Annotated in this window: 55 protein-coding genes (1 of these 55 cut by a window edge); 19 read left to right on the forward strand and 36 right to left on the reverse strand. The window is 72.6% G+C overall.

Translation table 11 applies throughout. The annotated features are described in order from the left end of the window. Positions 1-4: 4 nt before the first annotated feature. The 4 genes from rpsO to ABD743_RS27930 all read right to left on the reverse strand — a co-directional run bounded on the left by rpsO (position 5) and on the right by ABD743_RS27930 (position 2456). On the reverse strand, positions 5-274 hold the full coding sequence (gene rpsO, locus ABD743_RS27915; RefSeq protein ID WP_344725319.1) for a 30S ribosomal protein S15: 270 nt from the start codon (positions 272-274) through the stop codon (positions 5-7). A gap of 157 nt (positions 275-431) precedes the next feature. After that, the gene (locus ABD743_RS27920; RefSeq protein ID WP_344725320.1) at positions 432-938 is read right to left on the reverse strand and encodes a 2'-5' RNA ligase family protein; all 507 of its coding nucleotides are present in this window, start codon (positions 936-938) and stop codon (positions 432-434) included. 2 nt (positions 939-940) lie between these two features. Continuing rightward, complete coding sequence (locus ABD743_RS27925) at positions 941-1450, reverse strand: XRE family transcriptional regulator (RefSeq protein WP_344725321.1); 510 nt, start codon at positions 1448-1450, stop codon at positions 941-943. Between the two features lie 64 nt (positions 1451-1514). Beyond that, positions 1515-2456: a bifunctional riboflavin kinase/FAD synthetase gene (locus ABD743_RS27930; RefSeq protein ID WP_344725322.1), complete on the reverse strand. Its 942-nt coding sequence runs from the start codon at positions 2454-2456 to the stop codon at positions 1515-1517. Between the two features lie 88 nt (positions 2457-2544). Between ABD743_RS27930 and truB the strand changes: the two genes are divergently transcribed. After that, a complete protein-coding gene (gene truB / locus ABD743_RS27935) occupies positions 2545-3447 on the forward strand; it encodes a tRNA pseudouridine(55) synthase TruB (protein ID WP_379659117.1) in 903 nt (300 codons plus the stop codon). A gap of 13 nt (positions 3448-3460) precedes the next feature. Here truB and ABD743_RS27940 read toward each other — a convergent pair whose 3' ends face one another. Next, a complete protein-coding gene (locus ABD743_RS27940) occupies positions 3461-4297 on the reverse strand; it encodes a DUF5995 family protein (protein WP_344725324.1) in 837 nt (278 codons plus the stop codon). A gap of 227 nt (positions 4298-4524) precedes the next feature. On the opposite strand from ABD743_RS27940, the gene ABD743_RS27945 reads away from it, so the two are divergent. Continuing rightward, a complete protein-coding gene (locus ABD743_RS27945; protein ID WP_344725325.1) occupies positions 4525-5124 on the forward strand; it encodes an RNA polymerase sigma factor in 600 nt (199 codons plus the stop codon). Positions 5125-5134: 10 nt separating this feature from the next. Here the strand turns inward: ABD743_RS27945 and ABD743_RS27950 are convergent, their stop codons facing one another. Then, complete coding sequence (locus ABD743_RS27950) at positions 5135-8119, reverse strand: helix-turn-helix transcriptional regulator (protein ID WP_344725326.1); 2985 nt, start codon at positions 8117-8119, stop codon at positions 5135-5137. Positions 8120-8292: 173 nt separating this feature from the next. Between ABD743_RS27950 and ABD743_RS27955 the strand changes: the two genes are divergently transcribed. Further along, entirely contained in the window at positions 8293-9096 is an 804-nt protein-coding gene (locus ABD743_RS27955; RefSeq protein ID WP_344725327.1) for a DUF5995 family protein, read from the forward strand. A 52-nt stretch (positions 9097-9148) separates the two neighbouring features. Continuing rightward, on the forward strand, positions 9149-10795 hold the full coding sequence (locus tag ABD743_RS27960) for an ABC-F family ATP-binding cassette domain-containing protein (protein WP_344725328.1): 1647 nt from the start codon (positions 9149-9151) through the stop codon (positions 10793-10795). 6 nt (positions 10796-10801) lie between these two features. Here the strand turns inward: ABD743_RS27960 and ABD743_RS27965 are convergent, their stop codons facing one another. The 11 genes from ABD743_RS27965 to rimP form a co-directional block, all read right to left on the reverse strand. Next, positions 10802-12151, reverse strand: a complete 1350-nt coding sequence (locus ABD743_RS27965; RefSeq protein ID WP_344725329.1) for an MATE family efflux transporter — start codon at positions 12149-12151, stop codon at positions 10802-10804. Positions 12152-12176: 25 nt separating this feature from the next. Beyond that, a complete protein-coding gene (locus ABD743_RS27970) occupies positions 12177-12815 on the reverse strand; it encodes a class I SAM-dependent methyltransferase (protein WP_344725330.1) in 639 nt (212 codons plus the stop codon). An 89-nt stretch (positions 12816-12904) separates the two neighbouring features. Next, positions 12905-13171, reverse strand: coding sequence for a hypothetical protein (locus ABD743_RS27975; RefSeq protein WP_344725331.1), 267 nt, complete (start codon positions 13169-13171; stop codon positions 12905-12907). Further along, positions 13168-14379: a S8 family serine peptidase gene (locus tag ABD743_RS27980; protein WP_344725332.1), complete on the reverse strand. Its 1212-nt coding sequence runs from the start codon at positions 14377-14379 to the stop codon at positions 13168-13170. The genes ABD743_RS27975 and ABD743_RS27980 overlap by 4 nt, the downstream gene beginning before the upstream one ends. Positions 14380-14454: 75 nt before the next feature. After that, a complete protein-coding gene (locus tag ABD743_RS27985) occupies positions 14455-15489 on the reverse strand; it encodes a DHH family phosphoesterase (RefSeq protein ID WP_379659105.1) in 1035 nt (344 codons plus the stop codon). Beyond that, a complete protein-coding gene (rbfA, locus tag ABD743_RS27990; protein ID WP_344725333.1) occupies positions 15486-15935 on the reverse strand; it encodes a 30S ribosome-binding factor RbfA in 450 nt (149 codons plus the stop codon). Before rbfA ends, ABD743_RS27985 begins: the two co-directional genes overlap by 4 nt. Before the next feature lie 27 nt (positions 15936-15962). Further along, positions 15963-16262 (reverse strand): DUF503 domain-containing protein, encoded by a 300-nt coding sequence (locus ABD743_RS27995; protein ID WP_344725334.1) that lies wholly within the window; start codon positions 16260-16262, stop codon positions 15963-15965. A gap of 62 nt (positions 16263-16324) precedes the next feature. Further along, on the reverse strand, positions 16325-19465 hold the full coding sequence (gene infB / locus ABD743_RS28000; RefSeq protein WP_344725335.1) for a translation initiation factor IF-2: 3141 nt from the start codon (positions 19463-19465) through the stop codon (positions 16325-16327). 182 nt (positions 19466-19647) lie between these two features. Beyond that, positions 19648-20106 (reverse strand): YlxR family protein, encoded by a 459-nt coding sequence (locus ABD743_RS44595; RefSeq protein ID WP_379659104.1) that lies wholly within the window; start codon positions 20104-20106, stop codon positions 19648-19650. Next, positions 20031-21050, reverse strand: coding sequence for a transcription termination factor NusA (gene nusA / locus ABD743_RS28010; protein ID WP_344725336.1), 1020 nt, complete (start codon positions 21048-21050; stop codon positions 20031-20033). The genes ABD743_RS44595 and nusA overlap by 76 nt, the downstream gene beginning before the upstream one ends. Then, on the reverse strand, positions 21047-21589 hold the full coding sequence (gene rimP, locus ABD743_RS28015; protein WP_344725337.1) for a ribosome maturation factor RimP: 543 nt from the start codon (positions 21587-21589) through the stop codon (positions 21047-21049). The genes nusA and rimP overlap by 4 nt, the downstream gene beginning before the upstream one ends. Positions 21590-21739: 150 nt before the next feature. Between rimP and ABD743_RS28020 the strand changes: the two genes are divergently transcribed. Then, the gene (locus tag ABD743_RS28020; protein WP_344725338.1) at positions 21740-22213 is read left to right on the forward strand and encodes a hypothetical protein; all 474 of its coding nucleotides are present in this window, start codon (positions 21740-21742) and stop codon (positions 22211-22213) included. Further along, positions 22210-22677 (forward strand): ferritin-like domain-containing protein, encoded by a 468-nt coding sequence (locus ABD743_RS28025; RefSeq protein ID WP_344725339.1) that lies wholly within the window; start codon positions 22210-22212, stop codon positions 22675-22677. Before ABD743_RS28020 ends, ABD743_RS28025 begins: the two co-directional genes overlap by 4 nt. 21 nt (positions 22678-22698) lie before the next feature. Here ABD743_RS28025 and ABD743_RS28030 read toward each other — a convergent pair whose 3' ends face one another. Continuing rightward, entirely contained in the window at positions 22699-23721 is a 1023-nt protein-coding gene (locus ABD743_RS28030; protein ID WP_344725340.1) for an aminotransferase class V-fold PLP-dependent enzyme, read from the reverse strand. A 19-nt stretch (positions 23722-23740) separates the two neighbouring features. On the opposite strand from ABD743_RS28030, the gene ABD743_RS28035 reads away from it, so the two are divergent. Together ABD743_RS28035 and ABD743_RS28040 are read left to right on the forward strand one after the other, a co-directional pair. Further along, positions 23741-24151, forward strand: a complete 411-nt coding sequence (locus ABD743_RS28035) for a secondary thiamine-phosphate synthase enzyme YjbQ (protein WP_344725341.1) — start codon at positions 23741-23743, stop codon at positions 24149-24151. 29 nt (positions 24152-24180) lie between these two features. Continuing rightward, complete coding sequence (locus ABD743_RS28040; RefSeq protein WP_344725342.1) at positions 24181-25476, forward strand: DUF8017 domain-containing protein; 1296 nt, start codon at positions 24181-24183, stop codon at positions 25474-25476. 38 nt (positions 25477-25514) lie between these two features. Here ABD743_RS28040 and ABD743_RS28045 read toward each other — a convergent pair whose 3' ends face one another. The 7 genes from ABD743_RS28045 to ABD743_RS28075 all read right to left on the reverse strand — a co-directional run bounded on the left by ABD743_RS28045 (position 25515) and on the right by ABD743_RS28075 (position 35641). Next, positions 25515-28889, reverse strand: coding sequence for an FHA domain-containing protein (locus ABD743_RS28045; protein ID WP_344725343.1), 3375 nt, complete (start codon positions 28887-28889; stop codon positions 25515-25517). A gap of 269 nt (positions 28890-29158) precedes the next feature. Beyond that, positions 29159-30907, reverse strand: coding sequence for a proline--tRNA ligase (locus tag ABD743_RS28050; RefSeq protein WP_344725344.1), 1749 nt, complete (start codon positions 30905-30907; stop codon positions 29159-29161). A 90-nt stretch (positions 30908-30997) separates the two neighbouring features. After that, positions 30998-31450, reverse strand: a complete 453-nt coding sequence (locus ABD743_RS28055) for a cytidine/deoxycytidylate deaminase family protein (RefSeq protein WP_344725345.1) — start codon at positions 31448-31450, stop codon at positions 30998-31000. Then, positions 31443-32129 carry a RibD family protein gene (locus tag ABD743_RS28060; RefSeq protein ID WP_344725346.1) on the reverse strand — a complete coding sequence of 229 codons (687 nt, stop codon included), beginning with the start codon at positions 32127-32129 and terminating at the stop codon, positions 31443-31445. The genes ABD743_RS28055 and ABD743_RS28060 overlap by 8 nt, the downstream gene beginning before the upstream one ends. A gap of 112 nt (positions 32130-32241) precedes the next feature. Next, positions 32242-33087: an SMP-30/gluconolactonase/LRE family protein gene (locus ABD743_RS28065; RefSeq protein WP_344725347.1), complete on the reverse strand. Its 846-nt coding sequence runs from the start codon at positions 33085-33087 to the stop codon at positions 32242-32244. An 80-nt stretch (positions 33088-33167) separates the two neighbouring features. Then, on the reverse strand, positions 33168-34319 hold the full coding sequence (gene metX / locus ABD743_RS28070) for a homoserine O-acetyltransferase MetX (RefSeq protein ID WP_344725348.1): 1152 nt from the start codon (positions 34317-34319) through the stop codon (positions 33168-33170). A gap of 8 nt (positions 34320-34327) precedes the next feature. Further along, on the reverse strand, positions 34328-35641 hold the full coding sequence (locus tag ABD743_RS28075) for a bifunctional o-acetylhomoserine/o-acetylserine sulfhydrylase (RefSeq protein ID WP_344725349.1): 1314 nt from the start codon (positions 35639-35641) through the stop codon (positions 34328-34330). A 501-nt stretch (positions 35642-36142) separates the two neighbouring features. Here ABD743_RS28075 and yaaA point away from each other — a divergent pair. The 3 genes from yaaA (at position 36143) to ABD743_RS28090 (ending at position 39721) form a co-directional block, all read left to right on the forward strand. Then, positions 36143-36892 (forward strand): peroxide stress protein YaaA, encoded by a 750-nt coding sequence (yaaA, locus tag ABD743_RS28080; RefSeq protein WP_344725350.1) that lies wholly within the window; start codon positions 36143-36145, stop codon positions 36890-36892. A gap of 212 nt (positions 36893-37104) precedes the next feature. Next, positions 37105-38061, forward strand: coding sequence for a serine protein kinase RIO (locus ABD743_RS28085; protein WP_344725351.1), 957 nt, complete (start codon positions 37105-37107; stop codon positions 38059-38061). Positions 38062-38422: 361 nt separating this feature from the next. After that, a complete protein-coding gene (locus ABD743_RS28090) occupies positions 38423-39721 on the forward strand; it encodes a DEAD/DEAH box helicase (RefSeq protein ID WP_344725434.1) in 1299 nt (432 codons plus the stop codon). Between the two features lie 73 nt (positions 39722-39794). Here ABD743_RS28090 and ABD743_RS28095 read toward each other — a convergent pair whose 3' ends face one another. Both ABD743_RS28095 and ABD743_RS28100 read right to left on the reverse strand, forming a co-directional pair. Beyond that, on the reverse strand, positions 39795-40253 hold the full coding sequence (locus ABD743_RS28095) for a LapA family protein (protein ID WP_344725352.1): 459 nt from the start codon (positions 40251-40253) through the stop codon (positions 39795-39797). 133 nt (positions 40254-40386) lie between these two features. Continuing rightward, positions 40387-40851, reverse strand: coding sequence for a GNAT family N-acetyltransferase (locus tag ABD743_RS28100; RefSeq protein ID WP_344725353.1), 465 nt, complete (start codon positions 40849-40851; stop codon positions 40387-40389). Between the two features lie 124 nt (positions 40852-40975). Here ABD743_RS28100 and ABD743_RS28105 point away from each other — a divergent pair, with 124 nt between their 5' ends. Then, a complete protein-coding gene (locus ABD743_RS28105; protein ID WP_344725354.1) occupies positions 40976-42355 on the forward strand; it encodes a mycothione reductase in 1380 nt (459 codons plus the stop codon). Between the two features lie 104 nt (positions 42356-42459). Further along, a complete protein-coding gene (locus tag ABD743_RS28110; protein ID WP_379659101.1) occupies positions 42460-43407 on the forward strand; it encodes an acyl-CoA desaturase in 948 nt (315 codons plus the stop codon). A gap of 8 nt (positions 43408-43415) precedes the next feature. Here the strand turns inward: ABD743_RS28110 and ABD743_RS28115 are convergent, their stop codons facing one another. From ABD743_RS28115 to ABD743_RS28140, 6 genes are all read right to left on the reverse strand, one after another. Further along, complete coding sequence (locus ABD743_RS28115; RefSeq protein WP_344725356.1) at positions 43416-44228, reverse strand: lysophospholipid acyltransferase family protein; 813 nt, start codon at positions 44226-44228, stop codon at positions 43416-43418. A gap of 128 nt (positions 44229-44356) precedes the next feature. Continuing rightward, a complete protein-coding gene (locus ABD743_RS28120) occupies positions 44357-44947 on the reverse strand; it encodes a pyridoxamine 5'-phosphate oxidase family protein (RefSeq protein WP_344725357.1) in 591 nt (196 codons plus the stop codon). 10 nt (positions 44948-44957) lie between these two features. After that, positions 44958-45497, reverse strand: a complete 540-nt coding sequence (locus ABD743_RS28125; protein WP_344725358.1) for a CGNR zinc finger domain-containing protein — start codon at positions 45495-45497, stop codon at positions 44958-44960. 45 nt (positions 45498-45542) lie between these two features. Continuing rightward, positions 45543-46400, reverse strand: a complete 858-nt coding sequence (gene map, locus ABD743_RS28130) for a type I methionyl aminopeptidase (protein WP_344725359.1) — start codon at positions 46398-46400, stop codon at positions 45543-45545. A 37-nt stretch (positions 46401-46437) separates the two neighbouring features. Then, positions 46438-46818 (reverse strand): DUF3054 domain-containing protein, encoded by a 381-nt coding sequence (locus ABD743_RS28135; RefSeq protein ID WP_344725360.1) that lies wholly within the window; start codon positions 46816-46818, stop codon positions 46438-46440. Positions 46819-46872: 54 nt separating this feature from the next. Continuing rightward, positions 46873-48663, reverse strand: a complete 1791-nt coding sequence (locus ABD743_RS28140; protein ID WP_344725361.1) for a penicillin-binding transpeptidase domain-containing protein — start codon at positions 48661-48663, stop codon at positions 46873-46875. Positions 48664-48874: 211 nt separating this feature from the next. Between ABD743_RS28140 and rfbC the strand changes: the two genes are divergently transcribed. From rfbC to ABD743_RS28160, 4 genes are all read left to right on the forward strand, one after another. Next, on the forward strand, positions 48875-49423 hold the full coding sequence (gene rfbC / locus ABD743_RS28145; protein WP_344725362.1) for a dTDP-4-dehydrorhamnose 3,5-epimerase: 549 nt from the start codon (positions 48875-48877) through the stop codon (positions 49421-49423). Further along, positions 49420-50703 carry an NAD(P)H-dependent oxidoreductase gene (locus ABD743_RS28150; protein WP_344725363.1) on the forward strand — a complete coding sequence of 428 codons (1284 nt, stop codon included), beginning with the start codon at positions 49420-49422 and terminating at the stop codon, positions 50701-50703. Before rfbC ends, ABD743_RS28150 begins: the two co-directional genes overlap by 4 nt. Before the next feature lie 156 nt (positions 50704-50859). Continuing rightward, positions 50860-52518 (forward strand): hypothetical protein, encoded by a 1659-nt coding sequence (locus ABD743_RS28155; RefSeq protein ID WP_344725364.1) that lies wholly within the window; start codon positions 50860-50862, stop codon positions 52516-52518. 73 nt (positions 52519-52591) lie between these two features. Continuing rightward, complete coding sequence (locus ABD743_RS28160) at positions 52592-53236, forward strand: TetR/AcrR family transcriptional regulator (protein ID WP_344725365.1); 645 nt, start codon at positions 52592-52594, stop codon at positions 53234-53236. Here the strand turns inward: ABD743_RS28160 and ABD743_RS28165 are convergent. After that, positions 53233-54033: a TetR/AcrR family transcriptional regulator gene (locus tag ABD743_RS28165; protein ID WP_344725366.1), complete on the reverse strand. Its 801-nt coding sequence runs from the start codon at positions 54031-54033 to the stop codon at positions 53233-53235. The genes ABD743_RS28160 and ABD743_RS28165 overlap by 4 nt on opposite strands. A gap of 71 nt (positions 54034-54104) precedes the next feature. Between ABD743_RS28165 and ABD743_RS28170 the strand changes: the two genes are divergently transcribed. Together ABD743_RS28170 and ABD743_RS28175 are read left to right on the forward strand one after the other, a co-directional pair. Further along, positions 54105-55097 (forward strand): ATP-binding cassette domain-containing protein, encoded by a 993-nt coding sequence (locus tag ABD743_RS28170; protein WP_344725367.1) that lies wholly within the window; start codon positions 54105-54107, stop codon positions 55095-55097. After that, the gene (locus ABD743_RS28175; protein WP_344725368.1) at positions 55094-55915 is read left to right on the forward strand and encodes an ABC transporter permease; all 822 of its coding nucleotides are present in this window, start codon (positions 55094-55096) and stop codon (positions 55913-55915) included. The genes ABD743_RS28170 and ABD743_RS28175 overlap by 4 nt, the downstream gene beginning before the upstream one ends. Before the next feature lie 6 nt (positions 55916-55921). Here ABD743_RS28175 and ABD743_RS28180 read toward each other — a convergent pair whose 3' ends face one another. Beyond that, on the reverse strand, positions 55922-56737 hold the full coding sequence (locus ABD743_RS28180) for an SAM-dependent methyltransferase (protein ID WP_344725369.1): 816 nt from the start codon (positions 56735-56737) through the stop codon (positions 55922-55924). 48 nt (positions 56738-56785) lie between these two features. After that, positions 56786-57215, reverse strand: partial view of a GNAT family N-acetyltransferase gene (locus tag ABD743_RS28185; protein WP_344725370.1) — the 3' portion only. Its footprint extends 404 nt past the window's final position; only the last 430 of its 834 coding nucleotides appear in the window; its start codon lies off the right edge, out of view; it ends in the stop codon at positions 56786-56788.

The raw sequence follows: 57215 nt of genomic DNA on the forward strand, positions 1-57215 counted from the left end.
AGGTTCAGCGGCGGAGGCCGAGGCGCTCGATCAGTGACCGGTAGCGCTGGACGTCGACCGAGGCCAGGTACTTCAGCAGCCGGCGCCGCCGGCCGACCAGCAGGAGCAGGCCCCGCCGGGAGTGGTGGTCGTGCTTGTGCATCTTGAGGTGCTCGGTCAGGTCGCTGATCCGCTTGGTCAGCAGCGCAACCTGCGCCTCGGGGGAACCGGTGTCACCCTCGTGGACACCGTAGGTGTCCAGGATCGTCTTCTTCTGTGCGGCGTCGAGTGCCACGTGCTCCTCTTTCGTTGCTGTGCCGTGAGGCCGGCGCCATGATGATGATGAGCGCCGGGAGTCGGTCACGGCCGCCACGGACTGCAGCCGGACCCAGCACTCCACGTTACCAGGCACGATGGCGTCACCGTCAGCGCCGCCCCTCGCGTCGGCCGGGTTACTCGTCGGCCAGCGGCACCCGGTGCACCGGCCGGTATCGGGAGCCGCCCTTGGCCGGCTCGCTGACCATCAGCAGCACCTCCTGTGGCCGCCACCACGGCCCCTCGTGCGACGCCCACGGTGTCGACGGAACCGGGTCGGCGCCCTGGCCCGGACGCCGTCGCCTGCGTAGGACGGTGAGGTGCGCGACGAACTCGGCCGGGTCGCCGCCCGCCGCCGTGACGAGGTGCGACAGCCGCTCCGGCGCGTCGGCCTGCACCCCCGCCCAGCGCACGCCGGAGAACGACCCCGCCCCAGCGATCCGCAGCTTCGGCGCGGTCAGCCCGGCGGCCGCCCGATCGAGCTGCCTGGCGAGCACTCCCGGGTCGGCCTCGCCATGGAACGCCAACGTGAGGTGCCAGGACGCCGGATCGACCGCCCGCCATCCCGACGGGGGCTCGCCCGTGGCCGCCACCAGGGCCGACACCGCCTCCGCCGGCGGCCACAGCGCGGTGAACAGGCGCACGGTCAGGCCCCCGGCCGGCTCGCGGCCTGCCGCAGCACCTCGGCGAGCTCGGGGAAACCCGGACCGAGCGCGGCGGCCGCGGCAGCCAGGCGGGCAGGCTCGGCGATTCCGCGCAGCGCGGCGGCCGCCGTGCCGGCGAGCGGCTCCCTACGCCCGCGCTGGGCAGGGACGCGCGGCTCGTTCCACTGCCACCGCGCCTGTGCGACCTCCGCGAGCAGCGCGTCCACCGCGCGTGTCTCGGGCGGGGTACGCACCACGTGGCAGCGCTTGTCGAGCAGCAGCAACCGGGCAAGCACAGCGGGGTCACCGATCTTGACGCGGCGCGCGCTCACCAACTGGCTCAGCATGGCCGGGCTGATGCCCAGCGTGCGGGCGAGCCGGGACTGCGAGATGCCCAGCGCCGAGGTGAGCCGGCGGACGCGATCGCCGAGCGGCGCGCCGTAGAGCTCGCGCTGCCGCTCGCGGTTGACCGCCATCCGGGACCGCAGCGGCTCTGCACCTGCCTCAGCCATGCGCAGGATGCTGGCACCTCCCCCACCGGCTGCGTGGCCGAACGGGAAAAGTGCCCGGCGGGCGTCAGCCGCCCAGCAGCTCACGCGCGCGGTCCACGTCGCGCTGCATCTGCACGATGAGCGACTCCACGTCGTCGAAGCGCTCCTGCCCGCGCAGCCGGTGCTCGAAGTCGAGTGAGACCTCGAACCCGTAGAAGTCCTCGTCGACGTCGAGCACGTAGGCCTCGACGGAACGCACGCGCCCGGAGAACGTGGGGTTCGTGCCCACCGAGATCGCCGCGGGCAGGAGCCTGCTTCCCTCCTTGACCGTGGTGATGCCGAAGCGCCCCGCATAGACGCCGTCGGCGGGCAGCGCCGTGTAGGGCGGGGTGGACAGGTTGGCCGTCGGGAAGCCCAGGTCCCGGCCCCGCCGGTCGCCGTGCACCACCACGCCCTCGATGCGGTGCGGGCGGCCCAGTGCCGCCGCGGCGGTCTCGACGTCGCCTGCGTCGATGCACGAGCGGATGTAGGTGGACGAGAACGTGATCCCGTCGTCGGTGATCAGGTCGAGCCCTTCCACCCCGAACCCGAACTTCTGCCCGAGCTCGGTGAGCAGTGCCACGTCGCCCTTGGCCTTGTGGCCGAACGTGAAGTTGCGCCCGACCACCACGTCCGCGGCGTGCAGCCGCTCCACGAGCACCTCGTGCGCGAACTCGGCGGGTTCGGTACGGGCCAGCTCGGCGGTGAAGGGCAGCACGCAGAAGGCGTCCACCCCGAGCCCCGCCACCAGCTCGGCCCGGCGCCGGAGGCTGGTCAGCCGCGCCGGGTGGCTGCCCGGCCGGATCAGCTCGGCGGGGTGCGGATCGAACGTCACCAGCGCGGTCGGGAGACCACGTTCCCGCCCGCGTTCCACCGCCCGACCGATGAGCTGCTGGTGGCCGCGATGCACCCCGTCGAACACACCGACGGTGACGACGCTGCGACCCCAGCCGCTCGGCACGGACTCGAGCCCCCGCCAGCGCTGCACGGGTCGAGCCTACGGAACCGGCTGCGACGCCCCACGGTCACCCGATCGCCGGCGGCCATTCGCCCCGGTCCGCCCGCCCCCGGGGACCCTGCCGGGTGACGGGCAGGAAGAATCGCTGCACGTGAACGCCGTCCCCTCCGGCCTGGTCGTGGTCGACAAGCCCGCCGGACTGACATCGCACGACGTGGTCGCCCGGCTGCGCCGGATCCTCGGCACGCGCAAGATCGGCCACGCCGGCACGCTCGACCCGATGGCCACCGGCGTGCTCGTCTGCGGCGTCGGACGCGGCACGAAGCTGCTCGGGCACCTCGCGCTCGACACGAAGGCCTACACGGCGACGGTCCACCTCGGCGCGGCGACGACCACGGACGACGCCGAGGGCGAGATCGTCAGCACGGCCGACGCGGGAGCCGTCGACGATGCGGCGATCGCGGCCGGGATGGCCGCTCTGACGGGCGCGATCGAGCAGGTGCCGAGCTCGGTCAGCGCGATCAAGATCGACGGGAAGCGCGCATACGCGCGGGTGCGGGCCGGTGAGGAGGTCGTGATCCCGGCCCGTCCGGTGACGGTGTCACAGTTCCGGCTCCTCGCCCGGCGCGGCGACGACCTCGACGTCGTGGTGGACTGCTCGTCCGGCACGTACGTGCGGGCACTGGCCCGCGACCTCGGCGCGGCGCTGGGGGTCGGCGGTCACCTGACGGCGCTGCGCCGCACCCGCGTCGGCCCGTTCACCGTCGAGCACGCCCGCACGCTGGAGCAGCTCGAGAGCGCACCCGAACTGACCCTGCCGCTCGACCAGGCCGTCGGAGTGGCGTTTCCGCGCCGCGACCTCGACGCCGCTCTCGCCGCCGACATCGCGCACGGCCGCCCGCTCCCCGCCGCCGGGATGGACGGCACCTACGGCGTGTTCGCCCCCGACGGCCGGGCGCTGGCCCTCGTGAGTGAACGCGGTGAGCTGGCCCGTCCGGTGGTCGTGCTCGCCCCCGCGTAGGACGGCTCGTGGGTCAGCGGAGGTGGGTGGCCAGCAGGCCCCGAGCGACGAGACCGGCCCGCCAGTCCATGGCGGCGCGTTCCGCCTCGGCCTCGGACGGTCGCCCGCGCACGGCCCACAGGTGCTCGGCCTGCCGCCATGCGTCGTGCCGGGAGAGCAGGACGCCCACGCCGTCGGACCCGAGGAGGGACACCACGGCCGCGTCATCGCGTAGCCGGTGGGCGATCAACTCGACGATCATCTGCACGGCGGCCCGCTCGGCGGGGCCCGGGGTGCGCGCGAGGAGCGTGCAGGTGCTCACCACGGCCGACGGGAGGTCGTGCCCCACGATCGTGAGGCCGCCGGCCAGGGTGATCCGGGCGGGGTCGATGTTCTCCGGATCCCACCGCCCGAGCACCTCACGCCAGGCCCGCGGCACCGTGGCCCCACGTGCGTACCCGCCCACGGCCCTCAGGTAGCGCCGGGCGAGCTCCGTGACGAGCACGGCGACGAACTCCGGATCGGCCGTCGGCTCGGCCTCGACCGTCGCCTCCACGACCGCGGTGAGGAGCCGGTTGACCGGCCCTGCGCCATCCCCGCGCCGCCCCGCGTCCGCACCTGGCTGCAGCCGGGAGAGCACGTGGACCATCGCGTCCGGAGTGACCGGTTCGAGCGCGCCCTCCCGGCCCGCGATGGCCGACCCACGGTGTTCCGGGGCCGGGGTCTCGGCCGCTCCGGTGGCCCGGGTGCGCCCGGCCGGTCTGGGTGCTCCCCATCGCGCGGCCGACCCCGCGATCACCCGCAATCCGTTCACCTCGGCCGTCATTGCGCCCATTTCCATCGCTCCCGTCGTCAGGTCCGCGGGTTCCATCCCGCCTCGGCTCCTCCACGCCGAGACCGTCGGTCGCGCGTTTCCCCGGTGACGCACGGCGAGCGGTGTCGGACCGCGGGATGAGTCGCGTGGGGCGCGCGGTGATACGGCCACCGCCCCACCACTCCGATGTAGGGGGTCCGTAGGCGCATACGTAGGGCGTTGTCCTGACGACATCGGGGCCCGTTCACCCGACTCTGGGACACCCGTTAGAAGGAGCCCTGGCGATGACTGTGACCACCGTGACGACGGCGCCCGCGACCACGAATATCCAGGACCTCCGGAACACCGAGCTGCTCGCGCTGGCCCGGCAGGGCGACGGCAGCGCCTGGGGAGAGGTCGTCGTCCGGTACCGGGGGCTGGTGTCGTCGGTGGTTCGCGCCTACCGCTTGCAGGACGCCGACGCCCGCGACGCCGAGCAGCGCACCTGGCTGCGTCTGGTGGAGCACCTGGGCTCGCTGCGCGACCCCGACCGGCTCGGCGGCTGGCTGGCGACCACCGCGTCGCGGGAGTGCCTGCGGATCCTGCGGGAGGGCCAGACCCTGGTGGGCCTCGAGATGGACGCGGTGCCCGCCACGGAGCCGGGTGTCGAGGAGCAGGTGATCGACGCCGACACCGCGGCCCGGCTCTGGCAGATCGTGGCCACGCTGCCGCCCCGGGGCAGGACGATCATGCGCGCGCTGTTCGCGGACGAGCCGCGACCGTACGCGGAGGTGGCCCGGGCCACGGGGATCCCGATCGGCAGCCTCGGCCCGAGCCGCGCCCGGCTCATCGACCGCGTGCGGCGCACCTTCGACGACGGCACCTACGCCACCGGTGCGCAGTAGGCGGGGCCGGTCAGCCGCTGGAGCGCTTGCGCCGCGCCTCGGGGATCGACCGGAACAGCACCGCGGTGGCCTGCACCCGGGTGTGCACGCCGATCTTGGCGTAGATCCGGCTGATGTGGACACCGACGGTCTTCTCGCTGATGAACAACCGCTGCGCGATCTCCCGGTTGGTCCGGCCGCCGGACAGCTCGGTGAGCACCTCCAGCTCGCGGGCCGTCAGCGCGGCGAGCTCGTCGCCCTGCGCCTCCTCCGCCGGTGGGTCCGGCGCGGGCGCGGGGTCCGGGACGTCGATCCGCACCCGCGCACGCTCCGCCAGGTCGACGACCTCCTCCAGGAAGGGGGTGGCCCCGAGCTCACGGGCCAGATGCCCGGCATGCCGCAGGGCTTGCGCCGCCGCGGCCGACTGCGCACGTTGCGCGAGCAGCGCCTCGGCCCGGCGCAGGTGGGCGTAGGCCGACGGATAGGGCTGCTGCTGGGAGTGCCAGAACTCGGCCACGCTCTCCCAGAGCTCAGGGTCGGAGCGCCCCAGTGCCCGCCCGTCCTCAGCCGCGCACATCCGCACGAAGCCGAGCACGGTGTCGCGGATCGCCGGCACCGAGGACGCGGCCTTGCGGGTGAGTTCGACGGCGTGCCGGCGCAGCCGGCCGTCGATCCCGTCGTCGGGGCGGCGCAGCCCGAGAATGGCGAGCTCGGCGCGAGCCCTGGCGCCGTGCCAGACCAGCGGTGCCACGAGCCACACGTCGTCCGACCCCTGCTCGACGACGTCCAGGCCGGCAGCGACGTGGTCCAGCGCCACGTCGGGGCGGTCCTGCCACATCGTGAGCCCGGCGCGCAGGGTGAGCAGCGGGATCCGGTAGCGCGGGCCGATGGTGCTCGCCGAGAGCACGTCGACGGCTTCGAGGTCGTCCTCCGCCGACGAGAAGCGTCCCCTACCGATGTCCATGCGGGCCCGGGACAGCCGCAGCTCCAGCGCCTCGGCGCCGCTGGGTGCGAGTTCCCAGGCCTCGGCGATCGCCGCGTCCGCCTCGTCCCAGAGGCCGAGCCGGAACAGCCCGTTGGCCGCGATCGAGATCAACCCGACCCCGGCGCTGCGGTGCAGCCCCAGGGCCTGGGCCCGGTCGGCGCCTGCGCGGGCGATCTCGACGCCGCGGTCCAGCTCGTTCAGCGGGCCCGAGAGCAGATCGGCCAGACTGCGGTAGGCGCGGGCGATCTCCTGCGGCTCACCCGCTCGCTCCGCCACCGCGAGCGACTCGCGAAGTGCCGCCTCCCCCGCCTCCGGGTCCTCCCGGTAGGCCAGGCTGAAGCCCAGCGTGGCGAGCGCCTTCGCCTCCTCGGCCGCGAGCCCCATCCGCCGTGCCAACTCGAGCGCCCGCTCGGCGCTGACGTGCGCGGCCGCGTAGTCCCCCGCCGTCCACAGCGCCGACGCCTGCCACCCCAGGACCTGGGCCCGCTCCTCCTCGGCTCCGGAGGCGGGCAGGGCCGCCGTGGCGCGGCCGAACGCGAGTGCGGCCTCCGCGCCGCGTCCGGCGGCCACGAGGTACTGGCCGGTGCGGGCGTGCAGCAAGGCCGCGTCGAGGCCGCCGGGCTCGTCGGTCGCCTCCAGCAGGCTGAGCCGCTCGGCGAGCAGCGCGACGGCCTGGTCGGCATCGCCCGCGAGATGGGCGGCCTCGGCGGCCCGCTCGAGGCACTCGCTGCGCGCGACCGGCGGTGCCGCCAGCTGCCCGGCGAGCCGGGCGACCCGCAGCCAGTGTCGGTGCGCCTCGGCGTAGCCGCGCACCCGTCCCGCCGACTCGGCGGCGGCGACGGCCGCGGCGGCCGCCCGCTCCACGTCGCCCGCCGACTGCCAGTGGTGGGCGAGCCGGGCGTCGACGCCGGGCAGCTCGCGCGCCCACGGCTCCTCGAGCGCCACGGCGTAACGCCGGTGCAGGTGCATGCGCTCGCCGGGCAGCAGCTCCCGGATCACGACGTCGGTCATCAGGCCGTGCCGCAGCCGGTAGCCGTCCACGCCCTCGTCGACGACGACGACACCGGCGTTGACCGCCTCGCGCAGGGCGCCGAACAGGTCGGGACCGCCGCCGTCCAGCACGGTCTCGAGCAGACGGTGCGGCAGGGGGCCGTCGCACAGGGCAATGGCCCGCACAGCACGCAGCGCCGGTTCGGACAGGCGGTTGACCCGGGACAGCACGAGCTCGCGCAGCGTCGTCGGAAGGCCCGTCGGATCGCCGTCGAGCGCCGCCCGCACGGTCTCCTCTGCGATGAACGCGTTGCCTGCGGAGCGCTTCCACACGAGGTCCACCAGGTCCGTCCGGCCCGGGGCCAGCGCGTGCACCATCTCCGCGACCGCATTCCGGTGCAGAGGTGCGATCTCCAGGCACTGCACCTGGCGGTGACGCCGGAACTCGTTGATCATCGTGCGCGCCGGGGAGGCGTCGGCGGGCAGCTCGGTGCGATGGGTGGCGACGACCAGCACGCGCTCGTCGACGAGGTTCGCGACCAGGTAGGCGAGGAGATCCAGTGTGGAGCGGTCGGCCCACTGCAGGTCCTCCACGACGAGGACGACGACGGAGCGCGCGGCCAGCCGCAGGACCACCCGGTGCAGCAGCTCGAGGGTCTGCACCCTCGCCTGCGCGCCGACGAGGGCGGGCACCGCGGGGCGCAGCGCCACCAGCTCCTCCAGCTGGTCCGCCCACGGAGACAGCAGCTGCTGCAGCTCCTCGCCCCGCTGCGAGCGCAGAAGGTTGCGCAGCGCAGAGGCGACCGGCCAGAACGGGGGGCTCTCCGCGATGTCGGTGGCCCCGCCGAGGAGCACGGTGGCGTCGGCTTCCTCCGCGCGGCTCACGAGGTGCTGCACCAGCCGTGTCTTGCCGACGCCGGCGTCACCGACCAGGAAGACCGTGGCCATCCGGCCCTGCTGCACCCCGTCGAAGGCCGACGTGAGCGTGGCGACGTGATCGTCCCGTCCGACGAGCGGGGGCGTCGCCGGGCGCTCGGTCACGTCGGTCGAGGTTATGCCATCTCACCAAGCGAGATCCAGAGGGACCCCCACTGTCCTGCCGGGAGGAGCGATCATCCGGGTGGGGCCGGACGTTGCCGTATCAGGACGGCACGCCGTCCCTCCTCACCTGGAGCAGTCACCCGGACGGGAAGATCGAACGAGAGGAGCGTGCAGTGGACACGGAGGACATCGGGAAGTTGGCACAGCCCGGCGGGGGGCCGGGGTCCACTCAGCACCTGGCCCGGCTCGCGGGTACCACCATGCCGGAATCCATCCCGGACGTCATTCGGCGGCTCGCCGCGATCCACGAGTACGCCTCGGGCACGTCGATGCTGCGCGATGACGACGGGATCGCGGCGTTCACCCGGCTGTACCACATCATCACGACCCGGATCGGCAACATGGTCGACAGCGGGGAGTTCCGCGACCCTGCCTTTCTGATCAGGCTCGACCTGGAGTTCGCCGAGCGCTACCTGCGCGCCCTGCGCACCTACGCCGAGGACATGCACCGCACGCCCGGGGTCTGGCGCCTGCTGTTCGACAACCGCAGTGACCCCCGCATCGCCCCCGTGAACTTCGCGGTGGCCGGCGTGAACGCCCACATCAACTTCGACCTCTCGTGTGCGCTGGTGGCCACCTGGAAGCACGTCACCCCCGACGGCGACGGACCCGACAGCGCCCAGTTCTACGACTACCGGCTGATCAACGACGTCTTCGAGCAGGAGATGGACCCCCTGCGCGAGGAGCTGGGCTCCTTCCTCAGCCGGGGCCCGGACGACGCCATCTGGGATCGCACGGCCAACTGGGTCTCCGACCTGGTCATCCGCTTCACCCGCGACCTGGCATGGGACGAGGCGAAGCGGGTGTGGGACCGCGGCGCCGACGACAAGGTGATGCAGGCCTCGGAGGAGAAGCTCGACAGCATCGCCTCGTTCGTCGGTGAGCGCCTGCTCCGCGCGCCGATCCTGCCCGTGTAGCCGGGATATCGACTCGACCCCGAGTCCTGCCTGCGTGCACCATCTCCCCTCCGTGGGACACATCGAGGCAATGGCCGTCGGGCACCGCCTGCCCGACGGCCGCACGCTCTTCTCCGACGTCAGCTTCCGGGTCGGCGACGGCGCCAAGGTCGCCCTCGTCGGCCCGAACGGCGCAGGGAAGACCACGCTGCTGCGGATGATCGCCGGCGAGCTGACGGCGACGACGGGCAGCATCGCGCGTAGCGGCGGCCTCGGGGTGATGCGCCAGTTCATCGGGTCCATCACCGACGACCGCACCCTCGCCGACCTCGCCTTGTCCCTCGCCCCGCCCGGGGTGCGTGCCGCCGGGCTCGGGCTTGCCGCAGCCGAGCAGGCGCTCGACGACGGGGAGCGCTCGCAGCTCCGGTACGCCGACGCGCTCGCCGGCTGGGGCGAGGCCGGTGGGTATGCGGCCGAGGTGGAGTTCGACACGGCCGCGATCGCGGCGCTGGGCCTGTCGTGGGCCGATGTCCGGGACCGCCCCGTCGTCACGCTCTCGGGCGGGCAGCAGAAGCGGTTCGCGCTGGAACTGCTGCTCCGCGGCCCCGACCAGGTGCTGCTGCTCGACGAGCCCGACAACTTCCTCGACGTCCCCGGCAAGCGCTGGCTGGAGGGCCGGATCCAGGAGTCGGGAAAGAGCGTGCTGTTCGTGAGCCACGACCGGGAGCTGCTCGCCGCCACCGCCCAGCGTGTCGTCACGGTCGAGGCGGAGTCGGCGTGGGTGCACGCCGGCGGCTTCGCGTCCTGGCACGAGGCGCGAGTGGCGCGCCACGACCGTCTCGACGAGGAGCGCCGCCGGTGGGACGAGGAGCGCGCGAAGCTGGAACGGCTGGTCGTGTACTACAAGCAGAAGGCGGCCTACAACGACGGACTGGCGTCGCGCCTGCAGGCGGCACGCACGCGGCTGGCCCGGTTCGTCGATGCCGGGCCACCCGAGGAGAAGGCACGCGAGCAGAACGTCAGGATGCAGCTGACCGGCGGCCGCACGGGCAAGCGGGCGCTCGTCTGCGACCAGCTCGAGCTGGACGGGCTCACCTATCCGTTCGACCTCGAGGTCTGGTTCGGCGACCGCGTGGCCGTGCTCGGGGCGAACGGCTCGGGCAAGTCCCACTTCCTGCGGCTCCTCGCGCGCGGCGGCACCGATCCGGAGCCGGGCAGCGTCCCGGCCAGCGGCGCGGCACTTCCCACCGTGGCCCACGACGGCGTGGCCCGGCTCGGCGCGCGGGTGCGTCCCGGGCACTTCTCGCAGACCCATGACCGGCCCGAGCTGACCGGTCGCACCCCGCAGGACATCCTCGTGGGCGGGGACGCCGACCGTCCGGGCCGCACCCGCGGTGACGCCATGAAGGCGCTGGCTCGCTACGAGCTTGCGGCCCAGGCCGAGCAGCGGTTCGAGACGCTCTCCGGCGGGCAGCAGGCGCGGCTGCTCATCCTGCTGCTGGAGCTCTCCGGCGCCACGTTGCTGCTGCTCGACGAGCCGACCGACAACCTCGACCTCGCCTCGGCGGAGGCGCTCGAGCAGGCCCTCGACGCGTTCGAGGGCACGGTGCTGGCGGTGACCCACGACCGCTGGTTCACCCGGGGGTTCGACCGCTTCCTGCTCTTCGCAGGGGACGGTGAGGTACGGGAGACCGACGAGCCCGTGTGGGCCGTGGGCTGAGATTCGTCAGCGCGCGGGCCGCACGGCGCCGGTCACCACCCATCGGTCCGAGCGCGCCCGCAGCCCCACGGCGACGAGGCGGAGCACCATGAACAGCGTGAGGCCCGTCCAGATCCCGGTCAGGCCCCAGCCGAAGGCGAGCGAGGCCCAGATCAGGGGGAGGAATCCCACCACCGCGGCGAGCAGGGTGGACGTCCGCAGATACGCGGCATCTCCGGCGCCGAGCAGCACCCCGTCCAGCGCGAACACCACCCCGGCGATCGGCTGCATGGCCGCGAAGAACCACCAGGGGACGGGCACGGCGTCGAGCACCTCGGCGTCCGGGGTGAACACCGGCGGCAGCACCCCGGAGAGCGCGGCGTACAGCACCCCGAACCCGATGCCGAGCACCAGCCCGTAACGGGTGACCTGCGCCGCCAGCGCCTTTGCCCGCTCCGCACCGCGGTCCGGCGATCCCAGCGCGGCTCCCACCAGGGACTGGGCCGCGATCGCCACGGCGTCGAGCACGAGGGCCTGGAACGTCCACAGCTGCAGGACGATCTGGTGCGCGGCTACCGTGGCGGCCCCGAAGCGAGTGGCGACGGCGGCGGCGGAGAGGAAGCACGCCTGGAAGGCGAGGCTGCGGGCGATGAGGTCGCGGCCGAGCGTGATCTGCGAGCGCAGCACCGTGGCCGAGGGCCGCAGCGGTGCCGCCTCGGCCCGCGCGCCCCGCACGAGCGCACCCAGGAACAGGCTCGCACCGACGGTCTGCCCGGCGACGTTCGCCCACGCCGACCCGACGAGCCCGATCCCCGCCCATCCACCGACCCCGTGCACGAGCAGGGGGCAGGCCAGCGCGGAGAGCCCGTTGCCGGCGAGGACGTAGCGCAGCGGACGTGCGGTGTCCTGCACGCCGCGCATCCAGCCGTTGCCGGCCAGCGTCACCAGCACCAGCGGCGCTCCGATGAGGGCGATCCGCAGCCAGGACACCGCCGCGTCGGCGATGTCGCCGCCGTTCCCGAGGGCAGAGGCGACGGGATGGGCGACGAGCTGCCCGACGACGAGCACCAGCAGACCGACGGCCAGTGCGAGCCAGGTGGCCTGCACCCCCTCCCCCACGGCATCGCTGCGCCTGCCCGCGCCGTGCAGGCGGGCCGCGCGGGCCGTGGTGCCGTACGAGAGGAAGTTCAGCTGGCTCGTGACCTGTGCGAACAGCACGCCGGCGATGGCGAGGCCGGCGAGCGGCACCGCGCCGAGCCGACCGACCACCGCGGTGTCGACGAGCAGGTACAGCGGTTCCGCGGCCAGCACCGGCAGCGCCGGGGCCGCCAGTCGAAGCACTTCAGCGGCGTTGGCGCGAGAGGACGTCGTGGTCATCGAGCAGCGACCCGGAAGAAGACCGTCATTCGGCAGGTGTGCTCGGGCGCCGGCACACGTAGACGAAGGCGGGTGGCAGGTTGCGCCACACGGTGGCGGTGACCAGCACCTCGTCGAACGTCTCGCGCAGCGTGCGGCGGAACCGGCGGGCCGCACCGAGCGTCATGCCGTGCAGGTAGGCGAACGTGGTGAAGGCGCCGGTCGAACCGATGGCCCGGCTGATCTCGGCGAGCAACGCGGTCTGGGTCGGGTCGTCGAACAGCGCCCACGGCAGGCCGCAGATCACAGCGTCGACGGACGAGATGTCGCGCTCGGCGAGCAGGGCGCCGAGGTTCGCGGCGTTGCCCGGCACCAGCTCGAGCTCGGGGTGGGTGCGGCGCAGGAACGTGACCATGTCCGGGTCCAGCTCCACCGCGAGGTGCCGCGCGCCTGCGGGCAGCCGCTGCGCGATCACGGCGCTCACCGCCCCGGTGCCCGGACCCAGCTCGACGACGACGGGAGCGCCCGTGCTGGGCACGATCGACGCGAGCACCGCACCCAGCCGCGGCGAGCTGGGGGCGATCGCGCCCATGGTCGCCGGCCTGCGCACGGCGGCCGAGAGAAATGCGCGCCGAGCCGCACCCGCGTCCGATTCGGCGCGGGTGGGTCCGGTATCGGACGTCATCGTGCGGGGCTCCTTCGTTCGGTGTATCCACCGTAGCCCGGAGCAAGCGTCACCGATCACCCGGCGAGGACGCCACCGAGGCCTTCGGTTCATCTGTCCCGTTCGTCCTGGAAGGGGCCGTCGGGTGGGAGGCGGAACGTGCGCTGCGGCTCCACCGCGGCCACGCCGTCGAGATCGGCGAGCGCCTCCCAGTCGGCCGGCGCCGATCCGGTGATCACCCCGACCGGGCGGAGCACCTGCTCGACGTCCATCCCGGCCGCACGCAGCCGGTCGGCCAGCTGGTCGATCGCCCCGACGTGGGCGTCGTCGACCGTGACCGTGACCGAGACGTGTCCGGGAGTGTTGGACGAGGTCATGACGGCGCCTGCACGAGTCCGGCGCCGACGTCCTGCACCGGTGCGTCCAGCGCTTGAGCGGCTCCCACGACCTCGTCCCAGAGCCCTCGGCCGCGGGCGCCGCTGCGCTCCGCCCACAGCGCGGCGATTCCCGCGACGTGCGGGGTGGCCATGCTGGTGCCGGAGATCGTGTTGGTGCGCCGCGGGAGCGGCCAGCTCGAGTAGACCGCCACACCCGGTGCGGCGATGTCGATCTCGCCACCACCGACGTCGGTGGCCGAGGCGGAGAAGTCGGCCACGGCCAGCGCGGAGTCCACCGCCGCCACCGCGAGTATCGACGGGCTGTTGGCCGGCACCCCGACGAAGCCGGGGTTGCCCTGTGAGCGGCGTGCGTTGTTGCCCGCGGCCGCCACGATGAGGGTGCCCGCGGCCAGAGCCCGTCGCCCCACCGTCTCGTAGGCGGTGGAGATCGTCCGCTGGTCGGCGCCCAGCGACATCGAGATCACCTGCGCACCGGCGCTGATTGCCCAGCTCATCCCGGCGAGGATATCCGCGTCGGTGCCGCTGCCCTGGTTGTTCAGCACCTTGCCGACGAGCAGCCGGGCGCCGTACGCGATCCCGTAGCGCCGCCCCTGCGCCGGTTCGAGCGGGCCTGCCATCGTGCCCGCGCAGTGCGTGCCGTGCCCCTGGACGTCCTGCGCGGTCTCGCCGTCGACGAACGAGCGGGTGGTGATGTCGCGGCCTGCGAAGTCGGGGTGCCGCAGGTCGATGCCGGTGTCGAGCACCGCGATGGTGATCCCGGCCCCGGACTCCGCCGCGTCGAGCACGCCGGTGGCGTGCAGCCCCCACGTGGCCACGGTGTCATCGGTGAACGCGGCCTCCTGCTCGGGATCGACCGGCGCCGCTTCCTGCAGGGCGTACACCACCCGCTCCTGCTCGACGGCGAGAATCCGGTCGTCGGCGGAGTCGAACACGCCGGTCGCCCCCACCCGGTCCGGCGCGACTCTGACGACCGCGACCCCGAGCTCGGCGAACAGCAGCGCGCCCGTGGTGGCCGCGGGGTCGAGTGCCTGGGCGCCTGGATCCTTGGTGCTGACGACGTCGTGGACGCCGCTCACCTCACGCACCACCTCGCGCGACGCCTCGTCGTCCCCGAACAGCTCGTCGCTGATCACGAGCAGGTAGCGCCCGGTCGTCGAAGCCACCGGTTGCGCGTCAGGTCCAGTCATCACCACATCGTGACGGACGATCGATCATTCGTCTCGAAAGTCTCAGCGGGATGTGATGTCGGATCGTGGGGATTCTCAGGCAAGTCGCTCCACGGCGTCGAGCGCGCTCAGTGCAGAACGGAGGGCGGCGAGCACGTCGCCTTTCGTGCCGTCGTAGGTGAAGCCGGCGGCGGCCCGGTGGCCACCCCCACCGAGCAGGGCGGCGACCTTGGCGACGTCCACGCGCCCCTTCGACCGCAGCGACGTGACCCACCGCCGCTGGCCCACCTGCTTGAGCACCGCCGCCACCTCGGCCTCGGCCACGGTGCGCAGGACGTCGACGATGCTGTCGACCTCCTCGGGGCGGAACCGGGAGACGTCCTCGAGGGGAACGGAGGCATGTACCAGCCCGAAACCGTCGCCCGCCTCCGGCTCCAGCTCGACCCGCTGCAGCACCTCGCCCAGCGTGGCCAGCCAGCCGTAGGGGTGGGTGTCCATGATCGGTCGCGCCACCGCTTCCGCCTCGACGCCCGCGGCCAGGAGATCGGCCGCGATCCGGTGCGCCGCCTCGCCCGCCGTGCGGAATCCACGGGTGTCGGTGACGAGCCCGGCGTAGAGACACCGCGCGATGTCGGCGTCGATCGGCTCCCCCATCGCCACGAGCACGCGGTGGACGAGCACGACCGTCGCCTCGGCGTCGGGGTCGAGAACCTGGACCCCGCCGTAACCCGGGTTGGTGGTGTGGTGGTCGATCATCAGCGACGCCTCGGCGCAGTCCAGCCGGTTCGCGAGGGCGCCCAGCCGGGACGGCTCCGCGGCGTCACAGAGCACCAGCAGCTCAGGGGCGGCCGGTACCTGCTCCGGTCCGACCACCAGCCCGAGGACGTCCAGCGGGACGAGCGTCTCGGGCACACGCGCGGGCGACGCGAACGACACCCGGACCGTGGCCCCGTGGCGGCGCAGCGCGATCCCCAGGGCCAGTGCGCTGCCCAGCGAGTCGGCGTCGGGATTGACGTGGGCGAGCAGGGTGACGTCCCGGGCACGGACCAGCAGCTCGGCCGCAGCCGTGATCGCGGCCTCGAGGGACGTCGTCGTCCCGAGGCCGGTGCCCCGCCCGCCCCGCTTGGTCACTCCTCGTCGGTCCGCTCGCGTGGCACGCGGTACGGGTCGGGGTCCCCGGCCGGACGGGCACCCGCCGCCAGCCGCGCCACCTCCGCGTCGGACTCCCGCGTGCGGGCCAGCAACTCCTCCATGCGGCGCGCCTCGTCCGGCACCTGGTCCGGCACGAACGCGAGCGAGGGCGTGTGGCGGATGCCTGTGCCCGCTCCCACGAGGGAGCGCAGCACACCTGTGGCGCTCGCCAACGCGGCAGCAGCGCCGGCGGTGTCGGGGTCGGCGTCGACCGTCTCGCCGAGGACCGTGTAGTACACGGTGGCCTCCCGAAGATCACCGGTGACGCGCGTGTCGGTGATCGTCACCATCTTCAGGCGAGGGTCCTTGACCTCGTGTTCCAGCGCGGCAGCCACGATCTGCGAGATCCTCTTGGCCAGTCGCCGCGCACGAGCCTGGTCCACCATCAGCCACTCCTCAGGGTCTTAGGAGTCCTACGACTCATCGTCGGGGCGCATCATGCGCTGCCGGGCGGAGAGCAGCTCCAACTCGGGTCGGGCGGCGACCAGCCGCTCGCACCGGTCGAGCACCTCCGTGACGTGCTGGTGGTCGGCAGCCACGCAACTGACCCCGAGCAGCGCACGGCGGTGCAGGTCGAGATGGCCTGCCTCGGCGACCGCCACCTCGAACCTGCGGCGCAGCTCGCTCAGCACGGGCCGGACGACCGACCGCTTCTCCTTGAGGGAATGGACGTCTCCTAGCAGCACGTCCAGTTCCAGCGCTCCGACGAACATGGGATCTCCACGATCGAACCGACGACGGGGGGACCGGTGATCACCGGTCCCCCCACGCCGCGTCAGCTCCTCGGCTTCTCGCGCATCTCGAAGGTCTCGACGACGTCGCCGACCTTGATGTCGCTGTAGGTGCCGAGGGTGAAACCGCACTCGAAGCCCTCGCGGACCTCGACCACGTCGTCCTTGAACCGCCGCAGCGAGCTGATCGGCAGGTTCTCGGCCACCACCACGTTGTCGCGCAGCAGGCGGCCACGCGCGTTGCGGCGGATCTCGCCGGACATGACCAGCGCACCGGCGATGGTGCCGAACCGGGAGGACTTGAAGACCTCGCGGACCTCCGCGCGGCCCAGCTCGACCTCCTCGAACTCCGGCTTGAGCATGCCCCGCAGAGCCTGCTCGATCTCCTCGATGGCCTGGTAGATCACCGTGTAGTACCGGATCTCCACGCCCTCGCGGTTGGCGAGCTCGGTGGCCTTGCCCTCGGCCCGGACGTTGAAGCCCAGGACGATGACGTTGTCGGCGATGGCGAGGTTGATATCGCCCTCGGTGATGCCACCGACGCCGCGGTGGATGACCCGCAGCTCGACGTCGTCGCCCACCTCGATCTTCATGAGCGCGTCCTCGAGGGCCTCGACGGTACCCGAGTTGTCACCCTTGATGATCAGGTTGAGGGTGTTGGTCTCCTTCAGCGCGGCGTCAAGGTCCTCGAGGCTGACGCGCTTGCGGCGGCTCGCCAGCTCGGCGTTGCGCTCGCGAGCGCGCCGCCGGTCGGCGATCTGCCGGGCCACGCGGTCCTCGTCGACGACGAGGAACGTGTCGCCCGCGCCGGGCACCGAGGTGAACCCGATGACCTGCACCGGCCGCGACGGGAGGGCCTCCTCCACGTCGTTGCCGAACTCGTCGAGCATCCGCCGGACGCGGCCTGAGGCGTCGCCGGCCACCACCGAGTCGCCGACCCGCAGCGTGCCGCGCTGAACCAGCACGGTGGCCACGGGACCACGACCGCGGTCGAGGTGCGCCTCGATCGCGACGCCCTGGGCCTCCATGTTGGGGTTGGCCCGCAGGTCGAGCGCGGCGTCGGCGGTGAGCAGGATCGCCTCGAGCAGCTGGTCGATGTTGATGTTCTCCCGTGCGGAGATGTCCACGAACATCGTCTCGCCGCCGTACTCCTCGGCGACCAGCCCGTACTCGGTGAGCTGCTGGCGGATCTTGGCGGGGTTGGCCCCCTCCTTGTCGATCTTGTTGACCGCGACCACGATCGGCACGTCGGCCGCCTGGGCGTGGTTGATCGCCTCCACCGTCTGCGGCATCACGCCGTCGTCGGCCGCGACCACGATGACCGCGATGTCCGTCGACTTGGCACCGCGGGCACGCATGGCGGTGAACGCCTCGTGACCCGGGGTGTCGATGAACGTGATGGGCCGCTCGACGCCCTCGAGCTCGGTGAGCACCTGGTAGGCACCGATGTGCTGGGTGATGCCACCGGCCTCGCCCTCCGCGACGTTCGCCTTGCGGATGGTGTCGAGGAGTCGCGTCTTTCCGTGGTCGACGTGACCCATGACGGTGACGACCGGCGGGCGGACGACCAGGTCCTCCTCGCCACCGGCGTCCTCGCCGTAGGAGATGGAGAAGCTGTCGAGCAGCTCGCGGTCCTCCTCCTCCGGGCTGACGACCTGGACGTTGTAGTTCATCTCGGTGCCGAGCAGCTCGAGCACCTCGTCGGCGACGGATGCCGTGGCCGTGACCATCTCACCGAGGTGGAACAGCACCTGCACCAGCGAGGCCGGGTTGGCGCCGATCTTGTCGGCGAAGTCGGTGAGCGACGCACCACGCGGGAGCTTGATCGTCTCGCCGTGGCCCTTCGGCAGGCGGACGCCGCCGACCGAGGGAGCCTGCATCGAGTCGAACTCCTGGCGCTTCTGCCGCTTCGACTTGCGGCCCTTGCGAGCCGGTCCACCGGGACGGCCGAACGCACCCGCGGCTCCACCGCGACCGCGACCACCGCCACCACCGGGACGACCACCACCGCCGCCACCGGGACCGCTGCGGAAACCGCCACCGGCCGGAGCGCCGCCGCCACCGGGACCACCGGGACCACCGCCGCCACCGGGGCGGAAGCCACCGCCGCCGGGACGACCACCGGGACCACCGGGACGTCCTCCACCCGGACCACCCGGGCGACCACCGCCGGGACCACCACGGCCGCCACCGGGACCACCACCCGGACCGCCACGCCCTGCGGGCGGGCGGGCGGGCATCATGCCGGGGTTCGGGCGCGGCGGCATGTTGCCGGGCGACGGGGGACGCGGGCCTGCGCGGCCGGGCTCACCGGGACGCGGGCCACCGGGACGCGGACCGCCGCCCGGACGCGGAGCGTTCTGGCTCGGGCCGGCCTGCCCCGGGCTGCCACCCTGGCCCTGGCCACCCTGCGCCGGACCCTGCCCAGGAGCGGGCGGGCCGGGACGGGGCGGGGCGGGACGCGGCGGAGCGCCGGAACCGACACCGAACGGGTTGTTGCCCACCCGGGGCGTGCGCGGGCCCGGACGCGGACCGCTCGGACGCGGAGGCACGACGGCGGCACCCGCGTCGGCGGCGGCCGGTCGCTGCTGGCCACCCTGCGCCGGCCCCTGCGGACCGGGCGGCTGTGCACGACCGGGCTGACCCGGGCCGGGCCGAGGCCCGGGACCGGGCGCGGGCTTGGTGGCGGGCTGTGCGGGCGCCGATGCGGCGGGCGCCGATGCAGCGGGCGCCTGGGCGGCCGGACGCTGAGGCCGCTCCGGCTCCTGCCGGGGCGGCACGGCCGAAGGACCGGGCCGAGGACCCGGACGTGGGCCGGCCGGACGCGGACGGTCCGGCGCCCCCGCGGGCGACGGAGCAGCCGGGGCGGACGGCGCCGACGGCGCGGACGCCGCAGGGGCCGACGGGCGCGGACCTGGGACGGGACCGCGCGAGGGCTGCGACGGGCGCGGCGGAACCGCGGCCGGGCTGGCACCACCACCGGGGCGCTGCCTGCCTCCACCGCGACGACCACCGGAGTCGCTGCCGTTGGACATCGACTCACGAAGCTTGCGGGCCACGGGGGCCTCAACGGTCGAGGACGGGGACTTCACGTACTCGCCGAGATCCTGCAATTTGCTCAGTACTTGCTTGCTGCTGACTCCGAGCTCCTTGGCGAGCTCATGTACGCGGGCCTTGCCTGCCACTGCACTCCTTGTTTGTCGGAGGCCGGCGGCGGTACCCGCTCGACCTCGAACCTAGTGTCGAAGCACGTTCATGGTGCGATCTTCACGACTGGCTCATGACGGGTCGACCTTGCTTCCTCGTGTGACGGACCCGGGTCTTTCCCGGACCCCGCTCGCGGTACTGCCCATCTGCATTGCATCGTTCACGTGCTCGCTCCGACCTCACACTCGATTCTGGCCCGTACCGGACCGGTGTCCAGCGGACCCGGGACGCGCAGCGCCCGCGGGAACGCCGAGCGCCGCTCGGCACGGTCCAGGCACTCCGAAGCCGGATGCAACCATGCACCTCGCCCGGGAAGCCGCCGCCGTGGGTCAGGGGTGAGGACCCCATCCACCACGACGACCCGCAACAGACCGTCGACCACCGATCGGCTTCGGCATCCTATGCAGGTCCGGACGGGTCCCGCCGCGGATCGCGGATCCGGGGTGGGCGTCGGACGAGCGAGGGCCGAATTCGAGCTGTGGGCCGAGGTGGAGTGTAGCGCAGCAGTGTGATTCGTTCCGCCCTCGCGGGGTGCCTCGCGGATCAGCCGACCGACTCCGACTCTGGCGCATCCACAGCCCCCCGAGGATCGGCGTCGCTGCGGATGTCGATCCTCCATCCGGTGAGCCGGGCCGCCAACCGGGCGTTCTGACCTTCCTTGCCGATCGCCAGCGACAGCTGGAAGTCGGGCACGACCACCCGCGCGGTCTTCGTGCGCGCGTCGAGGACCGTGACCGACACCACTTTGGACGGCGAGAGGGCGTTGCCCACAAAGGTCGCCGGGTCGTCGGACCAGTCGATGATGTCGATCTTCTCCCCGGCCAGCTCGCTCATGACCCCGCGCACCCTCGCCCCGACCGGGCCGATGCAGGCGCCCTTGGGGTTGACGCCCGGCACGGTGGACCGGACGGCGATCTTCGAGCGGTGTCCGGCCTCCCGGGCCACGGCGACGATCTCCACGGACCCGTCGACGATCTCCGGTACCTCAAGCGCGAAGAGCTTGCGCACGAGGTTGGGATGCGTTCTGCTCAACGTGATCTGCGTCCCACGCATTCCCCGCGTCACGCCGACCACGTAGCAGCGGATCCGTGAGCCGTGCTCGTACTTCTCACCAGGGACCTGCTCGGCCTGTGGCAGCACGCCTTCGGTCTGCGGGCTCAGCTGGACGATCACCACGCCACGGGCGTTGGCGCGGGCGTCGCGCTGAATGACGCCCGCGACGATCTCGCCCTCCTTCGCCGCGAACTCGCCGTAGGTGCGCTCGTGCTCGGCGTCGCGCAGGCGCTGCACGATCACCTGGCGCGCGGTGGTGGCCGCGATCCGGCCGAAGCCCTCAGGGGTGTCGTCCCATTCGGACGCGACAGCCCCGTCCGAGCCGACCTCCTGGGCCATCACGCGGACCGCGCCCGTCTTGCGATCGATGTCGATGCGCGCGTGGGGCTGGTGGCCGTCCGTGTGTTTGTAGGCGGTGAGAAGGGCGGTCTCGATGGCTTCGATGACCGTTTCGAAGGGGATGTCCTTCTCGCGCTCGATGGTGCGCAGCGCCGCGATGTCGACGTTCATGCCGTGTCCTCCTCAGGTGGCTCGGACGCCCCCTGCAGCAGCTGCAGCTCGGCCTCCGGCGCGGGCCGGAACTCCACCTGGACGCCGGCGTGTTCCACGTCGGCGTAGCGCAGCCCGCGCAACTCGCCGTCGACGAGGACGGTGACGGCCTCCTCGCCTGCCGGGCCGACCCGGCCCGTGAACGTGTCGCCCTCGCGCGTGCGGACCGCGACCTGACGCAGGTGCGCCCGGCGCCAGTGCCGGGGACCCGTCAGAGGCCGGTCGACGCCCGGTGAGGTGACCTCGAGGGTGTAGGAGCCGGGGATGAGGTGCTCGTGCTGGTCCAGCTCGGCCGAGACGGCCCGGGACAGCTGCGCGATGTCGTCGAGCCCGATGCCGGATTCGGAGTCCACCACGACCTTGATGGTGTGACGACGGCCCGCGGAGCGCACGTCGAGCTGGTCCAGCTCGAATCCGGCATCCCGGACAATCGGTTCCAGCACGCCGTGCAGCTGTCCGGGCGGCTGCCCGGCTTCCTGCGCGGGGCGGGGGGAGGGCATCGGATGACTCCTGCTCGTTTCGGTTCTCTCCGCCTGCGCGGCAGCGGCGGATGTCGCTGGGCGGGTGCGGTGAGTTTGCCAGGGTATCGCGCCCGGCCCTCACAGCGGCCTGGCAGGATATGGCCGTAACGCGCTGCGTGAGGAGTTTCCGTGCGAGAGCATCCCGGGTCTGCTTCAGCACCCGGGATCACCCGTCGCCAGTTGATCACCGGTCTCCTCCTTCTCCCACCCGCCCTGGCCGGTTGCGCGATCGGCACGAGCACGCAATCAGGCCCCGATCCACTGATCGCGCTCGCCGACGCCGCCCGCAGCGACGTGGCGCTGGCTGCCACGGCCCTCGCGTCCACTCCCGCCCTCGCCCCGCGGATCCAGCCGTTGGTCGACGCACGCACCGCGCACGCCCAGGCCCTCGACGCCGAGGTGGCCCGCCTCGACCCATCGCAGCCCAGCCGGCCACCGGCCCAGGCCACCGCCCGCACCGTCACGCTCGCCGAGGTACGCGACGCGGTCCTCGCCTCCGGACAGTCGGCCGCCGCCGCGGCGCTCACCCTGCCCCCCGATCGCGTCGGGCTCGTCGCCTCGGTGGCAGCGTGCTGCGCGGCCTACGCACAGGTGCTCAGATGAGCGGCACACCGCCGACCGGAGCGATCGGGATCGACAAGGCCGCAGTGGACGCACTGCAGGACGCGCTCGCGGCCGAGCACGCTGCCGTCTGGTGCTACACGCTCATCCCCGCGTTCCTGCCCGCCGACCAGGTATCGACTGCCCGTGCCGACGCCGACGCGCACCGGGCGGTGCGCGGGCAGCTCGAGCAGACGCTCAGCGACCTCGGTGTCCAGCCCGTCTCGGCCCAGCCCGCGTACCAGACACCGAAGCCGGTCGTCGACGGGCCGTCCGCGGCGGCGCTCGCGGTCGTCGCGGAGACCGACGCGCTGGCGGCGTGGCGCTCGGTGGTGGAGCGCACCAGCGATCGCTCGCTCCGCCAGGCCGCGCTCGACGTCCTCACGAATGGCACGCTGCGCTGCGCGGTGTGGCGCGCGGTCACGAAGGACCAGCCCTCGATCCTGGTCTTCCCGGGCAGCGCCTGACGTCCAGGGCCGGTCGAGCCGTCAGCCGGTGAGGGCGTCGAGAGCCCGGTCGCGGTCGGCGTCGGTGTTGTAGAGGTGGAACGCCAGGCGCGCGGCTCCGGCGCGTCCGCTCGCCACCACCCCGGCCGCGGTCAGGCGGTCCATCGCCCCGGGCGTACGGACGGCGACGATCGCGGATTCCGCGGGCTCCATCCCGAGGGCGGCCCGGAACCCGTTCGCGAGGCCCACGCAGTGGGCGTGCACGGCCGCGCGGTCGAGCCCGGCGAGCCACGGCAGGGCTACAGCCGCGCCAGCCTGGCAGTACCAGGCCGGCGACGTGTCGAGGGACCGGGCGTCGGGGGCCAGCTGCATCGGCAGCCCGTAGATGTTCCCCCACCGGTCCGCTGCGGCGTACCACCCGGCCTGGTGGGGCACGACCTCGAACCCGGGGCCTACGGCCATCCACGCCACCCCGCGCGGGGTGAGCAGCCACTTGTACGCAGCCGAGACCACGACGTCGGCCCAGCCGAGGTCGGCGTCGAACCAGCCGAGCGCCTGGGTGGCGTCCAGCACCACCCTCGTGCCTCCCGCCTGCGCGGCCCGCAGGGCGTCGAGGTCGACGACGCCACCGTCGGCGGACTGCACGACGCTCACCGCGACGAGGTCGTACTCCCCTGCCAGGTCCCCCAGCTTCCCGAGCTCGGCCTCCGTGACGGTCACACCGCGTGCGGCTTGGGCCGCGAAAGGCCAGGTCACGCTGGTGAACTCGCCCGAAGCGACGAGCACCCGGGTTCCGTCGGGAACGCTCGCGGCGATCAGCCCCAGCAGCGGTGACACCGCCGAGCCGATCGCCACTCGGCCCGCATCCACACCGACGAGCTTGCCGAAGGCGGCACGGGCGACCTCCACGGGCTCGTCGAACTCGCCCGGCCGCCCGCCACCGGTGCGCCACCCCCGGATCGCGGCCTCGACGGCGTCGGCGACCGCCACCGAGGGGATCCCGATGCCGGCGGTGTTGAGGTAACCGGAGGGGACGTCGAACTGCTGACCGAAGGCGCTGCGCATGTACAGGGACACTACGAGAATGGACAGCCAGCTGATCGAGATCAGGACCGGCGGTCGCGAGGCCGTGGTGGACCTGACCGACGAGATCGCCGCCTTCCTGCGTTCCGTCGACGCCCGTGAGGGCCTTCTGAACGTGTGGGTTCCGCACGCGACCGCCGGCCTCGCGGTGATCGAGACCGGCGCCGGCAGCGACACCGACCTGCTCGCCGCGCTGCGCGACCTGCTTCCCGCCGACGAGCGCTGGCGGCACCGGCACGGAAGCCCCGGCCACGGCCGCGACCACGTCCTGCCCGCGATCATCGCGCCGTCGATGTCCGTCCCGGTGCTCGACGGACGCACCGCCCTCGGGACCTGGCAGTCGGTCTGCCTCGTGGACACGAACGGTGACAACCCCGTGCGCTCGGTCAGGCTGTCGTTCCTCACCGGATGAGCCGAAAGGCGTACAACTACCCTTGATCCGTGACGACGACCGGTGGAGCCCACCCGCCGCAGCCTGGGCCCGACGACCAGCGACCGAGCGGGGCGACCGCGCCGCCGGAGCCCGGTTCACACGCCGGCTCCCCGGACGCCACGCCTGACGCAGCACCCGACGCAGCGCCCGAGACCGGGCCTCGGTCCGTGCCGGAAACGGGGCCCCAGCCCGTCTCCGAGACCGGACCCCAACCGGTTACCGGGACCGCGCCCTACCCCGTCCCCGAGACCGGGCCTCAGCCCCTCCCCGATGCGGGGCCCGAGCCCGCACCTGGCGCAGGGCAGGGCGGGACGGGAGACAACACGGTCTGGATCGCGCCGTCGCAGGCCGCGCCGGAGACGGCGCCGTGGGGTATGCCCGCCGTCGACGCGCCACCGCCGCCCGGGGACGCCAGGGCGTGGGGGCCGCCCACCCCGCCCGCGCCGTGGGGCCCCGCGCCGCCCCCGCCCGGACCGGCGGGGCAATCGTGGCCCGGCGGACCCGGCGCCGGGCCGTCGCCCTGGGCGGGCCCGACATCGGGTCAGCCCGCAGGATCGTGGCAGCCGCCGGCACCGGGACAGCAGCCCTGGCCCGGTCAGCAGCCGTGGTCCGACCCCGCACCTGCAGCGGCGCCCGCCGGCCCGACCCGCCGCAACCGCACCACGGTGGTCGCGATGATCGCTGTGGGCGCGCTCGTGCTCGCCGGGCTCGGCGTCGCCGGCTACCTGCTGCTCAAACCGGGCGGCACCGCGGCGGCAGGGCCGATGACCCCGATCCAGACCCCCACCCTCAGCTACGCCGTGCCCACGGACTGGACGCAGGGTGGCGAACCGCTGACCAACCCGTTCGGGCTGACCTTCGCCGGCGTGGCCAGAGGCCCCGAGTACGAGTGCGCAGGCCGGTCCTTCGTCCGCGGGATCGTCGCGAGCGCAGTGCTGCCGGGAACGGTCTCGCTCACGTCCTTGCCCGCGCTCGCGCAGGGCCTGGCGCAGGCTTTCTACACGCCACCGGACGGCTCGCGCCCGGACGTCAGCGCGAGCAATGCGCAGACCATCGACGTCGGCGGCATTCAGGGCAACCTCGTGGAGGCCACGGCGCACACGGCCACGGACGACGGATGCCTCGCGACCGAGGGCACGGTTCTCGTGCTCGCCGTGCCGACCTCCGGGCCGGACGGGCGGCCCGCGATGGCACTGCTCGTGGTGAACGGGGACGACGCGGGTGGGCCGCCCGACGCTCCCCCGTCACCGACCCGTGCGGCGCTCGACGCGATCGTGGCGAGCGCCCGGCCCACCACCATCTGACCGGCCACCCGGTCGGCCCGCGACAGGGCCGACCGGGGTCAGCGCACCCCGGGCGGCGCCTCGAACAGGAACGTCCGCCCACCCAGCCGCACCCGCGTGCCCGGCACCAGCCACCGTGACTGCCGGGCCGGGAGCGGTGTCCACGCCGACTCGCCCGGGCCGGCCACGAACGTGCCGTTGCGGGATCCGGAGTCGACGAGCAGCACGTCCCAGCCGTTGAGGCGGATCTCGGCGTGCACCCGCGACACCGCGCCGGACGGGTCCTCGATGAGAAGGGAACGCAACGAGCCTGCGCGCACCCGTGGATCGGCTTCCGGCATGCGGCCCACGAGATGGTCGGCGTCGACGGTGTGGGTGACCCCGTCGTCGAAGATCAGCATGCCCAGCGGCGGACGCGGGCCGGACACGAGCTCGCCACCGCCCTCCTCCACCCGGGCGCCGCACGACAGGCAGAACTGCGCCCGCGGGTCGTTGAGGTGGCCGCGCGGGCAGAGATGGCCTCGGACCTGCGGTGTGTCGGTCGCAGCGGAACCTGCCTCGGCCACGTCCCCGCCGGGGGCGCTGGTGGCGAGGGCCTCGGCGGACGCGACGCCGACGGTGGCCGGCTCGGCCTCCTGCGATCGTGCCGGTTCGGCCTGCACGACCCCGAGCACCCGTTCGGCCCGTAGCTGGGTCTGCGTCGTCGATCCAGGGGCGACAGCCTGCCCTGCCTGAGCGGGGGCGCCACCACCCCCCTTCTGCGCGGCAGCGGATTCGTCGGCTTCGGGCCTGCCGTGCCGGGGTCGTCCCTGCCGTGAGGGAGCGGCGGCCTCGGCGATGTCGGTGTTGCTCGCGAACCACTGGTCGGACTCGGGCTGTGACGACTCGGCCCCGCCGGCGGCGGGGCGGCGGCGCGGGAGGTCGGCGAGGGGATGGACGGAACCCACGCTGGTCTCGTCGATCGCCGGGGTGGCGGCACCACCGGCGGTCTCCCGCGGTACCAGCCGGGACACGACGGCGACGCCGCCGCCCGACCCTGCCTCTGCGCCGGCCGGGTCGCGCACGTCCGGCTGAGCACCGGACCCGCCGTCGGTGAGGGCCTTGTCGGCCCGTCCCTGGTCGCCACGGCCGTCACCGGACCGACCCGGGTCAGCATTCCGGACATCAGCACCGTGCATATCGGCGCTGCGGATGTCGGCGCTGCGCGGACCGCCGCCGGAGGTACCGCGACGCGCCTCCGCCTTGCCCGTGCCCGAGGACCCGTTCCGGCCCGAAGAGCCTCGGCCCGCGTCGCCACGGTCGGTGCCGGGAGCTCCCCGCTCCGCACGGTCTCCTTGTCCGCCGCGCTGTGCGGCGGGGCCCGAGCCGGTGCGGGCCGATGCTGCGCCCGTTGCGGAGCCTCCCGACCCGGCTCTGCCCGTTTCGCCGCCACGCGTGGCACGGCCGGTGTCGGTCCGGCCCGGCGGAGGGCTCTGCTTCGCTGCGTTCGACTCGGACCCGTTCACGACGGCGCCGGTCGAGCCGGCACCGCCCGCCCCGGCGCCGGTCGACCCGATCCGGTTCGTCCCGGCACCGTTCGTCCCGGCACCGTTGGCAACAGCACCGTTCGCCGCAGCACCGTTGGCCGCGGCGCCAGTCGCTCCGGCACCGTTCGCCGCACGGTTCGAACCCGAGCCGTTGGCTCCGGCACCGGTCGAGCCGGCCCAGTTCACCCCGGCATCGATCGAGGCGGCACCGGTCGACCCCGTGCGATTCGCCCCGGCGCCGTTCACAGCGGCACGGTTCGAGCCGGAACCTGTCGAGCTCACGCGGCCCGATCCGGCGCTTCTCGACTCGCCGCCGCCTGCGCGGCCCGCATCGGCACCGTCGGGGACGACGGGACCGGAGTCATCGCTGGGCCGGGTATCACGGCGGCCGGCAGCGGTAGAGGTCGAATCCGATCCCGTACGGGCTCCGCGCTCGTCGATCCCCGGCGTCGCGGCGCCCGGCTCGCCGGCATCGGCGTCGGCGCCACCTGGAGCACTGCCGTCCGGAGCAGTGTCGCCCGGAGCGCCCCGTCCCTTCCCGAAACCGCCCGATCCACTGCGGGCCGATGCCCGTGCCTGCGCTTCGGCCGCGGCGGAGCGGGCGGTGTGGCCGGACTGGCCGCGCTCGCGCTCCTCCCTGCGGGGATCGGCCTCGCCCACCGGTCGCAGGGCGCTCCTGCCCGCCCCGGCCTCCGCGGCCGCGGCGCGGCGCTCCTCGGCCGGCGGGGCCGAGCCGTTCAGGCTCGTCGTCGTGGCGGGATCGCGCACCTCGCCGCCGGACGTGTCGCGTTCGGACTCGCGGCCTGCGGAACCGAGCAGGGCCGCCTCGCTCTCGGCGGCCGCCGCGCCCGGTGGACCACCGTCATCGGCTCGTCCGCCATCGGAGTCGTCGCGGCTCGCCCCGTCGTCCGTGCCACCCCGTTCGGGACCCTCGAAGTCGCGGCTCCCGACCGCCCGCAGCACGGACCCGTTGGCACCGAGGCCGCCCCGGCTCGCACCGGATCGCCCCGTCCGTCCGCGGCGGGTGCCGGACGGGCCACTCGACCGGTCGGGACCGGTGCGCCGGGTGGTGGTGGGCCATCCCGCGCCGCTCAGCCCGGAACTCGTGCGGCCGGTGGCGGAACCATTGCCGCCGGACCGGCTGTCGCCGAGGTCGCCGCCGAGGACGTCACCGCCCGACAGGTCACCACTCAGGACGTCGCCGACCGTGGCGTCGCGGCCGCCGAGCACCCCGCGCCAGATGGGGCTGTCCTCGGCGAGGCCGTCGACGGGCTGCCGGAACGTCGGACGGCTCGTGGCGAGCGGCCCGGTGTCGGTCATGCTCCACGGGGAACGCTCGAGCTCACCCGGGACGTCCACGAGGTCGGGCCACGTGGGCTCGGGCGTGCGCCGCGGGGCGATCTCCCCCGCCGTGTCACCACCCGAGTTGCGCCGGACCTGCACCAGCACCGCCCCGGCGCCCGGCACCACGCCGGAGCGCAGGTCGTGGACGCCGTCCACGAGGTCGGCCGGGACGGGGCTGCCCTCGAGCACGAGCACACCCGGGGTGTCCTGGCGCGACAGCAGCCGGTCGGTCCAGGTGGCGGCGTCGGCGCCGGACAGTTCGATCCCGCTGCCAGGGACGACCAGCCCGACCGAGCCGAACAGGAACACCGCCCACTGGTCGCCGCTGATCGCGACGGTGCCGAACCTCAGGCCCGAGCCCGGCGCGTCGGGCCCGCCGAGCCACATCGCCAGGCGCCGAGCCACGGTGCGGCCGGGATCCGGACCCGCAGTGGACGCGCACACGTCCAAGAGGCGGCGCAGTACGGCGCGGTCCTCGCACTCGGCTACGCAGATCAGGCCGGGCCAGCGCCCGACCACCCCGCCACCGGGCACCACGGCGGCCCGTAGCGCGTCGAACTCCATTCGGGTCTACCTCCTCCCGCGGAACCGCCGGGCGCACGATCTGCCGACGGCGAGGGGCACGGCACAGGTCCGGATCCGAGCGTCACGCGTGGGGAGCGCCGCTGGACCGTCGTGCCGCAGCCTCGCGTCCGCTGCGTCGAGCACCGGCAGACCGCGTTCACGGCGACGCGGGGGATCAGGGTTGCTCACGCATACCCGTCCTCTCGCACCGCCCGACGTCACACGGGCACAGAAGATCATGTGCAGCGCCGACCCGCCAGAGTCGATCGCTACTGCTTTCGCACCAGATCGGCGAGTTGTTCCACTGCGCCGTTCAGCGGTATCTCGATTCGGTCACCGCTGCGTCTGTCCTTCACCTCGACGACCCCGTTCGCGAGCCCGCGACCGACGACGACGATGGTCGGGATGCCGATCAGCTCGGCGTCGGCGAACTTGACCCCGGGCGACGCCTTGCGGTCGTCGAGCATGACCCGCAGGCCCGCCGCCTCGAGATCGGCGGCCAACTGCTCGCCGCCTGCCACGATCTCGTCGGTCTTCCCGGCGATGACGACGTGCACGTCCGCCGGGGCGACGCCGCGCGGCCAGATCAGGCCCGACTCGTCGTAGCTCTGCTCCGCGATGACCGCCACGAGCCGGGAGACACCGACCCCGTAGGAGCCCATCGTGATCCGCACGGGCTTGCCGTCGGGCCCGAGGGCGTCGAGACCGGCTGCGTCGGCGTACTTGCGGCCGAGTTGGAACACGTGACCGATCTCGATGCCACGGGCCGCCTCAAGCGGGCCCGAGCCGTCGGGAGCGGGGTCGCCCTCGCGCACCTCGGCCGCCTCGACCGTGCCGTCCGGGGTGAAGTCACGCCCGCACACGAGGTCGACGACGTGGTGGTCGATCTTGTCCGCGCCGGTGACCCACGCCGTGCCGGGGACGATCCGGGGATCGACCAGGTAGCGCACGCCGTTGGCGGCCAGCGCTCCCGGCCCGATGTAGCCCTTGACCAAGAAAGGGTGCTTCGCGAAGTCGGACTCGTCGAGCAGCGCGACCTCTGCGGGTTCGAGCGAGGCCTCCAGACGCTTCATGTCGACCTCGCGGTCTCCCGGCACGCCCACCCCGAGCAGGGTCCACTCGGCCGCCCCCGGGCGCCGCGTCTTGACCAGCACGTTCTTGAGCGTGTCGGCTGCGGTGAAGGTGCGGCCCAGACCGGCGTTGTTCAGGAACGCCACGAGCGTCTCGATCGTGGGGGTGTCGGGTGTGTGGTGGGCCTGCGCCGGGGGCAGTCCCTCGATCGGCCGGGCGGGAGGCGCGGGCGTGGTGACGGCCTCGACGTTGGCCGCGTACCCACCGGGGCTGCTGACGAACGTGTCCTCGCCGGTGGGCGCCACCGCCAGGAACTCCTCGGAGGCCGAACCGCCCATCGCCCCGGACGTGGCCTTCACGATGACGTACTTCAGCCCGAGCCGGTCGAAGATCCGGACGTAGGCGGCGCGGTGCAGCCGGTAGGACTCGGCGAGGCCCTCGTCGGTGAGGTCGAAGGAGTAGGAGTCCTTCATCAGGAACTCACGGCCGCGCAGGATGCCCGCACGCGGACGCGCCTCGTCCCGGTACTTGTTCTGGATCTGGTAGAGCATCACCGGGTAGTCCTTGTAGGACGAGTACTCGCCCTTGACCAGCTGGGTGAAGAGCTCTTCGTGCGTGGGGCCGAGAAGGTAGTCGTTGCCCCTGCGGTCCTTGAGCCGGAACAGGTTGGGGCCGTACTCGGTCCAGCGGCCCGTGGCCTCGTAGGGCTCGCGCGGCAGCAATGCCGGGAAGTGGATCTCCTGGGCGCCGATGGCGTCCATCTCCTCGCGCACCACCTGCTCGATCGCGCGCAGCACCCTCAGCCCGAGCGGCAGCCAGGAGTAGATCCCCGGCGCGACGCGTCGGACGTAGCCGGCGCGGACGAGCAGCTTGTGGCTCGGCACTTCCGCGTCGGCCGGGTCCTCGCGCAGGGTCCGCAGGAACAGCGACGACATCCGGGTCAACACCTGGGAAAGGGTAGCGACGACCCGCGGCCCGAGTGCCCCCGGCGTCCCCCGTCCCGCCGTCGCGACGCGCCGGGCCGTGCCTGCGGGCTCTCAGCCGGCCAGCAGGTGCCGGTTCACCGCGCGGACCTCCTCGGCGAGCTCGGGCACCTCGACTACCTCCAGGCCTGCCGCACGCAGCAGTTCCGCGCCCTCGCAGTCGACGAAGATGGACGGCTCCCGCCAGGCGAACACCACCCGCTCCACCCCCGCGGCGAGGATCAGCTCCGTGCAGGTCCGTGGGCGAGACGCCCGGACGCTGCACGGTTCGAGCGAGCTGTAGACGGTGGTGCCGGGCGGGGCCCGCCAGCCGCGGCCGAGCGAGGCGAGGGCGGCCTCCTCGGCGTGGTCGTGAGAGTCGTGCATCCGCGACCAGCCCTCGGCGAGCACGGTGGCGTCCCCGGCCACCACGAGCGCGCCGACCGAGAACGCCGTGGCCGACGGCGGGCTCCGGTGCGCCAGCTCGATGGCCCGCGTGAGCAACGCGCAGTCGTCGAGGTCACTCACGACTGCCCTCCAGCACGTAGTGCAGCAGTACCTGGTCGCCGATCGGGCGCGCCTCGGCGAGCCGCATGCGATGCGCGCTGTCGTGCGGGAACCGCGCGGGGCCGACGAACCGCGGGGCGTCGGCGTCGCCGACGAAGAAGGGGGCGACGACCAGGTGCAGCTCGTCGACCACGCCCGCGCTGAGGAAGAGCGTGTGCATCGTCGTGCCGCCCTCGACGAGCAGCCGGTGCACCCCGCGCGCGGCGAGGTCGCCCAGCACGCGGTGCAGGTCGAGGGGGTCGCCCGCCCCCACCACATCGGCCACGTGCGCCAGCCGTTCGGTGGCCGGCCCCAGCCCGCTCGACGGCACGTAGACGACACGGCCGGTATCGCCGGTCGTGAACACCCGCGCTTCCGGGTCGAGGTCACCTCGGCTGCTGATCACGACCTTGAGCAGCTGCGCCTGCCTGCCCGCCGCGACACGTGCGGCGACCCGCTCCTGCGAGCGGACCAGCAGGCGCGGGTCGTCCCTGCGGACCGTCGTGGCGCCTACCAGAATCGCGTCCACACTCGCCCGCACCTCGTCGACGCGGTCCCAGTCGGCGTCGTCGGATAGCACGAGACGCTGGGGCGACGCGTCGTCGATGCAGCCGTCCACCGACATCGCGGCGGACAGCAGGACGGTCGGACGCTCGTGCACGAACCGATCCTGCCGGACCCGGCCGCAGACCATCGACCGCCAGTGGGCAATGGCACCGTGGGTGTCGTCCCGGTTCCGCGAGAAGGCCACTCCTCCGCCACGGAACCGCAGGTCACACGCCCGGCACGGCCACGCGGAGGGCCAGCACCTTCGCCTCACGGGAATGGCGCCGATCCCGTTCATGGAATCCGGGCGCCGTGCACAGGAAGAGGGTCCGCCGGTCCACGCCACCCAGCGCGCACGCGTAGACGCCGGTCCCCGGCTCCACCACCTGCACGATCTCGCCGCCCTCGCGCACCCGGATGGCCCGGTTGCCCGCTGGGTCGGCCACCCAGATCGCGCCTTCGGCGTCGGCACAGATGCCGTCGGGCGCGACACGGCCGCGCGCGGGATCCCACGCCGCCCAGTCGCGGCGCGGGCCGAGCGTGCCGTCGGGCGCGATGTCGAAGGCGCTCAGCCTGTTGCCGTTCGTCTCGCCCACCACGAGGACGTCCCCGATGACCACCGATCCGTTGGGGAACTTCAGGCCCTGGGTGGCGACGTTCGTCGTTCCGTCCGGGTCGACCCTCACGAGCGGCGCCGGACGCGCCTGCTCCCCCGCCATCAGGTCATAACCGAAGTTCCCGACATAGGCGCGGCCCTGCGGGTCGACGACCATGTCGTTGCACCAGCCGGTGGCGATGTGGGACAGGTCGGCGTGCTCGACGAGGGTGCCGTCGGGCTCACGGCGCAACACCCGCCGATCGCGCATCGACACCACCAGCAGGCGTCCGTCGGGCAGCCAGCCGGTGCCGGACGCGCCTGCCGGTACCTCCGCCTCCACGCGGGGCTCACCCGGCGGGTCGACGGACACCACGACGCCCATGAAGAAGTCGGAGAGCCAGAGCCGCCCGTCGTGCCAGCGCGGGCCCTCCAGGAAGGCGTACTTCTCCACAACGACCGAGAGATCGACAGACATGAGGTAGTCCTAGCCCCGGTCACGAGAGCCGACCATGGCTCGCGCCACAGAACTCGCCCCCTGAGCCTTCCGCGTTTCCACTACCGGATCGCGCGCTCCATCAACTCCGTGACGAGCGATCCCACGGTCAGCGACTCGATGAGGAACCCGTCATGGCCGTACGGGGAGTCGATGAGGCGCAGCGGACCGGCACCCGGGATACCGGCGGCAAGCTCCGCCTGCTGCTCGGGCGGGTACAGCCGGTCGGAGCTGATCGCGGCGACGAGCGTGCGGGCCCTCACCCGCGCGAGGCCCGCCGCCACACCACCGCGGCCGCGCCCCACGTCGTGGGCGTTCATCATCTCGGTGAGCCGCACGTAGGACCCCGCGTCGAAGCGCCACACGAGCTTGGCCGCGTGGTGGTCGAGGTAGGACTCCACCGCGTAACGGCCGCCGTCGAACGGGTTCTCGTCGTCCTGCGCCCGGCGACCGAAGCGCTCACCCAGCTCGTAGGCACTGCGGTAGCTCAGGTGCGCCATCCGGCGCGCGATCCCCAGCCCCACGTGCGGGCCCTGCCCGGGCGGGGCGTGGTGGTAGTCGCCCCCGCGCCATCCGGGGTCGCTGCGGATGGCCGCCAGCTGCGGAGCCGCCCAGCCGATCTGGTCGGCCGTGGTGGCCGCGGGACTCGCCACCAGGAAGAGCCGGTCCACCCGGTCGGGCTCGGTGGCCGCCCACTCGAGCGCGCGCATGCCACCCATCGACCCGCCGACCACGCAGGCCCACCGCTCCACGCCGAGGGCGTCCGCGAGGACGGTCTCGGAGGCCACGGAGTCGCGAGGCGTCACCAGCGGGAAACGACTCCCCCACGGCCGACCGTCGGGCGCCGTCGAGGCGGGTCCGGTGCTGCCCTGGCAGCCGCCGACGACGTTGGGCGCCACCACGAACCAGTCGGCGGGGTCCAGGGCACGCCCGGCCCCGATGAGTCCCTCCCACCATCCGGCGGTCGGGTGGCCCTCCTGGGCCGGGCCGCTGATGTGGCTGTCGCCGGTGAGCGCGTGCAGCACCAGGACGGCATTGGACGCGTCCGCGTTGAGGGTGCCCCACGTCTCGTACGCGATGCGGACGCCGGGCAGCTCGCCGCCCGCCTCCAAGCGCAGCGGCCTGGACAGCTCCACCCACTGACGGCGTCCGGGATGATCCCCCTCCCGCCACGCACCCGTGGCGGGAGGAAGCTCGGTCTCTACTAGAGTCACCCCTCCGCTCAAGCTCCCTTGGCCGCGCGGAAGCCCGCGTCGAGATCGGCCTTGAGGTCCTCGATCCCCTCCAGACCCACCGACAGGCGCACCAGCCCAGGCGTCACCCCGGTGGCGAGCTGCTCCTCGCCGGAGAGCTGGCTGTGGGTGGTGCTGGCCGGGTGGATCACCAGGCTGCGGACGTCGCCGATGTTGGCGAGGTGGCTGTGCAGCTCCAGCGCGTCGACGAACCTGCGCCCGGCCTCCACACCACCCTGGATGTCGAACGCCACCACGGCGCCCGCGCCGCGCGGCAGGTACCGCTGCCCGGCCTCGTACCACGGGCTCGACGGCAGCCCGGCGTAGTAGACCTTCTCCACCTCGTCGCGCTGCTCCAGCCACTGGGCGAGCGCCTGCGCGTTCTGCACGTGGCGCTCCATCCGCAGCGACAACGTCTCGATGCCCTGGATCAGCAGGAAGCTGTTCTGCGGGGAGATCGCCGGGCCGAGGTCACGCAGCAGCTGGACGCGCAACTTGATGATGTAGGACTGCGGGCCGAGCGCGTCCCAGTAGTTCAGGCCGTGGTAGCTCGGGTCCGGGGTGGTCAGTCCGGGGTAGCGCTCGGCGTGGTCGCCCCAGGCGAACTTCCCGGAGTCGACGACGATGCCGCCGATCGCGGTGCCGTGACCGCCCAGGAACTTGGTGGCCGAGTGCACCACGATGTCGGCGCCGTGCTCGATCGGACGCAGCAGGTAGGGCGTGGGCACCGTGTTGTCGACGACCAGCGGAACACCCACCTCGTGCGCCGTGTCCGCCACCCCCCGGATGTCCAGGACGTTGCCGCGGGGGTTGCCCAGTGTCTCGGCGTAGAACGCCTTCGTGTTGGGCCGCACGGCGGCGCGCCACGCGTCGAGGTCGTCGGGGTTCTCGACGAACGAGACCTCGATGCCCAGCTTCGGGAACGTGTAGTGGAACAGGTTGTAGGTGCCGCCGTAGAGCGAGGCACTGGAGACGATGTGGTCGCCTGCCTCCGCGATGTTCAGCAGCGCGAGCGTCTGTGCGGCCTGCCCGGACGCGAAGGCGACGGCGGCGATGCCGCCCTCGAGCGCCGCGACGCGCTGCTCGAGCACGTCCTGCGTGGGGTTCATGATCCGCGTGTAGATGTTGCCGAGCTCGGTGAGCCCGAAGAGCGCGGCGGCGTGCTCGGTGTCGCGGAAGGTGTACGACGTGGTCTGGTAGATCGGGGTCGCGCGCGCACCGGTCGTGGGGTCGGACGTGGCGCCGGCGTGCACCTGCTTGGTCTCGAAGGACCAGGCGGCCGTCGGGTCGGGGGTGTCGGACACAGTTCTCTCCCTTGAGTTCGGGTGATGTCGAAACAGCGACCGAGAGTCGCCGGAGGGCCGAGTCAGCGGCCGCGACAGGCCGCGCTCGTGACCCGCATGTAGTCGACATGCCGGCGCGCCACGAGGCAGATCACGCGGTGGACCGTAACGGGGAGGTCATCTGCGCACAACCTGTCACCCATGGGCCACTCGACCGGGTGACCCGGGCCACTACCCGGCGGTGCGGACCAGCCGTCTGCTGATCGTCCGCGATCTCGCTGCAGGCCTCTTGCCGGCCTCGTCGCCGGGACCGTCCCTGACGGGGCCGAGGTGCGGCCCGCCGTGGAAGCTCGCTGCGGAGGCCCTGTTCATGGCGTGTAGACGAGACCGGACGGCAGTGGTGTGACAGGTTCCGCACCCGGTAGATGCGTGTCACAGGGCGAAATCCCCGGCGTCGGGCCCACCGCAGGATCGCGGGCGGCTTGCGGGGAATACCGGCGGGCCCGCGCTAGCCTCGAAGGCGTGCTCGTCCTGCTACCTCCGTCGGAGACCAAGGTCTCGGGCGGCGACGGTCCGCCCCTGCGGCTGGATGCGCTCTCGCACCCCGAGCTCGACCCGGTGCGCAAGGAGCTGGTGAACGAGCTCGTCGACCTGGCCGCGGACGTGGCGGCGAGCCGTGGCGCCCTGGGTCTCTCGCCCAAGCAGGACGCCGAGGTGGCCCGCAACGCGGCGATCTTCGACTCCCCGACGATGCCGGCGCTGCACCGCTACACCGGAGTGCTCTACGACGCACTCGACGTCCGGTCGCTGCGCGGCGCCGCGGCCGAGCGGGCCAGGGCGCGTCTGGCCGTCGGGTCGGCGCTCTTCGGGCTGCTCCGCGCCGACGACCCGGTGCCTGCCTACCGGCTCTCCGCGGGCTCCGCGCTGCCCGACCGGCCCACCCTCGCCGCCCGCTGGAAGCCGGTGCTGGAGCCGGTGCTGGCCGGGATCGCCGCCGAGGAGCTGGTCGTCGACCTCCGGTCGGGCTCCTACGCCGCGCTGGGGCGGGTGCCCGGCGCGATCACCGTCACCGTGCTGGCCGAGCGCCCCGACGGTTCCCGCAGCGTGGTGAGCCACTTCAACAAGGCGCACAAGGGCAGGCTCGCCCGGCTGCTCGCCGGCACCCGCGCCGAACCCACCGACGCCGCCGCGGTGGCGACCATCGCCCGACGTGCCGGGATGCAGGTGGAGCGCGTGGGCACGCACGCCCTGGAGATCATCCTCGCGGCCTGACCCCGCGAGTCACTCGCGGGGCAGCCGGGAAAACGCGTTGCGCGGCCACATCGGCATCCGTCATCGTCGTCGCCGAGCAGCCGGAGTGTCGGCCCGAGGACAGGAGGAGGTGCGTCATGTCGATCGCTGTCCTGGACGTGGCCCGCCCCCGTCCGATCCCCGCCCCGCGCTGACACCTGCCCGCGGGGCGCCTCTTCTCAGGAGACCCCGCGTTGCGCGACCCCGAGCAGTTCACCGAACCATCCCGCAAGCGGCGCCGCCGCCGCTTCGACGACGACATCGACACCCACCCCCGTCGTGGCCCCCACACGGATCCCACCGATCTCGCCGCGCTCGACGAGCGCTTCGGCATCGATCCCGACGGGCCGCCCGAGGGCGATCGCTGGTCCACGTGGGACGGCGCCGAGCACGGTCCCGAGCCCCTGCCTGCGTGGGTGGTCACCGAACACGCCGCGGTCGACACCGAGCTCGGTGTGCTCAAGACCGGCAAGGAGGCAGACGTCCACCTCGTCGAGCGCGCCGTGCCGGGCACCGGCCGTCGCACGTTGATGGCGGCGAAGCGGTACCGCTCAGCCGAGCACCGGATGTTCCACCGCGACGCCGGCTACCTGGAGGGCAGGCGCGTCCGCCGCTCCCGCGAGATGCGGGCGATGGCGAACCGCACCGGCTTCGGCCGCGACCTGCTGGCCGGCCAGTGGGCCGGTGCCGAGTTCGCCGCGCTCGGCCGGCTCTGGTCCGCCGGCGTGGCGGTGCCCTACCCCGTGCAGGTCGACGGCACGGAGCTGCTGCTGGAATTCATCGGGACCGACGACGGGGCGGCCGCGCCACGGCTCGCCCAGCTGCGGCCCGACCCGCCGCAGCTGTGTGATCTCTGGCACCAGCTGGTGGACGCGCTGCTCGGGTTGGCCCGCCAGGGGCTCACCCACGGCGACCTGTCGGCGTACAACCTCCTGGTGCACGAGGGCAGGCTGGTGCTCATCGACCTGCCGCAGGTCGTCGACGTGATCGGCAACCCGCAGGGACCCGCCTTCCTCGCACGGGACGCGCAGCAGATGGCCGAATGGTTCATCGCGCACGGCCTATCGGCGGACGCCGGGCCCGCCACGCTGCTCGACGAGCTCCACACCGAGCTGGGAATGCCACCGGCCGCGGGAGCGTCGGACCGATAGGCCCGGCGGATCCGGGTCGGTCGGGTACTCAGCTAGGCTCGATCATGAGCGCCCGGCCGACCCGCTTCCCCATCGGGCGCACCCGCTTCACCCACCAGGGCGCGTTGTTGCGCCCGGGCTCGTCTCTGAGATCTCAGCCGCCGTCATCTCGGCGCTGCTTCTCCGTGCGACGTGCCACGTCCCGGAGGTTCGCTTGACATCCCCTTCCTCTCGCCGTGCCCAGTTCTCGGCGAACTCACGTTCCCGTCGCTCCGACGGTGGCCGTTCCCGCTCCCCACGTGGGCGTTCCCGCGCTCCCCAGGAGCGCCCCACTCTCGCCGCAGCACCCCCCGAGGTGCTCTGGACCGTCCCCGAGACGGGCATGCCGTCGTTCGCCGAGCTCGGCCTGCCCCAACCCGTCGTTCAGGCATTGACTGCGAACGGCTTCGTCGAGCCGTTCCCGATCCAGGCCGCGACCCTGCCCGACACGATCGCCGGGCGTGACCTGCTCGGCCGGGGCCAGACCGGCTCCGGCAAGACGCTGGCCTTCGGCCTCGCGCTGCTGTCCCGGCTCGCCGGTGGCCGTGCGCAGGCCCGCCGCCCCCGCGGCCTGGTCCTGGTTCCCACCCGGGAGCTCGCCCAGCAGGTGGTGGACGCGCTGGCGCCGTTCGCGAAGGCGCTCGGCCTGTCCATCACGTCAGTGGTCGGTGGCCTGTCGTTCAACCGGCAGGCGGCCGAGCTGCAGCGCGGCATCGACCTGCTCGTCGCCACGCCCGGCCGGCTCACCGACCACACCACGCAGCGCACCTGTGACCTGTCGGACGTCACCGTCACGGCAATCGACGAGGCCGACCGGATGGCCGACATGGGCTTCCTGCCCCAGGTGCGCAAGATCCTCGACCGCACGCCTGCCGACGGGCAGCGGCTGCTGTTCTCGGCCACGCTCGACGGTGACGTGGGCGCGCTGGTGCGCGAGTACCTGACCGACCCGGTCACCCGCTCGATCGCCTCGGCCACCGCGCAGGTGGAGACGATGGAGCACCACGTCCTCCTGGTCGAGGCCGCCGACAAGCCGCGGGTCGTCGCCGAGATCGCCGCCCGCGACGGGCGCACGATCCTCTTCGTGCGCACCAAGCACGGTGTCGACCGGCTCGTGCGGACGCTGCGGCGCGACGGCATCCACGCCGGCGCGCTCCACGGCGGCAAGGCGCAGAACGCCCGTAACCGCGCGATCTCCGACTTCAAGGACGGAAGCACCCCGGTGCTCGTGGCCACCGACGTGGCCGCGCGCGGCATCCACATCGACGACGTGAGCCTCGTCGTCCACGTGGACCCGCCGACCGACCCGAAGGACTACCTGCACCGCGCGGGCCGCACGGCCCGGGCAGGCGACTCGGGCACCGTCGTCACGATGGTGACGGCAGCCGAGCGGCGCGACGTCGACCGGCTCACCCGGCTCGCCGGAGTCCGTGCCACCAACACCGAGGTCCGTCCGGGCGACGCCGCGCTGGTGCGGATCACCGGTGCCCGTCCGCCGTCGGGCGTGCCGATCGTCGAGCCGCCGAAGCCGAAGCAGAACCCCCGGGGCAGCGGCGGCGGCCGACGGCCACGCGGCGGTGCGGTCCGCGCAGGGGCTGCCCGTTCGGGTGGCCGCGGACGCCGCGGCGACACGGCCGCCTGACCCGGCACCGATCACGAGGCGCAGCACCCCCCCGGGGGTGCTGCGCTTTTCGTTTCTCGAGGCGAAGGACGCCTCAGCGGGCGCGGCGGCCACCCTGCTTCGCCGCGCGGCGTAGCTGCAAGATGCGCAGACCGCCGGGGATGGCCACGAGCAGCAGGCCCGCGACCGCCGACAGGAGCAGCGCCACGCCGGAGGGCAGCGTGCCCGTCCAGACGAGGAAGTTGATCTGCATCGGCGCGTTGTTCTGCAGAACGAAGATCAGCAGGAACAGCAGCACCACCGCAGACAGGACCAGGCCCGTCCACCACCCGCCGGTGCGGGTGCGGGTGACCACCGCCGCCGGCGCAGGGCCGGGGGCGGGGTCGGGGGCGAACGGCGCCGGGGTCGGCACCGTCGGTCCTTCCGGCTCCGGGACGCGGACCGGCCGCATCGCCGGGTTCGTGGCCGGGTCGGCGTGGGGGTCCTCCGGGCCGACGCTGCCGTGCAGCGGGGATCCGGGACGTGCCGTCGCCCGCGTCGGGTCGTCCGCCAATCTGGTTACCTCGCTCCACTCACCTGTACTTTTCGTGCACGTTCGAGCGGAGTATCCCGCAACGGCCGGTACGGGACCGGGCACGGTGCGGCGCGTTCACCGCTGACGACGCACCGTAGCGGTCAGCGGAAAGTCAGCGGCCGTCGCGGCGCATCGGCACGTGGGCGACGCCATCCCAGTCGTAGGCAGGGCCGGTGGGGCGGAACCCGTAGCCGACGTAGAAGCCGGCGAGGTGCTCCTGCGAGTCGAGCACGCACCCGTCATCGCCCACCTCGGCCAGTGCCGCCTCCATCAGCCGCCGCCCGAGCCCTCGCCCACGCGCCGACCGGGCGGTGCACAGCCGTCCGATCCGGAAGTCGGCGCCCGGTTCCCTGAGCAGTCGCACGCAGCCGAGCACCGGCTCGGGTTGCCCGGAGCCACCTAGCCAGTAGTGGCGGGCGCCGTCCTCGAGGTCGCGTCCGTCGAGTTCGCTGTACGGGCACGCCTGCTCCACGACGAACACCTCGACCCGGAGCCGGAGGATGTCGTACAGGGTGCGGGGCTCGAGATCGGCCGCCCAACGTCGGTGCACAGTGGCCGCAATAGCCTCGCTGGTCATGCGAGCCTGCCTACCAGATCAGCCGGTGGCGCGCTGGGCAGGTCCGAAGAGACCTCCGGGCACAACTGTGTGTGCTGCGTCAACGGGCCGCGCACGCGTCGTCGACCACAGCTAACGTGATGTCGTGCGCCACCACGATCTCGTCGTCATTGGCACCGGGTCCGGCAACTCGATCATCGACAGCCGGTTCGACGACCTCGACGTCGCGCTCGTCGAGCACGGCGTGTTCGGTGGCACGTGCCTGAACGTGGGTTGCATCCCGACGAAGATGTACGTCTACCCGGCCGACGTGGCGGAGGCGGTGCGGACCGCGGGCCGCTACGGGATCGACGCGAACATCGACAAGGTTCGCTGGCGCGACATCCGCGACCGCGTCTTCGGCCGGATCGACGCGATCTCGTCCGGTGGCCGGGAGTACCGGGTGCTGCGCTCCCCCAACGTCACGGTCTACGAGGGCCACGCCCGGTTCACCGGGCAAAAGGAGCTCGCCGTGGCACGTACCGACGGCTCCGGCACCGATGCCATCTCCGCCGACCGGATCGTCATCGCCGCCGGAAGCCGGCCGGTCGTTCCGGAGCCGATCGCCTCCTCCGGCGTCCCGTTCCACACGTCCGACACGGTGATGCGGATCGACGACCTGCCCGCCCACGTCCTGATCGTCGGCAGCGGCTACATCAGTGCCGAGTTCGCGCACGTGTTCTCCGCGCTCGGGGCCCGCGTCTCGGTCATCGGGCGCAGCGAGCAGCTGTTGCGCAGCCACGACGAGACCATCGCCGAGCGCTTCACGGCGGTCGCCCGCGAGAAGTGGGACGTCCACCTCGGCCACGAGGTCGCACGCGCGCGGAGCAGCGGCGACGGCGAGGTGGTGCTCGACCTCGCCAACGGCACCGTCCTGCGGGGCGACCTGCTGCTGGTCGCGACCGGGCGGGTGCCCAACGGCGACCGCCTCGACCTCGACCGCACGGGTGTGCCGACCCATCCCGACGGCCGGATCGTGGTCGACGACCAGCAGCGCACGCCGGTCGACGGGATCTTCGCGCTGGGTGACGCGAGCTCACCGCACCAGCTCAAACACGTCGCGAACCACGAGTCGAAGGTGGTGGCGCACAACCTCCTGCATCCGGACGCACCGCGGCGAACCGACCACCGTTTCGTGCCTTCCGCGGTCTTCACCGACCCGCAGATCGCCGCCGTCGGCCTCACCGAGGCCGAGGCCCGGGCCGCGGGCCACGACGTCACCGTCAAGATCCAGGCCTACGGGGACGTCGCCTTCGGCTGGGCCATGGAGGACACCGTCGGCTTCTGCAAGGTGATCGCCGAGCGCGGCAGCGGCCGGCTGCTGGGCGCGCACGTGATGGGGGCCTACGCGGCCACGGTGATCCAGCCACTGATCCAGGCGATGTCGTTCGGCCTCGGAGCGCGGGAGATGGCCACTGGTCAATACTGGATCCACCCCGCTCTGCCCGAAGTGGTGGAGAACGCACTGCTCGGTCTGGATCTGTAGGCGTTCACACCCGATCCGGGGTGCCGTCCACCAGCGAATTCCTGGTAGACAACGTGGCAGTAAGGTCACCCTTCCTTCCTTCGAAACCCACGAGGTGCATGCCCATGACCGTTGCCGAGAGCCCGAGCCGACCAACCGGATCGGCCAAGCCGATCCTCGAAGGCCGGCGCGGAGTGGCGCCGCAGATCGCGGTCTACGTGTTCGTGATCGTCCCGCTACTGGCGCTGATCGCCGCCATCCCGTTCGCATGGGGATGGGGGCTCGGCTGGACGGATGTCGTCCTCGCGGCCGTCTTCTATGTGATCAGCGGCCTCGGTATCACGGTCGGCTACCACCGGTACTTCACGCACGGCTCGTTCAAGGCGAAACGGCCGCTGCGGATCGCCCTCGCCGTCGCCGGCAGCCTGGCGATGCAGGGCCCGGTGATCGACTGGGTGGCCGACCACCGTCGGCACCACGCGTTCTCCGACAAGGAGGGCGACCCGCACTCGCCGTGGCTCTTCGGCACGGGACCGGGCGCACTGGCCCGCGGGTTCTGGCACTCGCACATGGGGTGGCTGTTCGAGCGCGACCAGACCAACGAGGCGCGCTTCACTCCCGACCTGCTCGCCGATCGCGACATCGTCCGGGTCGACCGCCTGTTCATCGCGTGGTCGACGACCACGCTGCTCGCCCCGGCGCTGCTCGGCGGGCTTCTGACCTGGTCGTGGTGGGGCGCGCTCACCGGGTTCTTCTGGGCCGGCCTGGTGCGCGTCGCGCTGCTGCACCACGTGACCTGGTCGATCAACTCCATCTGCCACATGATCGGCGACCAGCCGTTCGCCGCCCGCGACCACTCGCGCAACGTCTGGCCGCTGGCCGTGCTCAGCTTCGGTGAGTCGTGGCACAACCTGCACCACGCCGACCCCACCTGTGCCCGCCACGGGGTGCAGCGCGGGCAGGTGGACATCTCCGCCCGGGTGATCCGGATCTTCGAGAAGCTGGGCTGGGCCCACTCCGTGCGCTGGCCCACCCCGCGCCGGTTGGAGAAGCTCGCCCGCACCGCCGCCTGACCTGCCGGTCAGCTCGCGGGGCGCTCCTGCTCGATCCCGTCCCTGCTGCTCGTCCCGTTCGATCCCGCACCGGCGGGGTCGAACGGGACGGCCGGCGGAGTCTCGCCCCGGATCTCGGCCACCAGCCGCGTGACGTCGGCCATGATCGCGGCGGTGGCGCCGTCGAGCGCCGAACGCGTGCGCGGCCCGCCGACCCACGCGGAGAGGTCGACGGGAGGTCCGGCCACCACCGTCACGTTGCGCCGGGGCAGCAGCCGGGGACGCGCGGTGCCCGGCGGAAGCACGTCCTGCGTGCCCCAGTTGGCCACCGGGATCACCGGAGCGCCCGTGACCAGCGCGATCCGGCCGATCCCGTTCTTCGCCTTCATCGGCCAGCCGTCGGGGTCGGCGGTGTAGGTGGCCTCCGGGTAGAACGCCACGATCTCGCCGCGCTTGATGGCGGCGATCGCGTCGCGGTAGGCGTCGCCGGCACGCGCCGAGGCGCGGTACACGGGGATGTGGCCGCCCCGCCCGAGCACCGAGCGGACGATCGGCACGTTCCACAACTCCGACTTCGCGAGGAAACGCGGCATCCGGCCGTGGGACACGGTGAACGCGACGTTGAAGATCGGGTCCGAGAACGACACGTGGTTGATGGCCAGCAGCGCTCCGCCCGTGCGAGGCAGGTGCTCGCCGCCTCGCCAGGCGATCCGCGTGCCGAACATCGCGAACGGCCAGATCACCGCAATGGCGAGCCCGTACCAGAAACCCGCGCTGCGCCAGCGGCGGGAGAAGGTCAGCACGAGCTTCTGCCACTCCGTGAGCGGCCGTTCCGCCATCATGTGTCCTCCTCGCACGGGTCCGCGTCCGTCCGGACGCCGATCCTGATCATTTCAGGCATCCGCCGGGCCGCCCCGTCGACGCCGGTGTACCCGTCGCGGTGCGGTGAGCGTCACAGGGCCGGCAGGGCTCAGGCGACGGTGCCCGCCACCGGGACCGCATCGGGCAGGCCGGGCAGGCCGTCGAGGCTGCGCGCGTTCCGCTCCGCGTGGTAGCGCGCGATCCGCTCGTCGTCGCGGCTGCGCCACACGGCGTCGAGGGTCTCGCGCTCCTCCACCAGGTCCATGCGGGGCACCGCGTAGCCGCAGGAGTCGGCCACCCTGGCCACATCCACGACGATCACCGCGCGCAGGTACGGGCGACGTTGCTCCCCTGCCTCACCGAAGCCTGCCAGAACCTTCTCGAACCCGGGATCGCCGGGTGTGACCGCACGGCCGGTCCCGTGCAGGCGCACGATGCTGGGGCGGCCGTCGAACGCGCAGAACATCACGCAGATCCGGCCGTTCTCCCGCAGGTGCGCAATGGTCTCCACGCCGCTGCCGGTGAGGTCCAGGTAGCCGAAGGTGTGCTCGTCGACCATGCGGAAGGTGCCCATGGTGCCCTTGGGCGAGAGGTTCACCAGCCCGTCCGCTTCGAGCGGTGCTGTGGCGACGAAGAAGACCGGCTGCTTCTCGATCCAGGCGGCCATCGTCGCATCGACGCCTTCGTAGACCTTCGCCATGATCCCGACACTACGGCCGTTGCGGACGGCCGACGAGCGGTTGTGAGCCACTTCCGCGTGTGCGGGCGTAATGACGCCCGGCCTTCGCGCGGTTCCCGCATGCGTCCATGGAGCACCAGCGCCGCGTGCCGTTGCGCGACGTGTCGTGGAACCAGAGCACACAGCTCGGGTGGGCGCAGCCCCGGACGCGGTCGGGTCGCTCGGCGAGAAGGCGCAGGTGGTCGACGGCTGCATCCCAGGCCGCGCGCCAGTCCGGGTCGACCTCGACGAGCTCGCCCGGGCGTCCGTCGGATCCGAGTACCGGCCGGCGGGTGCCGCGGGCGAGCACCGCGTTGAGCGGGCCGGGGTCGTTCTGTTCCAGCTGGGCCCGCAGGGCCGCCCTGGCCTCCCGCAGGGAGGCCTCCGACCCACCGGCGTAGCCGTGTTCGGCGAGCCAGTCCGATGCCCCGTTCGGCTCGTCGAACAGGTCGCGGGGGGCGCCGCCCTCATTCCACTCGGTGTTCACCAGGTCGAGGGAAAGGGGCTCCCCGTACAGTGGCCGTTCCGTCACTGCGACAGCCTAACCCCCTCTGCACCGTTGACAGGTAAGGGCAGGTCAGGGCAGCGTGAGGATCTCCGCGCCGGTGGCCGTGACCAGCACCGTGTGCTCGAACTGGGCGGTGTGAGCGCGGTCCTTGGTGACGACGGTCCAGTCGTCGGGCCAGATGTCGTAGTCGATGGTGCCGAGCGTGATCATCGGCTCGATCGTGAAGGTCATACCCGGCTCGAGGATGGTGTGCACGTTCGGCTCGTCGTAGTGCAGCACCACCAGGCCGCTGTGGAACGAGCGGCCGATGCCGTGGCCGGTGAAGTCGCGCACCACGCCGTAGCCGAAGCGCTTGGCGTAGGACTCGATCACCCGGCCCACGACGTTGAGCTCGCGCCCCGGACGCACCGCCTTGATCGCTCGCATGGTGGCCTCACGGGTGCGCTCGACGAGGAGGCGGTCCTCCTCGGAGACCTCACCGGCCAGGAAGGTGGCGTTGGTGTCGCCGTGGACTCCGCCGATGTAGGCGGTGACGTCGATGTTGACGATGTCCCCGTCCTCGATCACGGTGGAGTCGGGGATGCCGTGGCAGATCACCTCGTTGAGGCTGGTGCAGCACGACTTGGGGAAGCCCTTGTAGCCCAGCGTCGACGGGTAGGCCCCGTGGTCGATCAGGAACTCGTGCACCACCCGGTCGACCTCGTCGGTGGTGACACCCGGCGCCACCGCCTCGCCACCGGCCTGCAGCGCCTGCGCGGCGATCCGGCTGGCCACACGCATGGCCTCGATCACGTCGGGTGTCTGCACCCACGGATCGTTGCTGCGGGACGGGCGGTCCTTGCCGACGTACTCCGGACGCGGGATCTGAGCGGGTACGGGACGGGTCGGGGAGACGGTGCCGGGGGTCAGCAACGTGCGGGCGGGCATGGCCCCAGTCTAAGCGCCGTGCGGGCTGGTCGGCCGCTCAGCGCATCGCGCGCTGATCGGCACGGTGGGACACCAGCAACGACAGCGCCCGCCATCCGATCAGCAGCACCGCGAGGGACACCACGGTGACCACCGCGAAGCTCAGCGGGAGCCGCCAGGTGAAGGCGGCCCGCAGCAGGAGTCCGAGCACGGCCGTGCCGGCCAGCACCACCGCACCGGCCCGGAAGCCGACCGGGTGGGCCCGCACGACCGGGGTGGCCCAGGACGCGACCAGACCGATCAGGAACGGGGCCGCGGTGGCGAGCAGACCCGACAGGCTCTCGGCCTCGGCGTGGCTGATCCGGCCGACAGCGGCGAAGACGACCACCGCGATCACATCGGCCGCGAACGCGAGCGCGGGGATCCGGCGGGGAGACATGCACTCCAGCGTAAGCGCCCGAGCGCCGTTCCGGCTCTGATCGTCGCGTTCCGATCAGCCGATCGTGGTGAGAAACCGCTCCGCCACCTCCACGGCGGGCGCGGAGGACCCCGCGTCGACCACGAGTACGGCGAACGCAACGTCCCCTCGGTACCCGACGAACCACCCGTGCGCCCGGCCGCCTCCGGTGAACTCGGCGGTGCCCGTCTTGCCGTACACCTCGCCGAGCCCGGCCAGCCGGCTCGCCGTGCCCTCGGTGACCACCGCGCGCATCATGGGCCGCAGCTGGTCCAGCTCCGCCACGCTCGGCCCGGTGGCTGCCCGCAGCACCTGGGTGGGCCGGTCGCGCAGCAACTGCGGCACCACCGGTGAACCGTGGGCCACCGTGGCGGCGGCCAGCGCCATCCCCAGCGGGGTGGCAAGCACCTGGCCCTGCCCGAACCCGTCCTCGGCACGCTGGACGGCGTCGTCCGACGCCGGCACCGAGCCGGTGATCGTGGTGAGCGCGGGCACCACGTAGTCGGCACCCAGACCGAACCGCAGCGCCGCCGCCTGCAGCGCGCTCCCGTTGAGCTGCGACGCGAGACGCGCGAATGTGGTGTTGCAGGAGCGGGCGAACGCCGTGCGCAGCGGAACGGTGCCGAGGTCGAGGCGTTCGGAGTTGGGCACCGGCCGCCCACCGATGACCATGGTGCCGGGACAGGCCACCGGAGAGGTCTCGGTGAGCCCCTCTTCGGTCACCGCCGCGGCCGCCGTGACGATCTTGAAGGTGGAGCCCGGCGGGTAGCGCCCGGTCAGGGACAGCGCACCGCCGGCGTCGGCAGCGTCGTTCTGGGCCACGGCCAGCACGTCACCGGTGGACGCCGACACGGCGACGAGCATCGCCTGCTGAGGCACCGGCTCCACGGCGTCCTCGCCTGCGGCCTGCACCGCGCGGTCCATGCCGATGGTGACCGTGCTGCCCGGGTGGGGTGGTTCCTCGACCAGCGCGCGGATCGTGGCGCCGTTCGAGTCGGCCAGCACCACCGACCACCCTGCGACCCCCTCGAGCTGCGCGGCCGTCTCGTTGCGGATCGCGGGCAGCACCTGCCGGCCGAAGTCGGCATCGGGCGCCAGCAGCCGCTGGGAGCTGCTGAAACGGACCCCGGGCAGATCGTGGATGGCGGGCTTCACCGTCTGGTAGTCGACGTCACGCAGCACGGCGACGGGGTAGGCCTGCCCGTCGGGCGTGCGGGCGGCACCCTCGGTGATCGAGGTCTGCGTGATCTGTGGGTCCAGCGGCCCGAGCGCGCGGGCGAGGGCGTCGGTGACGCCGGGCAGGTCACCCGTGGCCTTCCGGTCCAGGAGCACCGAGACGACCGGAGTGGCTGCGAGCACGGGAACCCCGGCGCGGTCGACGACGGGCGCAGGTGGGGCCGGGTCGGTGCGCAGCGCCAGCCGTTGCCGGGCCGCCAGGTCGGGATGCACCACCGTGGGCGCCCAGCGCACGGCCCAGCCGTGCTCCTTGTCGGGGGCGGGCACCAGCTCGAGCTCGTTCAGGTAGGCCCACGTGCGATCCGGGCCGAGGTGCCAGGTCATCTCCACGGACGCCGCGGCGCGCTCGGTGGCGGTGCGCACCTGGGCGACCTCGGCCACCAGCGTGGCCGGAGCCAGCGCCTCGCGGGTGGCGACCATCAGCTGACCTGCGGCCGCGGGCGCGTCGGTGAAGGCGGCCGCCCCCATGTCGTCGCCTGCCGACCAGGCCGCGACGAAAGCGGTGGCCGTCTTCTCCGGGCCGTCGTCCCCGAACAGCCCACACCCGGCCGTGAGCACCAGGACCGGCAGCGCCGCGAGGAGCGCAGGCAACCGCCGGGCGGTCCGAACCGGACGGCAAGGATGCACCCGGTCAGTATGCCGAGCTGCGTTGTTCGCCGCTCCGGACGATCTTTACTCGGGAGTACGCGAGTCTCGGGCGTCGACGACGGTGCACCACGGGGAGTCCTCTGACGGGCGCAGCCGAACGGGTGAGCCACGGCTACCATCCCGCGACACCATGACGGAAGGACGAACCCTCCCCATGCAGATCACCCCGACCCCGCTCCCCGGGTCCGCGCTGATCGACCTGACACTCCTGGAGGACGACCGCGGCTTCTTCGCGCGGATGTTCTGCCGGCAGGAGTTCATCGAAGCCGGTCTCGAACCCCTGGTCGAACAGGCGAACGTCTCGTTCAACCACAAGGCCGGCACCCTTCGCGGGCTGCACTACCAGCTCGAACCGAACGCGGAGACCAAGCTGGTGCGCTGTTCCCGCGGCGCGATCTACGACGTCATCGTCGACCTGCGTGCGGAGTCCCCCACCTATCTCCGGTGGTTCGGGGCCGAGCTCACCGCGGACAACCGCACAGCGATGTACGTGCCGCGCAGCTTCGCGCACGCCTACCTCACCCTCACCGATGGCGTCGAGGTTTCCTACCAGGTCAGCACGCCCTACACGCCGGGCGCCGAACGCGGCCTGCGGTGGGACGACCCCACGATCGGCATCGACTGGCCGATCCCGCCGGTGATCGTCTCCGACAAGGACGCGAACTGGCCGCTGCTGTCCGAAGCGTCGGTGGAGGCCCGATGATCATCCTGGACACCGCGCTGCAGAGGCGCGAGGCCGAGGGCCGTCCCATCCGGGTCGGCATGATCGGCGCCGGTTTCATGGGCCGCGGCCTGGCCAACCAGATCGTCAACTCGGTGCCGGGCATGCTGCTCGTCGCCGTCGCGAACCGCACACTCGCCCACGCCGAGCGCGCCTACGCCGAGGCCGGCGTCGAGCCCGTGCGGGTGGAGAACGCCGGCGAGCTCGACGCGGCGATCGAGAAGGGCACCCCGGCCGTTCTCGAGGACGCGTTCGAGCTGATCAAGGCCGTGCACCTGGACTGCGTCGTCGATGTCACCGGTGCGGTCGAGTTCGGCGCCCGGGTCACCGTCGCGGCCATCGAGCGCGGCCTGCCCGTCGTCACGATGAACGCCGAGCTGGACGGCACCGTCGGTCCGCTGCTCGCGCACCGCGCCCGCGAGGCGGGCGTCGTACTGACCGGCGCCGACGGCGACCAGCCCGGCGTACAGGCCAACCTGCTGCGGTTCGTGAAGGGTCTCGGCGTCACGCCGCTCGTCGCGGGCAACATCAAGGGCCTGCAGGACGAGTACCGCACCCCCACCACGCAGAAGGCGTTCGCCGAGCGTTGGGGCCAGGACCCGTACATGGTCACGAGCTTCGCGGACGGCACCAAGATCTCGTTCGAACAGGCGATCGTCGCCAACGCGTTCGGCCTCACCGTGCCGAAGCGGGGCATGAACGGCTGGGACCACGAGGGCCACGTCGACGAGCTCACCACCCGCTACGAGGTGGACGAGCTGCGCGAGCTGGGCGGGATCGTCGACTACGTCGTGAAGGCGAAACCAGGCCCCGGCGTCTTCGTGCTCGGCACCCACGACGACCTGAAGCAACGCCACTACCTGGAGCTCTACAAGCTCGGTACGGGCCCGCTGTACTCCTTCTACACGCCCTACCACCTGTGCCACTTCGAGGTGCCCAACTCGGTGGTGCGGGCCGTCGACTTCGGCGACGCCGCGCTCGCTCCACCGGCCGGTCCGCGCGTCGACGTGGTCGCCACGGCCAAGCGCGACCTGCGAGCCGGCGCGACCGTCGACGGCCTCGGCGGGTACGACACCTACGGCGTGGCGGAGGCGTGCGCGGTCGTGCGCGCCGAGAACCTGCTGCCGATGGGGGTGGCCGAGGGGTGCCTGCTCAGGAGGGACGTCCCGAAGGACACCGTGCTCACCTACGGGGACGTGACGCTGCCTCCTGGCCGGCTCGTCGACCAGTTGCGCGAGCAGCAGGAGAAGCTCTTCGCCTGACGCCACCGGGACCAACTCTGCCCTCGCGTCCGTTCCCACCCAGCGCTGATCGAGCGATCCTGACGGGGAGGTGAACGGGTTGCTACGGGATGCAGAGACAGGAGTGACCCGCCGGGTTCGACGATCGCCGTTCCGACCGACGTGAAAGGTGGACCGATGGGTTCCTTCGCCGACCACCGCTGTGTCGGACGTCGCGTCGAGCAGGCACGAGGCGCACGGCCGACCGCTGCCGGAAGGTCGGCACCCGCGTCCGGCGAGAAGTGGGCGGCGGTCCTGGCGTTGCAGCGCCAGGTGGGCAACGCCGCGCTCACGCGGATGCTGGAGGAGCGCGAGGCTACCGGCAGGCCGCACGCCCACGGCACGGTCAACGGCCACGGCGTGCCCGTGCAGCGCAACGTCGGCCTCGAGATCGAGGACAGCAACTGGCACACATCCGGCGAGGGCGGCCGACGCCTGCCGAAGGGCACACCGGTCGTCCATCGCAACTACTTCCAGTTGCAAGCCGAGGACCCGGACAACGTGGAGATGGTCACCGATCCCCCGGGGATGGCCAACCGCGGCGACTACGACCGGATGAAGGCCTCGATGGGCAGGCTGGAGTCCGAGCTCATCTCCCAGCAGTACCGGGCGGGTATGGCGGGAAATGCGGCGCGGTTCCGCGCGAACCGGCTGGAGGGCGGCGTATCCGACGCGTTCCTGCTGCCGGGGGCGAGATGGGCTCCCCACCTGCAGGTCACCGCAGGTGTTCCGCTCGCCGGGATCCCGACGTTCTTCGAGCGTCTGAAGCGCGAGCAGGTCAACGTGCAGACGCGGCAGGCCGACCAGGTCGACGCGCGGCTGAGGAGCCTGCTCCAGCTGCCTGCGGCAGCAACCGCACCCTCGCCGGCGACGGTGGGAGGCTCCAGGAGCGATGAGCCTTCCGGTCCGGAATACCGGGCACCCAGCAGGGAACTCCTCGGTTTCACCGCATTGTTGAACCACTACCTGTTCGAGGGAGCGAACAGGCCGCACGCCCAGTTCGCCAAGGCCGTCTACGCGGTCATGGCCCGCACCGACTTCGCGGCCTCGTTCGCCCTCCTCGAGAAGCAGGAGCAGGTTTCGATCGCCGAGCACCTCACCGAGTGGGTCGACGTGATGGTGAGCAGCTTCGCCTACGACACGGCGGCCGAGACGTACGGCTCGCCTGCCGGACCAGTGCTCGGAGCCGAGATCAGGGACGCCTTCGGCGAGGGGGAATCCACGAGGGCAGGCCGGGTCACCACGTCCCGCGAGGACTGGCTGCGGGGCATGGTGAACGGGCACGATCTCCTCAGCACGCATGGCCGCGAAGCCGATCCGAGCCGGGGCGACACCGAACAGCAGCGACTCGGCCGGGACGTCGACGTCCGGGAGGACGCGCAGTGGCGGCCGGCGCTGAACGAGTCGCTCACGGACCTCCGCCAGCTCATGCAGGGGCTGGGCCAGCTCAAGGACCGGACCGACAGCGTCACCTACCGGAACAGCGTTTCCAACCAGAACCGCGGGGTACCAGCGGTCATCGTCGAGGTGCGCCACACCACGGGAGTGCGGCCGGGCGCCGGCGGCTGGATCCCCACCGCCGACGGCATCTACGACGCGGTCGAGGCGGCCATCGGGAACGCGGCCACGGTGCGCGAGGGCACCGGGACACGCACGGACACCGTGGTGCCGGAACCGAGCGTGCAACCGAACCCGGCGATCCGCCAGGACACCTCGCGGGAGGCGATCATCCGCCGGGCCAGAAACGGCGTGCAGGACCTGTTGCTGAAGACCCGAAAGCTCGCACTGCGGCGCTGACGTCCACGGTTGCGCCGCTCCCCACCATCGTCCCGGGCGGGTCGCAGATCAGCCGACAGCGGAAGATGGGCCCGTGACCGACGATCCGGACCTCGCCGCCACGGAGGCGGCCCGGCCGCAGCGACCGCGCAGCGTACGGGCGCGCAAGGCCGTCCTCGACGCGACGAACGAGCTGCTCAGCGAGGGCGGCCTCCCCGTGGCGACGATCGACGCGATCAGCGCCCGGTCCGGTGTCAGCAAGGCGACGATCTACAAGCACTGGCCCAGCCGCACCGCCGTGGCGGCCGAGGCGTTCGGGCTGCGGATGTCCAGCGCGCTGCCACTGCCCGACACGGGCTCGGCCCGCGGCGACTTCACCACCCAGGTCCGCCTGGTCAGCGAGTTCTACGCCAGCCCGGCGGGCACCGTCTTCGCCCAGCTGCTCGCGGCCTCGGTCACCGACGCCGAGGCCGCCCACTTCTTTCGCACGTTCTTCCTCGCAGGCAGGCGAGAGGCGATCGCGGAGCTGTGGCGGCGCTCGAAGGACCGTGGCGAGGTGCGGTCCGACGTCGATGTGGAGGTCGCCCAGGACATCCTGTTCGGCCCGTTGGTCTTCCGCCTGCTGAGCGGCCACGCGCCCCTCACCGAGGAGCAGGCCGCGCAGATCGCCGACGCCGCCCTGAACGGGCTGCTCACCGAGGCCGGCGGAAAGCGGAACGGCGCCGTCGGGTCCTCCTAGGAGCCACATCCGGCCGAAGGCGGCTGCGCCCGGTCGGGCGGACCGCTCTCCCGGCGTGCCTCGATCAGCGCCGCAATCCCGTCGAGCACCCGCTGCAGGCCGAACTCGAAGTGGTCGAACATCGAGGTGAACGCCCCGGCCTCGCCCACCTTGCTCAGCATCGGGAGCTTCCCCTCGACGACGGCAGGCCCGACGTACTCGCCCTGGATCGCCCACCATTCGTCGTCGCTGACCCCGGTGCTGTCCGCCGCCTGCATCGCCTCGATCGTGGTCTTGGCCAGCCCCGCGACGAACGAGCTGAGCAGCACCACGGCGGCGAGCATCTCGTGCTCGTCGAGGCCGATCCCGTCGACGGCGAGCAGGGTGACGTCGGTGGATGCCATCGAGTTCGGCCCGAGCATCGGCCGCCCCTGCGCGACCTGCAGGATCCACGGGTGGCGCAGGTAGAGCGCCCATTCCTGACGGCCGAACTCCTCGAGGCGTTGACGCCAGTCGCCCGTCACCGATCGCGCGGCCGCCAGGTCCTCGGCGTACACCTCGTCGACCATCAGGTCGATCAGTTCGGCCTTGCCCGGCACGTACCGGTAGAGCGACATCGCCCCGACGCCGAGCGCCGCGGCGATCCGCCGCATCGACAGCGCGCCCAGCCCTTCGGCATCGGCCACGTCGATCGCGGCGCGCACGATCCGCTGGACGGACAGCCCGGGCCGCGGGCCGCGGGTCGGCTCCTCCGGCGTGCCCCACAGCAGTTCCAGGCTGCGCCGAAAGTCCCCGCCACCACTCTGCACAGAAGTCATTTGCCGACGATCCTAGAACTGGGTACGTTGTACGAAGAAACACGTACAGCGTACTCAGTAAAGGGGGGATCGTGGCAGCCGAACGGAACGCCGTAGTGGCGGAGGGGCTCGGGAAGCGCTTCGGCGACAAGGTGGCGCTGGACGGGTTCGACCTGACCGTGGCCGAGGGCTCGGTGTGCGGACTGCTCGGACCCAACGGCGCCGGGAAGACCACGGCCGTGCGTGTGCTCGCCACGCTGCTTCGCGCCGACGCCGGGCGCGCGGAGGTGGCGGGGTTCGACGTGGCCCGCGAAGCCGCGATGGTCCGCCGGCAGATCGGCCTCACGGGCCAGCAGGCCACGGTGGACGACATCCTCACCGGCCGGGAGAACCTGATCATGTGGGGCCGGCTCTTCCACCTCGGTTCCCGGGCCGCCGCCCGCCGGGCCGACGAGCTGCTCGAGCAATTCGGGCTCACCGACGCGGCTCACCGGCGGGCGAAGCTCTACTCGGGTGGCATGCGCCGCCGCCTCGACATCGCCAGCAGCCTGGTGCTCGCCCCGCGCGTGTTCTTCCTCGACGAGCCGACAACCGGGCTCGACCCGCGCAACCGCGGCGAGGTGTGGAATGCGCTGCGCGGCTTGGTCGCAGGCGGCACCACGGTGCTGATGACCACCCAGTACCTCGACGAGGCCGACCAGCTCGCCGACCAGATCGTCGTGCTCGACGGCGGCCGAAAGGTCGCCGAGGGCACACCGTCGCAGCTCAAGTCGCAGGTCGGCGGCGACCGGATCGACATCCTGCTCCGCGACGAGGCGGACGTGCCGGCCGCTGCGGCCCTCCTGGCCCGCATCACCGGCGCCGAACCGGATGTCGACGCCCCGCTGCGGCGGCTCAGCGTGTCGGTGCGGGGCCGCGTCGCCACGCTCACGGAGGTGGTCAGGGCGCTCGACCACGACGGCCTCGTGGCCGAGGACATCGGCCTACGCCGCCCGACCCTCGACGAGGTCTTCCTGCGGCTGACGGGCCGCCCTGCAGAGCCGTCCACCACCCGTGAGCCCGAGAAGACGGAGGTCGCCGCATGACCACGCTGACCGCTCCCCCGCGGGCGAGCTCACTGCGCTGGGTCCTCACCGACTCCTGGACGGTCGCCCGCCGTGATCTCATCCACTGGACCCGCAACCCGACCGTGATCGTCGCCGGGTTGGCCTTCCCGATCATGTTCGTGCTGCTCTACGGGTACGTCTTCGGCAGCGCGATGATCGTGCCGGGCGGCGTGGACTACCGCGAGTTCCTGATGCCCGGCATGTTCGCGCAGACGATGATGTTCGGGGCGGCCGCCACGATCTCCGCCGTCGCCGCCGACAGGGCCAGGGGCGTCACCGACCGGTTCCGATCCATGCCGATGGCCCAGCCCGCGGTCGTCGTGGGGCGCAGCACCGCCGACATCGTCAACTCGGTGCTCGACCTCGCCGTGCTCGTCGGGTGCGGGCTACTCGTCGGATGGAGCCCGAACGCCGGCCTGCTGCCCACGCTCACGGCATTCGGCCTGCTGCTCCTGCTCCGGTTCGCGATGATCTGGGTGGGCATCTACCTCGGCCTCATCGTCAGCGAGGAGGCCGCGGGCACCACGTGGGCACTGCTCTTCCCGCTCACGATGATCTCCAACACCTTCGTCTCGCCGTCGCTGATGCCCCCGTGGCTGGGCACCATCGCCGAGTGGAACCCGCTGTCCGCCACGGTCGCGGCCACGCGCGAGCTGTTCGGCAACAACGTGCCCGAACTGGTGGGCACCTCGTGGCCGGCACAGAACGCCATGCTGCTCGCGGTGGCGTGGCCCGTGGTGATCGTGGCGGTGTTCCTGCCGCTGGCCGTGCGCCGCTACCACTCCGCGGTGCGCTGAGCCGAGCTATCCCTTGCGTCCGACGGCGCCGAACTCGTCGACGGCCACGGGAACACCGAGGTCGACGGCGTCCGGCCGCCACAGCGGGCAGGCGACGACCCCCGGCTCGAGCAGCTCCAGCCCGTCGAAGTACTGGGCGATCTGCTCGGGGGTGCGCAGGGTGTAGGGCAGCGAGCCTGCCTGGTTCCACATCTCGATGGCCGCGTCGAACGGCCCACCGTCGGTGGTGCCGTCCGCGACCACCAGGTAGCTGCCCGACGGCAAGGCGGCCACCAGCGCTCCGACGACCTCCCGCGCACGCTCGAAGTCGGGCACGTGCCCGAGGATGTTCATGAGCATGAGCGCGATCGGCCGGGTGAAGTCGAGGCTCTGTGCGGCAACCTCGAGGATCCGGGGGGTGTCGAACAGGTCCGCGTCGATGTAGGTGGTGGCGCCCTCCGCGGAGCTGAGGAGGAGCGCGCGGGCGTGCGCGAGCACGATCGGGTCGTTGTCGACGTAGACGATGCGGGACTCGGGGGCCACCCGCTGGGCCACCTCATGGGTGTTGTCCACAGTGGGCAGGCCGGTGCCGATGTCGAGGAACTGCCGAATTCCGGCCTCCCCGGCGAGATGCCGGACGGCCCGCGCGAGGAATTGCCGCGAGGAGCGGGCGATGTCGACGATCGGCGGGAAGAGCTCGCGGAACTCGTCGCCGACGTGGCGGTCGACCTCGTAGTTGTCCTTGCCGCCGAGCCAGTAGTTCCAGATGCGCGGGGAGTGGGCAACGCTGGTGTCGATCACCGATGCCTGCCCGAGACCGGATCCGTCCTCCGTCACGCTCATGACCTCCTGCCGGGTTGGGGATGCTGCGTCCACCCTAGGCGAAGGTGATCAGAAGAGGATCGTGGCGAAGCTGCCGACCTGTGTGAAGCCGATCCGGTCGTATGCCGAGCGGGCCACGCGGTTGAAGCCGTTGACGTAGAGACTCGACACGCGGCCGAGGGCGGCCAGGCGCTCGACCACGGCGGCGGTGCCGGCCGTGCCCAGCCCCTGGCCACGGAGGCTGGGATGCACCCAGACGCCCTGGATCTGCCCCACCTGGCGGGACAGCGCGCCGATCTCCGCCTTGAACACCACCTCGCCGCCCTCGAAACGGGCGAACGCCCGCCCCGCTGCCACCAGCTCGGCCACGCGGGACCGGTAGCCGACCCCGCCATCGCCTGCGCGCGGGTCGATGCCCACCTCCTCGGTGAACATCGCGACCGCCGCCGGCAGGTAGCGGTCCAGCTCGTCGGGGCGGACCGCGCGAACGTACGGGTCG

It is taken from the genome of Pseudonocardia yunnanensis, from assembly GCF_039534065.1.
Lineage (GTDB): Bacteria > Actinomycetota > Actinomycetes > Mycobacteriales > Pseudonocardiaceae > Pseudonocardia > Pseudonocardia yunnanensis.

Coding starts and splice junctions, on each gene's coding strand:
- ABD743_RS27980 (WP_344725332.1), bottom strand. CDS start 14,379: ATGACTGGACCTGACGCGCAACCGGTGGCTTCGACGACCGGGCGCTAC.
- ABD743_RS28110 (WP_379659101.1), top strand. CDS start 42,460: ATGACCGTTGCCGAGAGCCCGAGCCGACCAACCGGATCGGCCAAGCCG.
- ABD743_RS28155 (WP_344725364.1), top strand. CDS start 50,860: ATGGGTTCCTTCGCCGACCACCGCTGTGTCGGACGTCGCGTCGAGCAG.
- nusA (WP_344725336.1), bottom strand. CDS start 21,050: ATGAACGTCGACATCGCGGCGCTGCGCACCATCGAGCGCGAGAAGGAC.
- ABD743_RS27995 (WP_344725334.1), bottom strand. CDS start 16,262: ATGTTCGTCGGAGCGCTGGAACTGGACGTGCTGCTAGGAGACGTCCAT.
- ABD743_RS27975 (WP_344725331.1), bottom strand. CDS start 13,171: ATGACCTCGTCCAACACTCCCGGACACGTCTCGGTCACGGTCACGGTC.
- ABD743_RS28135 (WP_344725360.1), bottom strand. CDS start 46,818: ATGTCTCCCCGCCGGATCCCCGCGCTCGCGTTCGCGGCCGATGTGATC.
- ABD743_RS27925 (WP_344725321.1), bottom strand. CDS start 1,450: ATGGCTGAGGCAGGTGCAGAGCCGCTGCGGTCCCGGATGGCGGTCAAC.
- ABD743_RS28115 (WP_344725356.1), bottom strand. CDS start 44,228: ATGATGGCGGAACGGCCGCTCACGGAGTGGCAGAAGCTCGTGCTGACC.
- rbfA (WP_344725333.1), bottom strand. CDS start 15,935: ATGGTGGACCAGGCTCGTGCGCGGCGACTGGCCAAGAGGATCTCGCAG.
- ABD743_RS28090 (WP_344725434.1), top strand. CDS start 38,423: ATGCCGTCGTTCGCCGAGCTCGGCCTGCCCCAACCCGTCGTTCAGGCA.
- ABD743_RS28100 (WP_344725353.1), bottom strand. CDS start 40,851: ATGACCAGCGAGGCTATTGCGGCCACTGTGCACCGACGTTGGGCGGCC.
- ABD743_RS28175 (WP_344725368.1), top strand. CDS start 55,094: ATGACCACGCTGACCGCTCCCCCGCGGGCGAGCTCACTGCGCTGGGTC.
- ABD743_RS28120 (WP_344725357.1), bottom strand. CDS start 44,947: ATGGCGAAGGTCTACGAAGGCGTCGATGCGACGATGGCCGCCTGGATC.
- ABD743_RS27940 (WP_344725324.1), bottom strand. CDS start 4,297: ATGGAACCCGCGGACCTGACGACGGGAGCGATGGAAATGGGCGCAATG.
- ABD743_RS28150 (WP_344725363.1), top strand. CDS start 49,420: ATGATCATCCTGGACACCGCGCTGCAGAGGCGCGAGGCCGAGGGCCGT.
- map (WP_344725359.1), bottom strand. CDS start 46,400: ATGCCCGCCCGCACGTTGCTGACCCCCGGCACCGTCTCCCCGACCCGT.
- ABD743_RS28165 (WP_344725366.1), bottom strand. CDS start 54,033: ATGACTTCTGTGCAGAGTGGTGGCGGGGACTTTCGGCGCAGCCTGGAA.
- ABD743_RS27970 (WP_344725330.1), bottom strand. CDS start 12,815: ATGACGTCCGATACCGGACCCACCCGCGCCGAATCGGACGCGGGTGCG.
- ABD743_RS28045 (WP_344725343.1), bottom strand. CDS start 28,889: ATGGAGTTCGACGCGCTACGGGCCGCCGTGGTGCCCGGTGGCGGGGTG.
- rimP (WP_344725337.1), bottom strand. CDS start 21,589: ATGCCCTCCCCCCGCCCCGCGCAGGAAGCCGGGCAGCCGCCCGGACAG.
- ABD743_RS28035 (WP_344725341.1), top strand. CDS start 23,741: ATGGACAGCCAGCTGATCGAGATCAGGACCGGCGGTCGCGAGGCCGTG.
- ABD743_RS27965 (WP_344725329.1), bottom strand. CDS start 12,151: ATGACCACGACGTCCTCTCGCGCCAACGCCGCTGAAGTGCTTCGACTG.
- ABD743_RS28180 (WP_344725369.1), bottom strand. CDS start 56,737: ATGAGCGTGACGGAGGACGGATCCGGTCTCGGGCAGGCATCGGTGATC.
- ABD743_RS28065 (WP_344725347.1), bottom strand. CDS start 33,087: ATGTCTGTCGATCTCTCGGTCGTTGTGGAGAAGTACGCCTTCCTGGAG.
- ABD743_RS44595 (WP_379659104.1), bottom strand. CDS start 20,106: ATGGAGGATCGACATCCGCAGCGACGCCGATCCTCGGGGGGCTGTGGA.
- ABD743_RS28025 (WP_344725339.1), top strand. CDS start 22,210: ATGAGCGGCACACCGCCGACCGGAGCGATCGGGATCGACAAGGCCGCA.
- ABD743_RS28030 (WP_344725340.1), bottom strand. CDS start 23,721: ATGCGCAGCGCCTTCGGTCAGCAGTTCGACGTCCCCTCCGGTTACCTC.
- ABD743_RS27945 (WP_344725325.1), top strand. CDS start 4,525: ATGACTGTGACCACCGTGACGACGGCGCCCGCGACCACGAATATCCAG.
- rfbC (WP_344725362.1), top strand. CDS start 48,875: ATGCAGATCACCCCGACCCCGCTCCCCGGGTCCGCGCTGATCGACCTG.